At 70.5% G+C, this 56613-nt stretch carries 50 protein-coding genes, 1 tRNA gene and 1 pseudogene (2 of these 52 only partly in view); 26 read left to right on the forward strand and 26 right to left on the reverse strand.

All coding sequences use genetic code 11. The features are described from left to right. From WC969_05585 to WC969_05605, 5 genes are all read right to left on the reverse strand, one after another. Positions 1–851, reverse strand: partial view of a PorV/PorQ family protein gene (locus WC969_05585; protein MFA6029303.1) — the 5' portion only. 124 nt of this gene lie to the left of the window's left edge; 851 of the gene's 975 nt are visible here — the first part of the coding sequence; the start codon lies at positions 849–851; the stop codon falls past the left edge of the window. Further along, on the reverse strand, positions 848–4561 hold the full coding sequence (locus WC969_05590) for a LamG-like jellyroll fold domain-containing protein (protein MFA6029304.1): 3714 nt from the start codon (positions 4559–4561) through the stop codon (positions 848–850). The genes WC969_05585 and WC969_05590 overlap by 4 nt, the downstream gene beginning before the upstream one ends. A 40-nt stretch (positions 4562–4601) precedes the next feature. Beyond that, positions 4602–6152, reverse strand: coding sequence for an HD domain-containing protein (locus WC969_05595; protein ID MFA6029305.1), 1551 nt, complete (start codon positions 6150–6152; stop codon positions 4602–4604). Beyond that, positions 6149–7783: an AMP-binding protein gene (locus WC969_05600; protein MFA6029306.1), complete on the reverse strand. Its 1635-nt coding sequence runs from the start codon at positions 7781–7783 to the stop codon at positions 6149–6151. Before WC969_05600 ends, WC969_05595 begins: the two co-directional genes overlap by 4 nt. Before the next feature lie 71 nt (positions 7784–7854). Continuing rightward, on the reverse strand, positions 7855–8088 hold the full coding sequence (locus WC969_05605) for an Lrp/AsnC ligand binding domain-containing protein (GenBank protein MFA6029307.1): 234 nt from the start codon (positions 8086–8088) through the stop codon (positions 7855–7857). 69 nt (positions 8089–8157) lie between these two features. On the opposite strand from WC969_05605, the gene dtd reads away from it, so the two are divergent. The 5 genes from dtd (at position 8158) to WC969_05630 (ending at position 11841) form a co-directional block, all read left to right on the forward strand. Next, positions 8158–8604: a D-aminoacyl-tRNA deacylase gene (gene dtd / locus WC969_05610; GenBank protein MFA6029308.1), complete on the forward strand. Its 447-nt coding sequence runs from the start codon at positions 8158–8160 to the stop codon at positions 8602–8604. Beyond that, positions 8580–10133, forward strand: a complete 1554-nt coding sequence (locus WC969_05615) for a hypothetical protein (protein MFA6029309.1) — start codon at positions 8580–8582, stop codon at positions 10131–10133. The genes dtd and WC969_05615 overlap by 25 nt, the downstream gene beginning before the upstream one ends. Then, positions 10130–10606, forward strand: a complete 477-nt coding sequence (locus tag WC969_05620) for a hypothetical protein (GenBank protein ID MFA6029310.1) — start codon at positions 10130–10132, stop codon at positions 10604–10606. The genes WC969_05615 and WC969_05620 overlap by 4 nt, the downstream gene beginning before the upstream one ends. Beyond that, positions 10603–11145 carry a DUF192 domain-containing protein gene (locus WC969_05625; protein ID MFA6029311.1) on the forward strand — a complete coding sequence of 181 codons (543 nt, stop codon included), beginning with the start codon at positions 10603–10605 and terminating at the stop codon, positions 11143–11145. Before WC969_05620 ends, WC969_05625 begins: the two co-directional genes overlap by 4 nt. Positions 11146–11214: 69 nt before the next feature. Continuing rightward, positions 11215–11841, forward strand: coding sequence for a GNAT family N-acetyltransferase (locus tag WC969_05630; protein ID MFA6029312.1), 627 nt, complete (start codon positions 11215–11217; stop codon positions 11839–11841). Here the strand turns inward: WC969_05630 and udk are convergent. From udk to WC969_05665, 7 genes are all read right to left on the reverse strand, one after another. Then, complete coding sequence (udk, locus tag WC969_05635; protein ID MFA6029313.1) at positions 11834–12475, reverse strand: uridine kinase; 642 nt, start codon at positions 12473–12475, stop codon at positions 11834–11836. The two genes, WC969_05630 and udk, sit on opposite strands and share 8 nt — an antisense overlap. Beyond that, a complete protein-coding gene (locus tag WC969_05640; protein ID MFA6029314.1) occupies positions 12472–13017 on the reverse strand; it encodes a hypothetical protein in 546 nt (181 codons plus the stop codon). Before WC969_05640 ends, udk begins: the two co-directional genes overlap by 4 nt. Further along, complete coding sequence (dacB, locus tag WC969_05645; protein MFA6029315.1) at positions 13014–14552, reverse strand: D-alanyl-D-alanine carboxypeptidase/D-alanyl-D-alanine-endopeptidase; 1539 nt, start codon at positions 14550–14552, stop codon at positions 13014–13016. The genes WC969_05640 and dacB overlap by 4 nt, the downstream gene beginning before the upstream one ends. 42 nt (positions 14553–14594) lie before the next feature. Further along, entirely contained in the window at positions 14595–15143 is a 549-nt protein-coding gene (locus WC969_05650; protein MFA6029316.1) for a hypothetical protein, read from the reverse strand. A gap of 479 nt (positions 15144–15622) precedes the next feature. Next, positions 15623–17170, reverse strand: coding sequence for an acyl-CoA carboxylase subunit beta (locus WC969_05655; protein MFA6029317.1), 1548 nt, complete (start codon positions 17168–17170; stop codon positions 15623–15625). Positions 17171–17226: 56 nt separating this feature from the next. Further along, the gene (locus tag WC969_05660; GenBank protein ID MFA6029318.1) at positions 17227–18072 is read right to left on the reverse strand and encodes a 4'-phosphopantetheinyl transferase superfamily protein; all 846 of its coding nucleotides are present in this window, start codon (positions 18070–18072) and stop codon (positions 17227–17229) included. Beyond that, the gene (locus WC969_05665) at positions 18069–26870 is read right to left on the reverse strand and encodes an SDR family NAD(P)-dependent oxidoreductase (GenBank protein MFA6029319.1); all 8802 of its coding nucleotides are present in this window, start codon (positions 26868–26870) and stop codon (positions 18069–18071) included. Before WC969_05665 ends, WC969_05660 begins: the two co-directional genes overlap by 4 nt. A 350-nt stretch (positions 26871–27220) precedes the next feature. Here WC969_05665 and WC969_05670 point away from each other — a divergent pair, with 350 nt between their 5' ends. Both WC969_05670 and WC969_05675 read left to right on the forward strand, forming a co-directional pair. Then, positions 27221–28324 carry a hypothetical protein gene (locus WC969_05670; protein MFA6029320.1) on the forward strand — a complete coding sequence of 368 codons (1104 nt, stop codon included), beginning with the start codon at positions 27221–27223 and terminating at the stop codon, positions 28322–28324. Positions 28325–28347: 23 nt separating this feature from the next. Further along, positions 28348–29280, forward strand: coding sequence for a PorV/PorQ family protein (locus WC969_05675; GenBank protein MFA6029321.1), 933 nt, complete (start codon positions 28348–28350; stop codon positions 29278–29280). A 246-nt stretch (positions 29281–29526) separates the two neighbouring features. Here WC969_05675 and WC969_05680 read toward each other — a convergent pair whose 3' ends face one another. After that, positions 29527–31077, reverse strand: coding sequence for an inositol monophosphatase family protein (locus tag WC969_05680; protein MFA6029322.1), 1551 nt, complete (start codon positions 31075–31077; stop codon positions 29527–29529). A 56-nt stretch (positions 31078–31133) separates the two neighbouring features. Between WC969_05680 and WC969_05685 the strand changes: the two genes are divergently transcribed. From WC969_05685 to WC969_05740, 12 genes and pseudogenes are all read left to right on the forward strand, one after another. Continuing rightward, positions 31134–31691, forward strand: a complete 558-nt coding sequence (locus tag WC969_05685) for a PTS sugar transporter subunit IIA (protein ID MFA6029323.1) — start codon at positions 31134–31136, stop codon at positions 31689–31691. 7 nt (positions 31692–31698) lie between these two features. Beyond that, positions 31699–32211: a peptide deformylase gene (gene def / locus WC969_05690; protein ID MFA6029324.1), complete on the forward strand. Its 513-nt coding sequence runs from the start codon at positions 31699–31701 to the stop codon at positions 32209–32211. Beyond that, complete coding sequence (fmt, locus tag WC969_05695; GenBank protein ID MFA6029325.1) at positions 32208–33149, forward strand: methionyl-tRNA formyltransferase; 942 nt, start codon at positions 32208–32210, stop codon at positions 33147–33149. The genes def and fmt overlap by 4 nt, the downstream gene beginning before the upstream one ends. A 47-nt stretch (positions 33150–33196) precedes the next feature. After that, the gene (locus tag WC969_05700) at positions 33197–34099 is read left to right on the forward strand and encodes a PASTA domain-containing protein (protein ID MFA6029326.1); all 903 of its coding nucleotides are present in this window, start codon (positions 33197–33199) and stop codon (positions 34097–34099) included. After that, positions 34096–34791 (forward strand): ribulose-phosphate 3-epimerase, encoded by a 696-nt coding sequence (locus WC969_05705; GenBank protein MFA6029327.1) that lies wholly within the window; start codon positions 34096–34098, stop codon positions 34789–34791. Before WC969_05700 ends, WC969_05705 begins: the two co-directional genes overlap by 4 nt. A 36-nt stretch (positions 34792–34827) precedes the next feature. After that, a complete protein-coding gene (rpsP, locus tag WC969_05710; protein MFA6029328.1) occupies positions 34828–35091 on the forward strand; it encodes a 30S ribosomal protein S16 in 264 nt (87 codons plus the stop codon). Beyond that, on the forward strand, positions 35088–35315 hold the full coding sequence (locus tag WC969_05715; protein MFA6029329.1) for a KH domain-containing protein: 228 nt from the start codon (positions 35088–35090) through the stop codon (positions 35313–35315). Before rpsP ends, WC969_05715 begins: the two co-directional genes overlap by 4 nt. A gap of 2 nt (positions 35316–35317) precedes the next feature. Then, positions 35318–36049: a tRNA (guanosine(37)-N1)-methyltransferase TrmD gene (trmD, locus tag WC969_05720; protein MFA6029330.1), complete on the forward strand. Its 732-nt coding sequence runs from the start codon at positions 35318–35320 to the stop codon at positions 36047–36049. Between the two features lie 35 nt (positions 36050–36084). Then, positions 36085–36411: pseudogene (gene rplS / locus WC969_05725) on the forward strand (50S ribosomal protein L19). A gap of 101 nt (positions 36412–36512) precedes the next feature. Continuing rightward, the gene (locus WC969_05730) at positions 36513–37157 is read left to right on the forward strand and encodes a ribonuclease HII (protein ID MFA6029331.1); all 645 of its coding nucleotides are present in this window, start codon (positions 36513–36515) and stop codon (positions 37155–37157) included. Further along, on the forward strand, positions 37154–37516 hold the full coding sequence (locus tag WC969_05735; GenBank protein MFA6029332.1) for a YraN family protein: 363 nt from the start codon (positions 37154–37156) through the stop codon (positions 37514–37516). Before WC969_05730 ends, WC969_05735 begins: the two co-directional genes overlap by 4 nt. Next, positions 37513–38061: a hypothetical protein gene (locus WC969_05740; protein ID MFA6029333.1), complete on the forward strand. Its 549-nt coding sequence runs from the start codon at positions 37513–37515 to the stop codon at positions 38059–38061. Before WC969_05735 ends, WC969_05740 begins: the two co-directional genes overlap by 4 nt. A 22-nt stretch (positions 38062–38083) precedes the next feature. On the opposite strand, the gene WC969_05745 is transcribed toward WC969_05740, so the two are convergent. Beyond that, on the reverse strand, positions 38084–38920 hold the full coding sequence (locus tag WC969_05745) for a PAS domain-containing protein (protein ID MFA6029334.1): 837 nt from the start codon (positions 38918–38920) through the stop codon (positions 38084–38086). Between the two features lie 49 nt (positions 38921–38969). On the opposite strand from WC969_05745, the gene WC969_05750 reads away from it, so the two are divergent. Continuing rightward, entirely contained in the window at positions 38970–39923 is a 954-nt protein-coding gene (locus WC969_05750; GenBank protein MFA6029335.1) for a glucokinase, read from the forward strand. 7 nt (positions 39924–39930) lie between these two features. Here the strand turns inward: WC969_05750 and WC969_05755 are convergent, their stop codons facing one another. Genes WC969_05755 through WC969_05775 form a run of 5 tightly spaced genes read right to left on the reverse strand, consistent with a single transcriptional unit; the run spans position 39931 to position 43886 of the window. Beyond that, the gene (locus WC969_05755; protein ID MFA6029336.1) at positions 39931–40845 is read right to left on the reverse strand and encodes an N-acetylmuramoyl-L-alanine amidase-like domain-containing protein; all 915 of its coding nucleotides are present in this window, start codon (positions 40843–40845) and stop codon (positions 39931–39933) included. After that, positions 40842–41507, reverse strand: a complete 666-nt coding sequence (locus WC969_05760) for a glycosyltransferase family 2 protein (GenBank protein ID MFA6029337.1) — start codon at positions 41505–41507, stop codon at positions 40842–40844. Before WC969_05760 ends, WC969_05755 begins: the two co-directional genes overlap by 4 nt. Continuing rightward, positions 41504–42115, reverse strand: a complete 612-nt coding sequence (locus WC969_05765; protein MFA6029338.1) for an outer membrane beta-barrel protein — start codon at positions 42113–42115, stop codon at positions 41504–41506. Before WC969_05765 ends, WC969_05760 begins: the two co-directional genes overlap by 4 nt. Beyond that, complete coding sequence (locus WC969_05770; GenBank protein MFA6029339.1) at positions 42112–43050, reverse strand: transketolase C-terminal domain-containing protein; 939 nt, start codon at positions 43048–43050, stop codon at positions 42112–42114. The genes WC969_05765 and WC969_05770 overlap by 4 nt, the downstream gene beginning before the upstream one ends. Next, positions 43047–43886 (reverse strand): transketolase, encoded by an 840-nt coding sequence (locus WC969_05775; protein ID MFA6029340.1) that lies wholly within the window; start codon positions 43884–43886, stop codon positions 43047–43049. Before WC969_05775 ends, WC969_05770 begins: the two co-directional genes overlap by 4 nt. Before the next feature lie 95 nt (positions 43887–43981). On the opposite strand from WC969_05775, the gene WC969_05780 reads away from it, so the two are divergent. From WC969_05780 to WC969_05795, 4 genes are all read left to right on the forward strand, one after another. After that, positions 43982–44836, forward strand: coding sequence for a purine-nucleoside phosphorylase (locus tag WC969_05780; protein MFA6029341.1), 855 nt, complete (start codon positions 43982–43984; stop codon positions 44834–44836). A gap of 10 nt (positions 44837–44846) precedes the next feature. Further along, complete coding sequence (locus WC969_05785; protein ID MFA6029342.1) at positions 44847–46157, forward strand: thymidine phosphorylase; 1311 nt, start codon at positions 44847–44849, stop codon at positions 46155–46157. Positions 46158–46165: 8 nt separating this feature from the next. Further along, entirely contained in the window at positions 46166–46789 is a 624-nt protein-coding gene (gene upp / locus WC969_05790; protein MFA6029343.1) for a uracil phosphoribosyltransferase, read from the forward strand. A gap of 62 nt (positions 46790–46851) precedes the next feature. Beyond that, the gene (locus WC969_05795) at positions 46852–48546 is read left to right on the forward strand and encodes a serine/threonine-protein kinase (GenBank protein ID MFA6029344.1); all 1695 of its coding nucleotides are present in this window, start codon (positions 46852–46854) and stop codon (positions 48544–48546) included. Here WC969_05795 and WC969_05800 read toward each other — a convergent pair. Further along, positions 48541–50067 (reverse strand): carboxypeptidase M32, encoded by a 1527-nt coding sequence (locus tag WC969_05800; protein ID MFA6029345.1) that lies wholly within the window; start codon positions 50065–50067, stop codon positions 48541–48543. The two genes, WC969_05795 and WC969_05800, sit on opposite strands and share 6 nt — an antisense overlap. 63 nt (positions 50068–50130) lie before the next feature. Between WC969_05800 and WC969_05805 the strand changes: the two genes are divergently transcribed. Then, the gene (locus WC969_05805) at positions 50131–50526 is read left to right on the forward strand and encodes a secondary thiamine-phosphate synthase enzyme YjbQ (protein ID MFA6029346.1); all 396 of its coding nucleotides are present in this window, start codon (positions 50131–50133) and stop codon (positions 50524–50526) included. Between the two features lie 50 nt (positions 50527–50576). On the opposite strand, the gene WC969_05810 is transcribed toward WC969_05805, so the two are convergent. The 3 genes from WC969_05810 to WC969_05820 all read right to left on the reverse strand — a co-directional run bounded on the left by WC969_05810 (position 50577) and on the right by WC969_05820 (position 52952). After that, positions 50577–50753, reverse strand: a complete 177-nt coding sequence (locus WC969_05810) for a hypothetical protein (GenBank protein MFA6029347.1) — start codon at positions 50751–50753, stop codon at positions 50577–50579. Positions 50754–50890: 137 nt separating this feature from the next. Next, the gene (locus WC969_05815) at positions 50891–51595 is read right to left on the reverse strand and encodes a Crp/Fnr family transcriptional regulator (protein ID MFA6029348.1); all 705 of its coding nucleotides are present in this window, start codon (positions 51593–51595) and stop codon (positions 50891–50893) included. A gap of 88 nt (positions 51596–51683) precedes the next feature. Beyond that, positions 51684–52952 (reverse strand): tetratricopeptide repeat protein, encoded by a 1269-nt coding sequence (locus tag WC969_05820; protein MFA6029349.1) that lies wholly within the window; start codon positions 52950–52952, stop codon positions 51684–51686. 155 nt (positions 52953–53107) lie between these two features. Between WC969_05820 and WC969_05825 the strand changes: the two genes are divergently transcribed. Beyond that, a tRNA-His gene (locus tag WC969_05825) sits at positions 53108–53184 on the forward strand. 326 nt (positions 53185–53510) lie between these two features. Here WC969_05825 and WC969_05830 read toward each other — a convergent pair. The 3 genes in view from WC969_05830 to WC969_05840 are tightly spaced (each overlapping or abutting the next) and all read right to left on the reverse strand, a layout consistent with a single transcriptional unit that may run on beyond the window. After that, positions 53511–55415 carry a PAS domain-containing protein gene (locus tag WC969_05830; GenBank protein ID MFA6029350.1) on the reverse strand — a complete coding sequence of 635 codons (1905 nt, stop codon included), beginning with the start codon at positions 55413–55415 and terminating at the stop codon, positions 53511–53513. Next, positions 55412–56257 carry a cytochrome c biogenesis protein CcsA gene (gene ccsA / locus WC969_05835; GenBank protein ID MFA6029351.1) on the reverse strand — a complete coding sequence of 282 codons (846 nt, stop codon included), beginning with the start codon at positions 56255–56257 and terminating at the stop codon, positions 55412–55414. The genes WC969_05830 and ccsA overlap by 4 nt, the downstream gene beginning before the upstream one ends. Further along, positions 56257–56613, reverse strand: the final stretch of a protein-coding gene (locus tag WC969_05840; GenBank protein MFA6029352.1) for an OPT family oligopeptide transporter. Its footprint extends 1446 nt past the window's final position; the window shows 357 of its 1803 coding nt (coding positions 1447–1803); the start codon falls outside the window, past its right edge — the gene reads right to left on this strand; its stop codon occupies positions 56257–56259. The genes ccsA and WC969_05840 overlap by 1 nt, the downstream gene beginning before the upstream one ends.

The raw sequence follows: 56613 nt of genomic DNA on the forward strand, positions 1-56613 counted from the left end.
TCGAGGTCCGACATCATCGTGCGGCCCGACCAGCCGGCGCGCACGAAGGCCGTGGCGTCGGTGAAGGGCCAGGAGGTCTCGCTGCCCACGTTCGCGTAAGGGCGGCCGTCGCTCGGACCGACGGCGTCCACGGCGAGCAGCCAGTTGCGCATGAGCCGCAGGGACTGGCCGAAGCGGAGCACGGTCGGCAGCTGCTCGGTCTTCTCGCGATAGCGCAGGCGCCCTCCGAAGTTGCTTCCCGAGAAGGCGGCGACGTAGGGCCACTGGTCGCCGAGCAGGGTGTGCCAGCGCAGGCCGGCGTCGGCGGCGCCCGAGCGCGCGGAGCGCGTGATCCGGGAGTCGATGAACTTGATCGCGATGCCGGCGTCGAGGTGTTCGCTCAGGGACGCTCCCCAGCCGGCCATGACCGCCAGGTCGTAGGGTTTGACCGACCCGCCGGTCGCGGTGCCCGAGTTGTCCATCTCCGGGATGTCTCCGGCGCTGAGGTAGAGCGCTCCGAGGGCGAGCGTCCCCAGCCCGCTGGGCCGGAACTCGCGCCGGCGCGGGGCGGCGGCGGGACTCAGCGGACAGGCGAAGACGGCCAGGTCCGCGTAGAGGGACTGATAGAGGAAGGCGTGCGAGAGCAGGACCTCGCGCTTCTCGAGCGCGGCCAGTCCGGCCGGGTTCCAGTAGAGGGCCGAGGCGTCCTCCGCCGCCGCGCCGACGGCCTCTCCCATGCCCGCCGAGCGCGCGTCCGCGCCGAGCTTGAGGAACTGCCCCGTCGCCGTGCCCGCCGAGCTCGAATCGAAGGCGGCCCGCGCCTCCGGGACCGGGGCGAGCGCGAGGAGGACGGCGAGGAGGAGGACTCTCATCGTTCGATGACGAGCTTGAGGACGGTCGACGACCCGCCTTGCGAGGACTTCACGTAGGCGAAGTAGACGCCGCTGGCGCACTCGCGGCCCGCTCGGTTGCGTCCGTCCCACACCACGGTGCCCACGTTCGCGGCGGAGAAGGGGACGTCGGCCACGAACTCGGCGGCGAGATTGAAGATCTTGATGGCTCCCTCGGTGGGGAGGTTGTCGAAGATGATGCCGCTCTTGCCGAGGAAGGAGGCCGAGTCGAAGCGGCCGGCGCTGCCCGGCTGCCAGGGGATGGGGTAGACGCGGACCTGGTCCGTGTTCGGGCGGATGCCGCTGGGGCCGAAGACCGCGAAGACGGAGAAGTGGGGGGTCTGCCCGAGGACGCGTCTGTTGGCGAGGTCCACCGAGGTGGGCAGCGCGGTCCAGCGCACGACCGTCTCATCGAGCGTGTACATCCTCAGACCGGCGGCCGGGATGGGCGGGATCGTGTTGTCGATGAGGCCGTTCCCGTCGTCGTCCGTATAGGGGAGGGAGACGGTGACGGTCGACGCGAAGTTCCCGGTGAGCGGGAGCCCCCCCACGCTCGCGACCAGTTCGACGAGCGTCCCGGGGATGAGCGCCTGCCCGGTCGGCGGGGCGGAGAGGGCCGAGAGCACGGTCGCCGCGGAGGCCTGGATGGGCGCCGCGGACGGGTCGGCGGAGGCGTAGATGTCCGCGGGACCGCCGAAGGTGTCGGGCGGGATGATGAGATGCGTCGAGGCGTTGGGCCAGGGAAGGGAGAGTTCCGAGGACCTGCTCGCAGTCCATGAGGCGGCGACTTCCGACGCGGTCATGGCGCGTCCGGCGAGATTGACCTCGTCGATGAGGCCGTTGAAGGGGCTGTCGTAACCGGCGGCGAGCGGCTGGCGGGCGCCGATCGAGACGAGGTGGGCGTCGTTGTAGCGCGCCGCGGGGATTCCGACGCTGTTGACGGCGGAGAGGGTGCCGTCGACGTAGATGCGCAGCGTGCGCGCCGCCGCGTCGTAGACGCCGGCCAGGTGCGTCCACTGTCCGACCCGGATGGACTGCGTCGAGCTGACCTGATAGAGCCCGAGTCCGGCGTCGCGCAGGAAGAAGCGCCACTTCCCGGCGGTGATGACGAGCGCGAAGGACTCCTTCGTCCCCTCTCCTTTGGCGACGAGGCCGGCGTCGGCGACCTGATTGACGTTCTCGGGGTTCACCCATGCCTGCACCGTCAGCGAGCCGGTCCCGGCCAGGTTCGCCGCGTGCGGCACGCGGCAGTAGGTGTTGGGGATCCCGCTGAAGCGGACGGCCTTCCCGAGCCCGGTCTGCCCCGTCGTGTAGGTCGGCGTCGAACAGGCGACGAAGGTGCAGGTCAGCTGCCCGTCGTTGGCCAGGCCCGAGGCGTCGACCGCCTTCGTGCCTCCGCCCTCGTCGAAGTGCCAGGTCCCTAGGGCTCCGGCGATGGGGGCGTAGGGCGTCTGGGGCGTCGACGCGGAGGAGACGATGATCGAGGCGGCGGTCTGCTGGGTGACGACCGCCGTCGGCGCCGTCGCCACGCCGTTGCCGTTGACGGCGCGGGCGCGCAGGGCGTAGTTGGTCGCGGGGAGCAGGCCGCTGAGGGTCAGGTTGGTCGCCGACACCGAGTAGGTGGAGACGCGGCCGGAGAAGCCCGCATCGGTCGTCAGGAAGACCTCGTAGAGGGTCGCGGCGGGCGGGTTCCCGCTGCCGGACCAACTCACGGAGATCGTGTTGGAGGTGACCGCCGTGATGCTCAGCGGGCCCGGCGCGGCGGCCAGCGTGTAGATGCGCGCCTCGGCGCCGTCCGGCCCGACGCCGGAGGCGTTGCGCACCCGCAGGGTCGCGCCGTACTCCGTGTTCTGCGAGAGGCCTCCCTGGTCGAAGAGCGTCCCGGCGGTCGTGGTGAGGGTCCCCAATCCGGTCCCGACCAGCGTGTAGTCGAGCGCGCTCGGGGAGGCGGTCCAGCTCCAGCGGATGGAGGTGAGCCCCTGCGCCAGGCCGACGAGACCGTTCTGGATCCCGAAGGTCGGGACCGTCGTGCTCGCGAAGGCGGTGAAGACCTCCCCGAGGGTGTTCCCGTCGGAGGCGTTTCCGTTGAAGGCGCGCACGCGCAGGTAGTACGTCGTCTGCGGGGAGAGGGAGACCACGGCCTTCGAGAGCCCGGTGTAGTTGGCCGTCGTCGGGACCGGGCTCGAACGGAGGGTGGCGAAGTTGTTGAGCGAGTCGCTGAGCTCCCAGCGCGTGTAGCCGGGGTTGCCGTTGTCCCCCCACGTGACGACGAGGCTGCCGGTCGAGACGAAGGACGCCCCGAAGGCCGCCGGCGGGTTGGCCCAGGTGTAGACGCTCGTCGGCGCGGAGAGGGAGCTCTCCCCGTACATCGTGACCGCGCTGATGCGCCGGCAGTTCAGCGAGTTCGGCCCGTAGCCGGCCTCCGGGTAGCTGAGGCCTCCGAGGCCCGAGGCGATGGGAACGCCGCTCAGGCACGAGTAGAATCGGTAGGTCCCTCCCGTGCAGAGACCCGGAGAGGCGGACCAGTTCCAGGTGATGCCGGTCGCGGAGGTCGGCGTCCCCGAGAAGCCCCCCGGCTGCGAGGGCGGCGCCGTCTGCACGTTGATGACGCGGTCCTGCTGGATGGTGTTCCCCGAGCGGTCCTGGAAGGTGAAGCGGATGTAGTTGTTCCCGGAGCGCAGGGGCACCGCCGCGGCGGTATAGGTGTGCTTCGCGACCGAGCCGTTGGAGCCGGCGGGCGAGTAGTCTCCGCCCGCGATATAGCGCGTCGTGAAGGGACCGTTCGAGCTCGTGGAGGAGTACTTGAACTGCCCGGCATAGTAGTCGTTGGCGACGCCCTCGGCCCCGAGCGCGGCGGTGAGGACGCGTACCTCGTCGATATATCCGTAGAAGGTGTATCCCCCGCCCGTCGGGCGGTGGCCCACGTAGAGGTCCCCGTCCACCCGCAGCGGCAGCATCTCCGGGATGACGGTCTCCCCCACCTTCACGTCGTTGACGTAGACGCGCAGGATCTTGTTCATGCCCGAGTTGCCGAGGGTCATGGTGACGAGGTTCCAGGCGTTCTGCGTCATGACCGCGTAGCTCGTCGAGGAGAGGTGGTTCACGCCGTCGCTGCTGATGGCGTTGGCGTAGATGTTCCCGGCGGTGCCGACGCTGTGCCAGAGGAGGACGCCGACGTTCGTGCCGTCGTTGAACTCGAGGATGGGGCGCTGGGTGAGATCCTGCGGGTAGACCCACGCCTGGAGCGTGAGTTGGTCGGTGGCGCTGGCCAGCGTCGCGGACCGGAGGGCGCGCACGTACTCGGGATTCACGTTGGGCCAGGCGCCCGCCTGGGAGAAGTTCGCCTGCGAGGCGACGTAGGTGACGCCGGCGGTCTTCTCGGTGCTCTGCGGGGCGCTCCGGTCGTCGGCGATGCTGTTGTCGAAGTGCATCATCAGGACGGTGGGCGTCAGCGCGGAGGCGCCGGCCAGGTGCGGCTGGGCGCCCACGCGCAGGCCCCCTCCCGTGTCCTGGACGTCGATCTGGAAGCTCGGCGTCCCCGTCGAGGTGAGGCTGGACAGGGAGTAGGTCCCGTTGCAGCTCGTGAGCTGGAAGTTGGAGAGGGCCGGGAGCGCGTCGTCGGCGGCGGCGGCGGGAGCGGCGGCGGCGAGCCGCAGCAGCGCGAGCAGGAGCGCGGGCAGGAAACTCCTCACGACCCGAGTATAGCAGGCGGGACGGGGGTGCGGGTTACGGCTATGTTAACTTCTTAGAGACGTCTTTGGCGGGAGGGAGGCGGCGCAGGAACGCCAGCGCGTCCTCGCGCGTGCGCACGCGTCCCTCGGCCTGGGCTTCCTCGAGCAGGGCGAGGGCTTCGCCGACCCGAGGACTCGGCGGGATGCCCAGTGTCTTCATGACCTCCTTGCCGTCGAGGAGACGCTCGGGCCGCGCGGTCGCGGGCGCGAGGAACCAGCGGCTCATCAGCCAGGAGACGAGCTGGAGGTGGCGCAGGGTCTTGGCGGTGTCGGCGTCGAGGGCGCGCGGCGGGCGGAAGCCGTGCGGGTCCTCCGCCGCCCAGCGCAGGACGCGGCGCAGGGCCGCGGGCGGGAGGTAGCTGGCGTGGTCGGCCCAGCAGAGCAGGAGCTGCGGCACCCCGAGCGGCCCGAGGTCGCGGAAGAAGCGGTAGACCGCCTTGTCGCTGACGACGTCCGCCGCGGCCAGGTTGCCGGGGCGCAGATGGTGCTCGGCGAGCAGGGCGGCGACGCGGACCTCTTCGCGCGAGCAGCGCAGGCGGCGCAGGATCTCGGCGGCCATCCGTCCGCCGAGCAGGTCGTGTCCGAAGAAGCGGAGGCGGCCGTCGATGCGGCGGGCGGTCGCGGGCTTGGCGACGTCGTGGAGCAGCGCGGCGAGCTTGAGGAAGGCCGGGTCCCCCGCGGGTGCGCCGAGCCCTCGGAGATGTTCGCGCACGCGCGCGCCGAGCGCGCCGAAGACGGCCTCGAGGTCGGAGAGGACGAAGTCCATGCGCGCGACCACTTCGAGGGCGTGCTTGAGGACGCCGCCGGCCCCGTAGTAGACCTTCGCGCAGGTCCGGGAGGATTCGAGCTCGGGCAGCAGCGCCGTGAGGAGGCGGACCTCGTCCATGGCCTTGAGCCAGGGAGCGCTGTCGGGGACCGCGAGCAGGGTCAGCAGCTCCGCGCGCGCGCGTTCGGACGCCGAGCGCCGCAGGAGCCCCCGCTCACGGCGGACGGCCGAGAGAGTCGCCGGCTCGACGCGGAGGCCGCACTGCGCCGCGATGCGGAAGACGCGGAGCATGCGCAGCGGGTCGTCGCGGAAGACCTTCGTCGTCGTCCGGCGCAGGCGCCGCCGTCGGAGGTCGGCGAGGCCGCCGTGCGGGTCGAGGAGCGGGGCTCCGGCCGCGAGCGGGAGCTCGAGCGCAAGGGCGTTGAGGGTGAAGTCGCGCCGCCCGAGGTCCGAGAGGATGTCCTTCCCTTGGAGTTCGGCGACGTCGACGTGGGGGCCTCCGCCCCGCGGGACGACGCGGTAGACGCCGTTCTCGGCGTCCAGGACCACGCAGGAGGCTTTCGTCTGCCGCGCCAGGCGCTGCGCGAGGAGGTGCGCTCCGACGGCGGCCGCGTCGAGGTCGAGGACCGGGCGTCCGAGGAGGGCGTCGCGCAGTGCCCCTCCGACGAGCCAGACGCCTCTCGCCGGGGCGGCTGCGCGGGAGCACTCCTCGAGCGCGGCGAGCAGGGGGTGCGCGCGCAGGGCCTTCGCGGCCGTCGCGGGGAGACGCGTCGCGCGGGGCTTCACGAGACCCTCCGGTCGAGCTCGCGGCGCCGGAGCTCGCGCTTGAGGACCTTCTGCAGGGAGTTCTTCGGCATCTCGCCGAGAACCTCGATGTCGCGGGGACGCTTGTACGGGTCGAGGCGCTGGCGGCAGTGTTGGAGCAGGTCGGACTTCGTCGCCTTCGACCCCGGCCGGAGCACGACGAAGGCCTTGATCGTCTCGTCGCCCACGTCGTCGGGGATCCCCACGACCGCGGCTTCCTGGACGCCGGGGTGCTCGAGGATCGCCGCCTCGACCTGGGCCGAGAAGACCTTCAGCCCCTTGATGATGATCATGTCTTTGATGCGGTCGCGGATGTGGAGGAAGCCGTCCGCGTCGACGATCCCCACGTCGCCGGTGCGCAGCCAGCCGTCCTCCGAGAGTACGGCGCGGGTGTCCTCCGGGCGGTTCAGATAGCCCTTCATGATGTTGTGGCCGCGGACGCAGATCTCCCCCTCTTCGCCCGGCGGGAGCTCGCAGCCCTGCCCGTCGACGATGCGGAGGCTCACCCCGTCGATGGGCGGGCCCGCGCTGCCGCGGCGGCTGCGGCCGGGCCGGTTGACGCTCACGATCGGGGAGGTCTCGGTGAGTCCGTAGCCCTCGAGGATCTCGTGGCCGACCGCGCGGAGGAAGTCCCGCGAGACGCGCTCGGGCAGCGGGGCCGCTCCGGCGACGCAGAAGCGGACCTTGCGGAACACGTACCAGCGCAGGACCCAGCGCTTGAGGCCGGTCGCCTGCTTGGCCAGCACCGCGTAGAGCTGCGGCACGGCGAAGAAGCAGGTCACCCCGTGGCGCGCCATGCGCATGAGCCAGGGCTTCGGCGGCGTGATCGAGGTGACGACGACGACCTTCGCTCCGATGCGCAGCGGGAGGACGATGCAGGCGGTCCAGGCGAAGGTGTGGAACATCGGGAGGAGGCACAGGAAGACGTCGTTCTCGCTGAGATCGAAGAACAGGATCGAGGAATCGGCGTTGGCGACCATGTTCGCGTGCGTGAGCATCACGCCCTTGGGCTCGCCGGTGGTCCCGGAGGTATAGAGCACCGCGGCGACGTCGTCGGGGGCGGCGGCGTCCTCGGCGTCCTCCCCCGCCCCGCACTTCGGACACTGGGGCGTACGCGCGTCGGCGAGGGCGGCCCAGAAGTCCCGCGTCCCTTCGCAGGGGCCTTCGGTCATCCAGACGGTCTCCAGGGCGGCCAGACCTACGCGCGCGGCGTTCACCTCGCGCAGGAAGGCGCGCTGGGTCACGATGGCGCGGGCGCCGCAGTCGGAGAGCATGTAGCGCAGCTCCGAGGACTTCTGCACCATGAAGTTGATGGGCACGGCCACGGCGCCCAGGCGCAGGAGGCCGAAGTACGCGACGACGAAGCCCAGTCCGTTGCGGTGGAGGATGGCGACCCGGTCGCCGCGGGCGATCCCGCTGGCGCGGAAGGCCTCCGCCGCGCGGAGCACGAGGCAGCGCAGCTCGTCGTAGGCGACCGCGTGCTCGGAGCCGGCGACGTCGCGTTTCCGGCAGCAGGGCGAGACGTGCTCGTGGGCCGGCCCCTCTTCGACGAGCAGCGCGATCCGCGCCGGCCAGCGCAGAGAGGCCTCGTCGAGCAGGGCGTTGAGCGTCATCGGCTCGGGAGGGTTCCTCTGCCGGGAACAGCTCGGGTCTAATCCGGCGGCGGTCACGTCGAGACCGCCGCCTAGATGACGGTCGTGACGAGGGTCTCGGTGGAGAGGACCCCGGGGATGGAGCGGATGTCGTTGACGACGATGCTCGAAAGGCTCGGCATGTCGTCGGTCTCCATGTCGAGAACGAGGTCCCAGCGCCCGAAGACGGCGGAGACGTGGGAGACCCCTTTGGTCTGCTTGATCTTCTGCAGGACCGATTGCTCGCGGCCGGCGGTCAGACGGACGAGGACGAGACCTGTCACCATGGGAGGAAACCTCGCTCGAAGAACGATGTCGTCGACGGGGAAAGTATACTAAAATCACGCCCGGCCCCCATGCGCCTGGTCCTGCAGCGCGTCCTCGAGGCGTCCGTGGAGCTCCCCGGAGGGGAGCGCCGCGGCGTGGGCCCCGGCCTCCTGGTACTGGCCGGCGTCGGGCCGCGCGACGACGAGGCCTCCGCCGTCCGCATGGCCGAGAAGACGGCCAACCTGCGGATCTTCTCCGACGAGCGCGGGAAGTTCGACCGCTCCCTCCTCGACGTGCGCGGGGAGGCGCTCGTCATCAGCCAGTTCACCCTCTTCGGCGACTGCCGGCGCGGACGCCGTCCCGACTTCACCGGCGCCATGGAGCCCTTGCGCGCCGAGGCGCTCTATCGCGCCTACGCGGCCGCCCTCGCCGGACTCGGCGTCGCGGTGAAGACCGGCGAGTTCGGGGCGCACATGAAGGTCGCGCTCGTCAACGACGGACCCGTCACGATATGGATCGATTCCGACCAGGCCTGAACCTCCTCGGCCTGGTGCTCGCGGTCTACGCGGCTTTCTTCATCGGCTACCGCCTCTCCCGCTCCTGGGGCGCCGTCCGCCTGGACGCGGTGCGCCCCGCTTACCACCACGACGAGTTCGTCGAGCCCCGCCTGCGCACGCGCGACCCGGCGCTTCGCGCGCGCTGGCGCGCGCACGCGCCGCGCGTGCGCGTCCTCAAGGACGGCCGGCCCGTGACGACGGTCGGGGGGCTCCTCGAGCTTCCCCTGAGCTGGGACGCCTCGCGGGCCGCCTGGATCGGGCGCTGGCCCTGCCCTTGGAACGCCCCGGCCGGGCGCTACGCGCTCGAGCTCTCCGAGCCTCTCGAGGCGACCAAGGCGCTGCGCACCGGCGGCTTCGAGATCCTCCGCCGCGTCCCGCGCCCCATGCCCCGGCGGATGGCCGTCGCGACCTGGGAGAGCGCGCGGCCCCTGGCCTCCCTCAAGGTGAAGGCGCCCGACGGGACGCTCAAGGACTGGCGCGGCCTGCTCGATTGGGCGCAGTTCATGGGGGCGGACGCCTTCTGGATGCTCGGCGGTCAGACCCCCGGCCAGGGCCGGGGCGAGACCTGGGTCGCGCACAACCTCCCGCTCATCCCGGAGGTGGCGCGCGAGTGTCACCGGCGCGGGCTCAAGTTCGGCGTCTGGGCGATGTTCTCCCTGACGATGTCGTCCGAGAACCGCGTCCCCGGCTACGAGTACGCGCTCGAGATCGAGGACGGCCGCCCGAAGACGACCCGCGCGATCTCCATCCGTGACGAGCGGCGCGCGAAGGACGTGGCCCGGCTCCTGCGCGGCTTCGCCGCCATCCCCGAGGTGGATTTCGTCGGGCTCGACTACATCCGCAACGCGCTGGGCGGCTACGAGCTCGTCGACGACTTCATGGCCGAGATGCCCGAGGTCCCCCGCCCCGCGAACTGGGAGCGCATGAGCCGCGAGGAGCGCATGGCCGACTTCGCGAAGCGCAAGATCGCCCGCAAGGACATGCGGCTCGTCGACTCCTGGCAGTGGTGGCGGGCTCATCGCACCGCGCAGGCCATCCGCCTCATCCGGCGCGGCCTGCGCTCGGACAAGCCGCTGTGGGCCTTCACGCTCACCTGGGACCGCGGCCGGCATCACGGGCAGGACCCGGTGATGTTCACCGACGCGGGCGCGGACGCCTGCGCTCTCATGATGTACGAGGCGGACCGGACGCAGTACGCTCAGATCCTCAAGGACTGGCACGCCTACGCGCGCGTCGGCGAGGTCCGCCTCATCGTCGGGAACATCGTCGACTGGGGCCTGCATCAGCGCGCGAAGGACGGCCCCGGGGAGTTCCGACGGCGCCTGGACGCGGCCGTCGGCGGGATCTACGCCGACGGCGCCGCGGAGGGCCTGTTCGTCCACGACCTCGAGCGCGCGCTCAACGGACGGCTCGGCGCGTGGAGCACGCGCGACTGGCTCGATGCCGCCCGCGCGGCGGTCCTCCGGATGAAGGCGCTCCCCGCTTCCGGGGAGAAGGCGCGCGGATGAGGCTCCTCCTCGGAGCGCTCTTCCTGCTCGCCGCGCCCTGCGCGGCCCAGCAGTCGGTGGATTTCGGCACCGCCTTCGGCCCCGACGCGTTCGGCGCTCGCGGAGGGGTCGAGCGCGCCACCGCCGCGCCGGTCGGACTCGCGCTCGCGCTGAGCTACGACGCGACGACTTGGCTGCGCGTCGGGATCTCGACGACCTCTCCGTCCGGCGACCTCGAACCCCTCGTCGCGCGAGGCTTCTACCGGCTCGAACTCTGCCAGCTCGTGCGCCTGGCCGAGGGCGGGGGCAAGACCCTCTCCTATCTGGCTGGTCGGCGCGAGAAGGGCGCCGCCCTGCGCGCTCTGGCCGGGGAGCTGGCCCTCGATTTCGACAAATCCTATGATGCGGCACGGGAGGACGACCGGCGCGTGCTCGAGCGTCTGCGCTCGCTCCAGTCGGTCGAACCCCTGCCGCCGCCCGGAGGACGCCCATGAGGACCCTGTTCGCGCTGTCCGTTCTCGTCGCGCTCGCCGCCTGTTCCGTGAAGAAGGATGAGTCGCGCGCCGGTCCCCCTCCCGGCGTCCCGCAGCCGCAGGCCCTCATCGCCCCCGTGCCGCTCTCCGCGCAGAAGATGTCTCTGCTGGCGAAGGCCAACATCGTCCTGCCCGATCGGGCGCTGCTCGTCGCCGACGTCGTGGACACGCCCGAAGCGCGGGAGACCGGCCTCATGTTCCGCGAGAAGCTCGCCCCCGACTACGGCATGCTCTTCGTCTTCCCGAAGGCGGAGCGCCTCGAGTTCTGGATGAAGAACACCTACGTCGACCTCGACATGGTCTGGCTCGACGCCGCGCGGAGGGTCGCGGTCGTGCACCGCGACGTGCCGCGCTCGGCGAAGGACACGCCGGAAGAGAAGATCGCGCGCCGCGGAGGCGAGGGCCTCTACGTGCTCGAGCTCCCCGCCGGCGCCGCGATGCGCCACAAGATCAAGGTCGGCGACGTCCTCGACTTCAAGGTCCCGGCAGCGGTGCGTTGACGGCCCTCCTCCCGCACCGTCCTTCCGGCGGCTCGGGCGCCGTCGGAAGGGCGGCGCGCTGATCGGGCCATGGACGTCCTCTGCGGACGGCTGCGCTCCGCGGAGCACTGGGCCGCGGCCCGCGAGCTCTGCGGCGCGCTCGCGCGCGAGGGCCGCGGCGTCGGAGACGGCGAGAAGGACTTCTTCGCGGAGTTCTGGGTCGACCCCTACCGGCTCCTGCGTCCCGGCTGGACGTTCGCGGCGCTCGTCGACGGCCGCTTCGCCGGCTACCTCACCGGCTGTCCCGACACCCCGCGCTTCCGCCGCGAGCGGCGCTTGCGCCAGCGCCTCCCCCTCGTACTCGGCGCGCTCTCCGGCCGCTGGGGCCGCTCCGCCGCCGTGCGCTCCTTCCTGCGCCGCTCCTTCGCGCTGGAAGTCGACCCGGGGGAGCTGCCGCCCTCGGAGCGGGAGCGCATCGAGGCGCGCTATCCCGCGCACCTGCATATGAACGTGTCCCCGGCCTTCCAGCGCCGGGGCGTCGGGCGGGTCCTGCTGGGGAGGCTCTTCGAGGAGCTCGGGAGCGCCGGCGTACCGGGCGCGCACCTGATCTGCGGGGCGGGCGCGGAGGGGTTCTATGCGCGCGCGGGCTTCGAGACGCTGACCCGATGGGAGCCCGTGCCGGGCGTGACCCTGCGCGCGATGGGTCGTCCTACCTGAAGAAGTCGCGCACCATCCGTGTCAGGCCCTCGGTGGCCTTCTCCGGGATCTCCTCGCCTTCCCAGCTGATCGAGAAGTGGGCGTTCCTCTGCGTGGGCTTCACGTAGTCCTCGTACATCGGCAGCACCGTGGTCAGGATCTGGTGCTTGGAGCCCTGGATGTCGCGGCCGCGCTCCTCGATGTCGCGCTGCAGGCGGCGCAGGACGGCGGTGGCGAGGCCGGTGGAGACGAAGATGCGGTAGTGATAGAGCGGCAGGAAGTCGGCGGGGTAGAGCGCGTAGAGGCCCTCGACGATGAGCAGACGGGTGGGCTCGCAGCGGTGCGTGCGCTCTTCGCGCGCGGAGGTCTTGAAGTCGTAGATCGGCTGCTCGATCGCCTCTCCGGCGCAGAGCTGCTTGAGCTGGCGGAGAGCGAGCTTGAAATCGAGCGCGTCGGGGTGGTCGAAGTTGTAGGCCTTCTTCTCCTCGAGACTCAGGTTCTCGAGCGGCTTGTAGTAGTTGTCGAGCGAGAAGATCTGTCCGGAGATGCCGGCCTTGCGGCTCTCCTCGAGGACCCGGCGAGCGAAGGTCGTCTTTCCCGAGCCCGAGCCTCCGGCGACGGCGACGACGAAGCGCTTGCCAACGGCGGATGTCATGGCGTGCCTCCCGGCGCGGGATAGACGAAGAGGAATTCGGCGCTCCCGCAGCGCGAGCAGTTCCCGGAGGGCTTGCCGGCCTCGTCGAGCACGGCGTAGGAGGCCCCGGCCGCCTCCATCCACTCGAGGTTCTGGAAACTCTCGGGCATGGGCCGGCCGCAGGAAGCGCAGACCGGCACGGTGCGGTGCAGAAGGGCCGTCATCGTCCGGCGCTCCTGGACGTCGCGGCTGCCGAGGATCTCGGCGATGAGGCGGCGCATGACGTCCTTCCCCCCCTTCACCGCGGCGCGCTTATGCGTCTCGCAGAGGGAATAGAACTCGGATGCCTTGAGGACGTCGAGCGCCTCGGCGAGCGGATAGCGCTCTCCGCCGACTTCGACGGTGCGCGGGGGCGCCCATGGCCAGCGCAGATAGAGGACGCGGCAGCCGGCTCCGGCGGCAAGGAGGGCTCCGACGGCCCACCACCAGCGCGGGGAGTGGAAGAGCGCCGCGAGCAGCGCGCAGAGGAAAGGGACGCCGAAGGCGAGGAGTCGCTCGATCATGGGGTCCGCACCCGCAGCAGGACCTCGAGCGCCCGGTCCTCGAGCTCCTTGAAGCGCTCGTTGACGTCGGTGCTCCGCTTCCATTCGGCCTCGGACTCTCGCTGGAGCGCGGTCCAGCCGGCGGTGCGGCGCAGGCCCTCCGCGTCGTTGGCCATGAGCGCGAAGGCGAAGGGGCGCCCTCCGGCGTCGACGCCGTAGCCGGAGACCGAATGGACGTAGTCGATCATGCCGCTCTTCCCCGCGATCCGCAGGACGGAGGAGGAGCCGACGAGCCGCCGGCGCAGGGTCCCCGACCAGCCGGCGATGGGGAGCGAGCTCTCGAGGGCGCCGTCGAGGTCGCGGCGGGCGCGCATGTAGGTGAGCAGACGGGTGAGCTGGGCGGGGCTGACGCGCGCCGCCCGGGAGAGGCCGGAGCCGTTGGGGACGACGAAGCTTCCTTCCTTCCAGCCGGCCTTGCGCACGAGGAAGCGCGAGAGAGCCGCGAGGCCGTCCTCGCGCGTGCGGCCGCCGGTCTTCGCTGCGAGCGCGAGCACGAGATGCTCGGCCATCTGGTTGTCGCTCTCGAGGTTCATCGCGCGCAGGAGTTCCCGCAGGGGGCGGCTCGGCCGCGACAGCAGGGGCCGCGCGCCGCGCGGCGTCGTCCCGCGGGCGACGCTGCGGACCTCGACGCCGGAGGAGCGGGCGACCCGGGCGAAGACCCGCCCGAAGTGCTCGCTGGCGCGGCGCACCGGCAGGGTGAAGCGGCCGGGCTCGAGCGGCGGATAGAGGGTGATGACGTGCAGGCCGCGGCCCTCGTCGAAGGAGACGGAGTACTGCGGCTTGTAATGGGGTTCGAAGGAGAGCGGCCGCGAGGCGATTTCGACCGCGAAGCCCTCGGGGTCGGGGGCCACGAGCGCCGCGAGGCCTTTTCCGGGCCGCTCGGCGAGCTGCAGGGTGACGCGGCTGTGATCGACGGCGAGCGCGCCGTAGGACGTGTTCGACCAGGCGGAGTCGAGGAAGTCGGGGTCGATGCGGTCGTAGACCGGGAAGTCGGAATCGTCGAGGACGACGTCGCCTCCGAACTCCTTGAGCGCGTCCTTCCCGCGCAGGTCGCGCAGGCGCGCGAGCATCGCCTTGAAATCGGCGGCCTCGATGCTCGGGTCGGCGTGGCCCTCGACGTAGAGCTTCCCGCCCTCGAGCTTGAGCTCGGTGCGGAAGCGGAAGTCGGGGCCGAGGAGGTCGAGCGCCGCCGCGGAGAGCGGGAGCTTCATGTTCGAGGCCGGGATCATCGGGCGCTCGGGCTCGAGCTCCCAGAGGGCCTCTCCCTTCGGCAGGCTCACGGCGCTCGCGGCGAAGTCTCCGGGAGCCAGCCCGTACGCGGCGACGAGCTTGTCGAGCTCCGCGCGGGCGGCTTCCGGGGTCAGTTCCGGGGCCGTCTCGTCGGCGACGAGATGCCAGGGCCCGGACGAGGACGGAGCGCGGCGGACGGAGGAGGTCGGGGCGGAGCAGGCGGCCAGGGCGAGGAGGAGCGGAAGGATGCGCAGGCGGGGGCTCATCACTGACGGGAAGGATAGCAAAACGGCCGCTTCCCCGTCAGGTCAGGGGGAGCGGAGGAGGGCCTTGGCGCGCTCGACGCCGGAGGGACTCAGGCGGTAGCGCTTGCGCGCCTGCTTCGTCTTCCCCCCCTTGCGCAGCGAGACGACGAGGGCGCGCTCCATGAGGGAGGAGAGCGTCTTGGTCACGTTTGGGAGCCCTTCTCCGTGCCCCTTGAGGGCGCGGTTGACGGAGAAGGCGTCGAAGTCGGTCTCTCCCCGCACGACTTGATGCCAGAAGCCCGCCAGGAGGGCCCGCTCGGCGCTGCCCGATGTGCCCGCCGCCGCGAGGAGGGCTCCCGGGTCCGGGAAATCGAGGCTCTCTCTGCGGAGGTCCCCGCCGCGGGCGGCTCCTTCCAAGCGGGTCAGCCCGTGTGCTTCCGCCGCCCAGCGCAGGACCCGGCTCACGCCGTCCCGGTCGAGCTCCTTGAGCGCCTCCGTCACGGCGGCCAGGGCCCGGGCCTGCTCCGTCGGAGTCGTGTCCCGGCGCTTGCTCTCTTTGAGAGGGCTGCAAGCGCCGGGCCAGATGGGTCTTGTCTCCTTGGAATGAGTCATATTCGAGGAATATTATGGCTCATAAACGGCTCATGTTGAAGCAATAAATCGGAACGCCGGACGACAGCAGAACCGGATCCCAGACGGGATGCGGGGAATGAGGTTTAAATCTTGAGTGGGTGCAGCTGCGCGCGAGCCGTGGCGATCAAAAAGAGGGCGTATTGGTTGATGGCACCCCCCCCGGCGCCAGAGGGCGGGGTGGTTACCCCACGCATCCGCCGCGCGCCTGCAGTCGTACCCATGATCGGCGGGCGTTGACATAGGCATGGTGTCGTGCAAATGCCGCCAGGAAGTCGCCGCCCTCTCCCTCCGAAGTCGATAAACGAGAAGCCGCCCGCTTCGGAAAGCGGGCGGCTTCTCGTTTGTTAGACGGCGAGGGGTGGCCCAAGGAAGGCCCCGTCGCCGAGGAGCGCAATTGCCGTCGTCGTCTGAGCACCGCAGGCGACGGGAGGTCGCCTTGGGACAGGCCCCCTCGCCGTTTAGAGCGGGATGTTCCCCCGGTTCGGGAGTTCTCCCGGCTTCCTTTTATCGGCCAGGAATTGGAAGGCGCGGATGACCGTGTAGCGGATCTGCGTCGGCTCGATGACTTCGTCGACCGACCCGGTCGAGGCCGTCTGGTAGGGCGCTGCGAAGCGCTCCTCGTACTCTTTGGAGAGCTTGAGGCGCAGCCCGTCCTTGTCCTCCGCCGCGGAGATGTCGCGCGAGTAGAGGATCTCGATGGCCCCGCGCGGGCCCATGACCGCGATCTCGGCGCAGGGCAGCGCGTAGTTGAAGTCGCCGCGCATGAGCTTGGAGCTCATCGCGATGTAGGCGCCGCCGTAGGCCTTGCGCAGGACGACGGTCACCTTCGGCACCGTCGCTTCGGCGTAGGCGTGCAGCAGCTTCGCGCCGTGGCGGATGATGCCGGCGTGCTCCTGCTCGACGCCCGGCCAGTAGCCGGGGACGTCGACGAGGGTCAGGATGGGGATGTTGAAAGCGTTGAGGAAGCGGATGAAGCGCGCGGCCTTGTCGGAGGAGTCGATGTCGAGCGCGCCGGCCTTGTGGGCCGGGTTGTTCGCGATGACGCCGACGACCTCCCCCCCGAGGCGGATGAAGCCCACGACGATGTTCTTGGCGAACTCCGCGTGGATCTCGTAGAACTTGTGCTCGTCGGCGATCTGCCAGACGACGTGGTGCACGCGGTAGGGCTTGCGCGGGTCCACTTCGCAGAGGGCCTCGAGGACGGGCGTCGTGCGCCGGATGGGGTCCGGGCTGGGGACGTGCGGCGGCTTCTCGAAGCGGCTCTGCGGGAGGTAGCTGACGAGCTCCTTGATCTGGCGGAAGCAGTCCTGCTCGGAGGCGGCGACCACGTGGCAGACGCCGGACTTCGAGGAGTGCGGCTTCGAGCCGCCGAGGTCGTCGAAGGTCACGACCTCCCCGGTCGCCGCCTTCACGACGTCGGGACCGGTCACGAACATGTGGCTGATGCCGTCGACCATGAACACGAAGTCCGTCAGGGCCGGGGAGTAGACGGCCCCGCCCGCGCACGGCCCGAGGATGACGGAGATCTGCGGGATGACGCCCGAGCACTTCACGTTCCGATAGAAGATCTCTCCGTAGCCGTCGAGCGAGTCCACGCCTTCCTGGATGCGCGCCCCGCCCGAGTCGAGCAGGCCGATGAGCGGCACGCGGTTCTCGTAGGCGAGGTCCATGACGCGGCAGATCTTCTTGGCCTGCTCGAGCCCGAGCGAGCCCCCGAGCACCGTGAAGTCCTGGGAGAAGACCGCGACCTCGCGGCCGTTGATGCGGCCGAAGCCGGTGATGGCGCCGTCGCCGGGGATGTCCTTCTCGCGCAGTCCGAAGTCGTTGCAGCGGGTCTTCACGAGGAGCCCGATCTCCTGGAAGCTCCCCTCGTCGAGGAGGTAGTGGATGCGCTCGCGGGCGGTGAGCTTGCCTTTCTTCTTCTGGGCTTCGATGCGCTTGGGGTCGCCGCCGGCGCGGGCCTTCTCGACGAGCTCGCGCATGCGTCCCACGTTCGTGGGGACCATGCGGTGCTTCTTCGGGGCCTTCTGGACCGGGGTCGGGGGAGTGCTCTCGGGGGCGTTCATGGTCGGCCTTCCGTGCTCGTGTAGGCGATGCTCAGGGTCTCCTCGCCGCGGAGGAGGGTCTCGAATCGGATCTCGGGGCTGCCGAGCGCTTCCCAGCGGGCCCGCGCGCGATTGTGCAATTCGAGCCGCAGGTCGTCGAGGCGCGGGCAGTTCTCCTTTCGCATCGCCCCGGACGCGCTCTGGGAAGCGGACGGGGGCTCCACTCGGCTCGCCCCTGCGGCGCCCCGCGAAGCGGGGGCAGGGTCCGACGCAGGGGCCAGCTGCAGATCAGGAACGAAGCGCACGTCCCAGAGGTCCACCGAGAGGCCGAGGGTCAGGAGCTTGAGCACGGCCTCCTTCAGCGTCCACAGGCGCGTCTGCGCCTGCGGGGTGTCGAGCGCGGGGCGCTCGCTGGGGTGCGCGAAGATGGTGAGGAACGACTGCGGGCGTTCGGCGACGCGCTCGACGTCCACGCCGACGCGGCCGTTGGCGGGAGCGGCCGCGGCGACGGCCCCGCCCGGTCCGTGGGAGATGGACAGGAACGGGGCGCCGGCTTCGGGGTCGCCGGGCAGCGCCGCGTAGGGCGAGCCGTCGCGGCGGTTGAGGATGGCCACCTCGCAGAGGCGGTCGGAGCGCCCCTTCTCGGCGAGAAGCGCGCAGACCAAGCGCTTGGCCGCGAGGCGGCCGGAGAGCCAGTCCTTGCGGCGCTTGGGCACCTTGAACGCCGCGAGCTGCGCGAGCTCCGCGGCGCCGAGCTGCTCCGAGAGGTCTTCTCCCCCCTCGTAGCGCTCGGCCCAGCGCGCGGCTTCCTCAGGGCTCAGGCGCAGGAGGCGGCAGGGTCCGACGCGTTCGGTGAGGCTCATGCCTGGGCGATCATCCGATAGTCGGCGAGGCGCACCCAGACGCGGTGCTGTCCGTCGAAGACGGCCGCATCGTAGATGCGCTTGTCGCCCTCTTCTCCCCGGTAGACCGCGTGCACGTAGAGCTCCTCGGGGGGAGCCCCGTGGTCGAAGACCTGCACGAGCCCCACGGTGTCCGGCAGGGTCAGCTTCTTCGTGAAGTGCAGGTCGCGGAAGCCGCAGGTCTGGAACGCCGCCTCGATGAGGAGCGGGTTCCAGACGAACGTGCGGCCGTCCTTCTCCCAGAGCGCCTTCTCGGGCTTTCGGTAGAGCGCGAGGAGCTGCTTCTCGCCGAGCTCGTACATCCCGGCGAGCACCTGGAAGCTCGGGCCGTGGAAGTTGAGCGTGTAGATCGTCTCCTTGCCCGCGACGAGCTCCTTGCCCGTCGGGATCGCCGGCTTCTTCAGGCCCTTCCAGCCGTCGCCCCCCGCGGTGGAGATGCGCGCCTGGAAGTGGCTGCGCGGCGCGCCGAGCTTCACGCCCGCCGCGTTGAAGAAGTCCGACTCGATGGCGAGCGCGCTTTCGCGGCCCTCGCGCTTCGCGTCGACGCGCACGGTCGCGGGCTTGCCGCGCAGAAGCTTGATGGGGAGCGCGAAGCGCACCTCCGCCAGCGCCTTGGGCGGCGCGCCGGTCATCCGGGCGACGGACTCCGCGAAGAGTTCGATGCCCATGACGCCGGGGATGTAGGGCACCCCGCTGATCGAGTGGTCGTGAAGCCAGGGGTCGCCCTCCAGCGAGAAGGTCTTCGTCAGGCGCACGTGGCCGGGTCCTTCGGCGAGCACGCGGTCGAAGAGGTGGACCGGCTTCTCGTCGACCTTCGCTTTCTGGACCTTGGGAGCCACGGCCTCGAGGGCCGGGGTCAGGAAGGCCTCCGGCGGCAGCGGACCCTGGATCATGATGCCGTCGGCGTCCAGCTTTCCGAGAGACCCGCTGAGGACGACCTCGGTCTCGCGGCCGAGCGCGAACTCGTCGAGCAGAAGACCGAGGCCGATCTTGGGCGGCATGAAGTCCACGCCCATCGACTCGAGGAACTGCTGAACGCCGCCGCGGGTGGCCATGCCGACCTCGGCGAAGGCCGTCAGGTCGAAGGCCACGGCCGAGCGGCCGGTCGCGTTCATGTGCGCGGCGAGCTTCACGAGGAAGTCGTTGGCCGTCGCGTAGTCCGCCTGCCCGAGGTTCCCGAAGCGGGCCACGATGGAGGAGAAGAACACCCAGCGCTGGCCCGGGGAGTGCGGCAGGGCCTTCATGAGGTTGAAGGCGCCGTGGGCTTTGGGCCGCACGACGCGGTCGTAGTTCTCGACCTTCTTGTCGGCGATGAGCTTGGACTCCTCGAGGCCGGCGGTGTGGAACACGTAGTCCACCTGCCCGAAATCCTTGATCGCGCCTTTCACCGCCCGCGCGGTCTCGGCCGGGTCGGTGAGGTCGGCGGCGTGGTAGCTCACCCTGCAGCCCATGCGGATGAGCTCCTCGATGCCGTGGTGCAGCTTGATCGTGTTGAGGATGCGGCGGAACTCGCGTTCCAGCATGGCCGGCGTCGCGCGGCGGCTCTTGTCCGCCTTCATGTCCTCCCACATCTTCGCCTTCATCGCCTTGAGCTCGTCCTCGCTCATGCGGGCCCAGACCGTCGCCTCCTTGGGCAGCGGGAAGAGGTCCACGAGGGCGATGCGCGGCTTCCAGCGCCGGGCGATGTCCTTGGCGAGCTCGGCGGCGAGTGCGCCGCCGCCTCCGGTGATGAGGAAGACCGAGCGCTGGGTGACGCGGCGCGTGGTCGGTTCGCGTCGGCCGACGCGGAAGAGGCGCAGCGCCTGGCGCACGCCGTCCTTGTAGCCGATCTCGCGGCGCGGGTCCTCGGACCCGACCTCTCCGAGGGCGAGCGCGAGCATGTCGGCGGGCTGCGCCTTCTCGTCGAAGTCCACGGCGCGCACCGCGGCTTTGTCGAACTCGCGGCAGAGGGCCTTCGCCAGCCCGGTCATCGCGCCGGCCATGGGCTGGAAGCCCTTCTCGGACTTCACGCCGTGGGCGCCGCCCATGCGGGTGAGCACGAGGATCCAGGCCTTCGCGCCGGCCTCGACGAGGTCCGCGCGCAGGTTCTGCGCCGTCAGGAACAGCGCCCGGGCGGTGCGGCGGTAGGTCTTGTCGAAGGCCGACGGGGTCATCTCGTCGAACCCGGCCGGCAGCTCGAGGGCGGTGAGGTCGAGGATCGCGCCGGCTTTGCGGTCCTTCAGGGTCTTGCGCAGCTCGGCCGTCGCCTCGGCCGCGTCGGCCCAGTCGGCGGTCTTCACGACGACCGGGGCTCCGCCCGCCGCCTCGAGGGCGGCCGCGTAGGGCTCGGCCGTCTTCGGCTCGAGGACGAGGACGACGATCGCGCGTTCCTTGTCGAGCGTCGGGGCGCTCCCCTTCGCGGGCTTGGGGAAGGCGTTCACGCGCCACGGCGCGAACTTCGCGTCGCGGTAGGGGTCTTCGTCCAGTTCGGCGATCGCTGGGGCGATCGCCGAGGGGGCCTCGACGGGAGCTGGATTCGCGGTCATGGGGGCTTCGACCGCGGCAGCAGCTTGTGTCGACGCCGCCGGAGCCTCGCCGGAGGACGAGGATCCGGCCTGCACGAAGCGCACGACGTGGCGCAGCGTGGGATAGTCCTTGAGCGAGAGGTTCTCCTTGCGCGGGATGCCGTACTTCTCGCGGATGAGGCCGAAGAGCTCGGCCTGCTTGACGGTGTCGATGCCGAGGTCGGCCTCCATGTCGAGGTTGAGCTCGAGCATCTCGAGCGGGTAGCCGGTCTTCTCGCTGACGAGCGTGACAACGGCGCGCAGAACGTCCTCTTCGCGCGCCGTTGTCACGGGGGTTGCCGGGAGTTGCTGCGCGGATTGCGGAGCGACTGCCGGGGTCTCGCCGGAGGACGAGCCCCCGGCACTTTCGACGACGAAGCGCACGACGTGGCTGAGCGTCGGATAATCCTTGAGCGAGAGGTTCTCCTTGCGCGGGATGCCGTACTTCTCGCGGATGAGGCCGAAGAGCTCGGCCTGCTTGACGGTGTCGATGCCGAGGTCGGCCTCCATGTCGAGGTTGAGCTCGAGCATCTCGAGCGGGTAGCCGGTCTTGTCGCTGACAAGGGCGACGACCGCCTTGACGACGTTTTGCTCACCGTCCGCTGCGGTCGTCGCCGTGGGCGTAGGAATCGTCTGTACAGCGGACGGGGCAGCGATGGACGCGGCGGGAGCGGACGGCTGCGTCCCCGCGCTCGCGACGGTCCGAGAAGACCCCGCCGGAATCCCGCCGGAGGACGGGAGTCCGGCGCTGTCGACGACGAAGCGCGCGACGTGGCGCAGCGTCGGATAATCCTTCAGCGAGAGGTTCTCCTTGCGCGGGATGCCGTACTTCTCGCGGATGATCCCGAGGAGCTCGGCCTGCTTGACGGTGTCGATGCCGAGGTCGGCCTCCATGTCGAGGTCGGCTTCGAGCATCTCGGCCGGGTAGCCGGTCTTCTCGCTGACGATCGCCACGACGTCCGAGAGGACGGCGGCCTCGTTCCCGGCGGCGATGCGCGGGGCGGGCGCCGCGGTCGGAGCCGGTGCGGCGGCGCGCTGGCCCCTCTCCTCTCGCGCCGTCCCTTCGGCGCTCGGGCCCGCCGAAGGGAGCTCCGGCTTGAAGGAAACGGCCTCCGACTGAGGCGCGGGCGCGGCGCTGTGAGAGGCTCCTCCGGTGCTCTCGAGGACGAAGCGCACGACGTGGTTGAGCGTCGGATAGTCCTTGAGGGAGAGGTTCTCCTTGCGCGGGATGCCGTACCTCTCGCGGATGACGCCGATGAGCTCGGCCTGCTTGACGGTGTCGATGCCGAGGTCGGCCTCCATGTCGAGGTCGGGCTCGAGCATCTCCGCCGGGTAGCCGGTCTTCTCGCTCACGATCGCGAGGACGGTGCGCCGGATGTCCTCCTCTCGCACCGCACCTGCGGCGCTAAGGCCCGCCGCAGGTGTCGACGGGCGAATGGCAGCCGCCGGCGTCGGGGAGGGAGTCTGCCGGGCAACAGGCTGCGGCAGGGAGATGGGAGTCGGATGGACCGCGGGCCCGGGGGCTGGAATGTTTGTCGCGCGCGCGGCGGCGGCGTTCTCCTTCACGCGCAGGGTGTTCTGGACGACCTCGAGCTCCGGCGCGTCCTGCCCGGACATCGCCTTGAGCCAGGCCTTGTGCCGGGCCGGGTCGGCGATGCGGGCCTCGCCCTTGCGCAGCACGCGGCGCGAGAGGGTCATCGCGATCTGCGAGCCGAAGCCGGCGGCGAGCCGGATCGCGTACTCGAGGTCGTAGTCCCCCCCGCGGCTGAGGTTGATGCCGGCGAGGTCGGGGTCCGCTTCCTTGTAGTTGGCGATGGGCGGCACGACGCCGGTGACGAGCGCGCGGATCGCGGTCGGGTCTTCGGGAGAGGCGCCCATGGAGTGGCCGGTGAAGCCCTTGGTGTTGGTCACGACGATCTTCGCCGCGTCGGCGCCGAAGGTGCGCTGGAGGGCGGCGACCTCGGCCGAGGCGGAGCCGCCGCGGGCCGGGGTGTAGGTCTCGTGCGACATGAAGAGCGCCTTGGCGGCGATCGCGCGGCGGTCCACGCCGAAGCGCTTCTCGGCCTTGGCGACGAGGCGGCCCATGACGTCGGCGACGTGGTTGGGCTCCAGACGCGTGGCGTGGAAGGCGCTGTTCTCGTACTGCGTGGAGAGGATCTCGACGAGCGGACGCATGCCGCGCTCGGCGGCGAGCGCGCCGCGCTCGAGGAGCATGCCGGCCGCGCCCATGCCGACGATCATCCCGTGACGGCGGCGGTCGAAGGGCAGGGCGGCCTCGCTGACGACCGCGCTCGTCGTCGCGGCGCCGGCGGCGACGAAGCCGGAGAGCATCCATTCGCGCAGATCCGTTCCCGAGGGGTCGTCGCCCGCGATGATGAGGACGCGCTCGGCGCGTCCCAGGCGAAGCCAGTCCTCGGCGACGCCCACGGCCTCGGTCGTCGAGGCGCAGGCGGCGTTGAGGTGCATGCCCGGCCCGCGCGCGCCGATCCACTGCATGAGCTGGGAGTGGGCCAGCGGCATGACGCGCAGCAGGAAGTCGCGGCTGAACTCGTAGGGGGCGGCGCTCCCGTGCTTCTCGTAGTAGGGTTGGAAGCTCTCGGTCTGCCAGCGGCGCAGGGCTTCCTTCTCGGAGGGATCGGAGACCTTCTCGACGAGGGCGTCGAAGAGTTCGGAGAGCTCGCGCAGCGGCTTGCCGCGGTACTTGTCGGCCAGGTAGCGCGCGACCTCGGAGGCCATCGCGTCGAGGTTCGTGTAGGCGGAGGCGAAGATGACGCCGGTGCCCGCGCGCAGCGGCTCGGGCAGGGCCCACCCGGAGGGCAGCAGCGTCCCCAGCGAGGTCTTCTTGTAGGTGCGCACGAGCGGGAGGCCCGCGTCGCGCAGCGCGAGGACCCCCGCGGCGACGGCGAGGCGCGAGGCGCTGTCCATCGCGTGCACGAGCGCGTCCTTGAAGCCGAACTCCTTGGCGAGGTCGAACTCGCCGGCGACGCCCGCCAGCCGCACGACCTCGGCGGCCGACTGGATGCGCTCGAGGCGGTGGTTGCCGTCGTCGGACTTGATGAGGCGCAGGATGTTCTTGTCGATCTGACGCTCGGCCTCGGATTCCGGCAGGCGGCTGATGAGGTTCTGGCCGCGCAGCAGGGAGTCGATGCCGTCCTCGCGGAAGACGCGCTCCCACTGCCCGGGGGTCCCGGCGGCGACGCCGCTGACGACGACGGGGCCGGTGTAGAAGCCCCATTTCTCGTCCTGTGCGGCGGTGCGCTGGTCGCTCTCCGCTCGCACCGTCCCTGCGGCGTTCGTGCCGGCTGCACCGGCACCTGCGGCCGACGCAGGGAGAGAGGAGCACGGCGTGCCCGCCGCCCAGGCCTTGTAGGCCGGCGTATATAGGGAGCGGGGCGAGGCCGGGTCGGCCCCGTCGATCTTCAGTTCCACGCCGACGGACTCCAGGCGGGCGAGCAGGTCGTTGAACTCCTGGACGCCGCCGCGCTTGGGGTGGTTCGAGGCGAAGACGTGGGCGTCGGGCTTGTCCTCGAGCGTCGTCTGCACGAACGCGGTCAGGGCGCGCTTGGGGCCGAGTTCGACGAAGACGCGCACGCCCTCGTCGTACATCCTCTTCGTCTGCCGGATGAACTCGACCGGCGAGGTCATGTGCTCGACCATCATGCGCTTGATCTCGGAGACGTCCTTCGGGAAGAACTCGGCGGTGAGGTTCGAGAGGATCGGGATGCGCGGTGCGCGGATCTCGACCTTGTCGAGGAAGACGGCGTAGGGCTCGCGCGCCGGGTAGACGATCTTGGAGTGGAAGGCGTGGGAGACCTCGATGGCCTGCGCCTGGGCTCCGAGGGCGGTGAGACGGCGGATGGCCTCGTCGATGGCGGCGCTGTCGCCGGAGAGCACGGTCTGGATCGGGCAGTTCTTGTTGGCGGCGATGATGTAGCCCGGGATGTCCCGGATGACCGGCGCGATCTTCTCCTCCGGCCAGGAGACGGAGGCCATCTTCCCGTTGTCGTCGACGTGCAGGTGCGCCATCTCCTTGGCGCGCATGCTCACGGCGAAGAGCGCGTCCTTGAACTCCATGACGCCGGCGGCGACGTGCGCGGCGTACTCCCCGAGGCTGTGGCCGTAGACGATGTCGGCCTCGACCCCGTACTGGCGCAGCAGGCGCAGCAGCGCGATGTCGGCCGTCAGGACGACGGGCTGGGTGATCTCGGTCTGCTTGATGCGGACCGTCTTGGCCTCGACCTGTGCGGGCGTCTCCCCCTCCTTCGTCCAGAGGATCTCGGTGAGGGGGCCGGTGCGCTCGGCCATGATGCGGTCGGCCTCGGCGAAGGTGTCGGCGACGACCTGATACTTCGCCGCCATGTCGCGGAGCATGTCCACGTACTGCAGGCCTTGGCCCGGGAACATGAAGCCGATCTTCGGGCGCTTCGCGGGACGGCGTTCGGGGTGGATGGCCTTGGGGCGGAAGACCGGCGGGGTCTTCTCCCACACGTCGGCCTTTGCGTTGAGGACGAGGTCGATCTTCTCGACGAGCTTCTCGGGAGATTCGGCCGCGATGCTCACGACGAACTCGCCGGAGCGGCGCGCGGCGTTCCACTCGCCGGCCAGGCGCGTGAGCGGTCCCTGGGCGGGGACGCGCGCGCGCAGCTCGCGCAGGGACTCCAGCACGGCGGCCTTGCTCGCGCCGCCGATGAAGAAGGCCTCTCCCCCGAGGGCGTTGGGCAGGGTTCCCGTGCTCAGGAGAGACGGATCGACGCGCGGTCCGGGCTCGGCGGCCGCGGCGGACGCCGCGGAGGTCCAGGAGACCGTCTGCGGGGTCGCCTCTTCGAGAGCGAGGTGGAAGTTCGTCCCGCCGAAGCCGAAGGCGGAGACGTTCGCGCGGCGGGGCTTGCCCGCGGAGGACCAGGGCCGTGGCTCGGTCACGACGAAGAACGGGCAGGACGCCCAGTCCACGCCGGGGTTGGGGTTCTTGAAGTTGATGCTCGGCGGCAGGGTCTTCTCGTGGACGGCGAGCGCGGCCTTGATGAGCGCCGCGATGCCGGCGGCGGCCTTGAGGTGCCCGATCTGCGATTTGACCGAACCGATGCCGATGGAGCCGGGCCGTGCGCCTTTGAAGGATTCGGAGGCGGTCTGCAGTTCGACCTGGTCGCCGACCTTCGTCGAGGTCCCGTGCGCTTCGAGGAGCCCGACGTCCTCGGGGAGGTAGTCCAGCTGCGCGAAGGTGCGTTCGATGGCGAGCCGCTGGCCTTTGGGGTTGGGGGCGGTGATGCCCTTGCCGCGTCCGTCGGAGGCGGCTCCGATCGCTCGGATGAGCGCGTAGATGCGGTCGCCGTCGCGCACCGCGTCGGAGACGCGCTTGAGCACGAGGACGCCCGCCCCCTCGCCCATGACGAAGCCGTTGGCGCCGGCGTCGAAGGGGCGCGAGCCGTCGGCCGAGAGCGCGCCGATCTTGGAGAACTTCACGAAGGAGGGCGGGGCCATCATCTGGTCGATGCCGCCGGTGACCACCATGTCGAACTGGCGCAGGCGCAGGCCGTTGACGGCCTGGGCGACGGCCGCGAGCGAGGCCGCGCAGGCGGCGTCCACGGTGAAGTTCGGCCCGTTGAGATTGAAGGTGTTGGCCACGCGCCCGGCGATGACGTTGGAGAGCTCTCCCGGCATCGTGTCTTCGTTGATGGTGCTGAGACCGGACTTGATCGCGGCCTCGATCTCGTCGGCGACGGCCTCGCGCGCCGGCGCGTCGAGGTGGGAGAGCGACTTGGACTCGAGCACGCGGCGGCGCACGCCGACGGCGTAGACGCGCTGGTCGGTCTCGTCCTTCTTGGGCCCGCCCATCGCGTTGCCGAAGATGACCGCGGTGCGCTCGGAGTCGAAGGGCTTCTTGTCGTAGCCGGAGTCTCGCAGGGCCTCGGCGGTCGCGGCGACAGCGAACTGCTGGACGGTGTCCATCTGTTTGGCGACCGGGGGCGGGATCCGAAGCGGCAGCGGGTCGAACTTGAAGTCGCGGACGAAGCCGCCGATCTTCGAATAGGTCTTGTCGGGCGCGGAGTGGTCCGCGCTGTAGTAGAGACGCGAGTCCCAGCGGTCGGCCGTGACCTCGCTGATGCAGTCGGCCTTCGCGAGGATGTTCCGCCAGTAGGTCGGGATGTCGGGTGATTTCGGGAAGATCCCCCCGAGTCCGATGATGGCGATGGGTTCAGGCGTCTCGTTTCGGTTCATGATTTGTCGGGTTTCCTGGTCCGGGGAGAGCGGACAATAGTGGACCGGCGGTTGGGGATGCTCGGCATCTTGAAAGATGGTAGCACAGAGCCCGATTCCATGTCAACATTTTTGAGTGCCAGACTTTAAATAGTGATAGCTATTCAAAAGACATGATATACCTATTGATATCGCCGCAACAGGAGAAGTGTGCCAGACTTTATGTATTTAAAGATTTCCATTCCCTTTGAGTCTTCTGGCGGTCCGCGACCGTCCGACGCGCTTCATTCTCCTCCTCCGCCGTGTGTCGGCGAGAGTATATGGTACGCAGTATTGACAGGAGTCGAAAAATTGCTATAACTTCCCCCGACATGAGCGCGCTTCTCACCGATGTATGGGCGTTGTCGTATGTCGCAGGCCTGCTTCTGGGCCTCGTCGCGTTCGTCTTCGTCTTCAAGCATTACCGCGCCGCCGCCGAGGACGAGGCGCCGCTCGACGAACCCCTCAGCACTCCGGCGCCGGAGAAAGCTTCGCCGAGCGAGCCGGTCCCCGTCGTCTCGCTGAAGGACGCTTTGCAGAAGCTCCCGGCCGTCGAGACGAAGGCCGCCCCTGCGCCGACGCCTCTGTCCGAGACGACGCTGGGAAAGATGGAGATCAAGAGCTCGACCGGCTCCGTGAGTCCCGCGGTCGTCTACCTGCAGAACCTCAAGACGCAGATGGAGCATTTCGAGAAGGAGATCCAGGCGCTCCAGGGCGAGCTCACCGGCTTCGTGCAGCGCCATGACAACCAGTTCGACGCGCTGCTTTCCCGCCTCGGGGACCTCCAGCAGGACCTTCATCAGCAGGTGAGCGCGCACGTCGACGCCGCGGCGATGCAGCCTGTTCCCGCCCCGACCTCTCGGCAGAGCTCGGGGCCGGTCCCGAGCGTCGTCGAGGGACCGAAGCCGCAGTCCGTTCCGAAGCCTGCTCCGAAGCCGGTCGCGAAGCCGCAGCCCGCGCCCGTCGTGAAGTCGGAGCTCCCTTCGGCGGGCCAGAGCGCCGAAGGTCCGTCGCGGAAGGAAGACGAACAGCGCGACGGACACGCCGCACCCCCGAGCGCGTCAGGGACGGCGCGAGAGGAGAAGGGCCAGCGCGCCGCCGCGCCGAAGCCGGAGCCCTCCGCACCCGTCGTGAAGGCGGAGCTCGCGCCGGCGCCCCAGGCGAACGCTCCGGTCCCGGCCGAGGAGACTCTTCCCGGACGCCGCGGCGAGCCGGTGCGCATCCCGCTCCCGGCGGGCGCCAAGTCCGTGCCGGTGGAATCGATACCCCTCCCCGCGCAAGAGAAGAAAGCCGAGGAGACGGAAGCTCCCAGGCCCGCGCCGGCTCCGACCGAGCCTTCCCCCGTTCCCGCCGACTTGCGCGCCGACGAGACTCTGGTCCTCAAGCCGAGCGGCGAGATGGAGCCGAAGAAGCGAGGCCCGGTCTGGCCCGTCTAGCTCGTATTCTCCCCCTCGTCGCGCTGTTCTTCGCCGCCCCCGCGCGGGCGAAGCTTTTCCCCGACGGCCCCTTCTCCGGGAAAGCGGCGGGCACGACGGGCGCGGCGTTCCTTCGGCTGCCGGCGGGGGCGCGCGCGCTGGCTCTCGGCGGCTCGGGGGTCGCCGCGGTCCGCGATTCCGAATCCATGTTCTGGAACCCGGCCGGGCTCGCCGTGCTCGAGGAGCACGGACTCTCCGACGTCAGCGCGGCCTACAACATGCTGCTCGAGACGTCCTACGCGGGCTCAATCGCCTACGGGCGCCCCCTGGGGGGAGGACGCGGCGCCCTCGGAGCCTCCCTGGTCTACTTCTCCCAGTCGGCCCTGCAGGGCTACGACGCGAAGGGCGATCCGACCTCCTCCTTCACGCCGAGCGACCTCGCGTTCGGGCTGGGCTACGGCCGCGTCGTCGGGCCGGTGAGGGCGGGCGCGGGGCTCAAGTTCATCCGCTCCGAGCTCGCCGGCGCGAGCGGGACCACCTTCGCCGTGGACCTCGGCGTCCAGGCCGAGCGCGTCACCGAGATGGGGGAGGGGCCGCTCGACGTCGGGGCCTCGCTCGTCAACCTCGGCCCGCCGCTCAAGCTCGGCGGCGCCTCCGATCCCCTCCCCTTCAAGGTCCAGCTGGGGACGCTGTGGCACATCAACCCGCGCCTCAACGGCATGCTCGACGGGCACCTGCCCGTCGACGACGACCCGTACGCCAGCTTCGGTCTCGAATTCCGCCAGGTTTTCGCGGAGGACTTCCGCGCGTCCCTGCGCGGGGGCTACAACGTCCGCAACGAGCGCGGCGTCGACGGCCTTGCGGGGATGTCGGCCGGGTTCGGAGTGGAACTGCTGCGCGGCCGCATCGACTACGCCTGGGTCCCTTTCGGGGACCTGGGGATGACGCACCGCATCACCCTCGGATTCAAGTTCTGATCTATTAGCGTCTCTTTTCCCTATTTCCTCTCCCCACGGGAGAGGGTCGGGAGAGGGGCGATCTCTGCGGCGTTCTCTCCCCACGGGCGTCCGCATTCCGTGTAGCGGACCTGGCGCTATCAGCGCCGGGGCGCCAGCGAGGGTCGGGAGAGGGGCGATCCTTGTTGGGGTACCCCCCTCACCCTGCCCTCCCCCCTGGGGGGAGGCAGTGAGGAAAGGTCGTTCCTCAAAACTTCGAGAACACCCTCATAGAAGAGGCCGCATCACGCGCAGCATCTGCGCGTGGATGCGGCCGTTGCTGGCGAGGGTCTGCCGGCCGAAGGACTCCGGTTCGTTCCAGGGGAGACCGTCGAAGGCGGTGACCTTCCCCCCGGCCTCCTGCACGAGCAGCGCGCCGGCCGCCACGTCCCAGGGGTTCAGGGAGAACTCCCAGTAGCCGTCCACCCTTCCCGCCGCCGTCCAGGCGAGGTCGAGCGCGGCCGATCCCGAGCGGCGCACGTCGTGGCAGCGCTTCATGAACGCGCTGTAGAACCGCAGGAGATAGTCGGCGCGCCGGGCCCGGTCGTAGGCGAAGCCGGTGAGCAGGAGAGAGTCCTCGACGCGCCCCGCGGCGCTCACGCGCAGCGGGCGTCCGTTGAGCGTCGCCCCGCGGCCGAGCTCGGCGAAGAAGAGCTCCCCGCGGCTCGGGTCGTAGACCCCTCCCATGAACGGGCGGCCCCGGCGGAGGAGTCCGATGGAGACGCAGAAGGCGGGGAAGCCGTGGGCGTAGTTCGTGGTGCCGTCGAGCGGGTCGATGACCCAGGTGAAATCGGACGCGGTCGTGCGCGGGGCGCGCTCCTCGGTCAGGAAGGAGTGGTCCGGGAAGCGGGCGAGCACGATGTCGAGGACGCGCTGCTCGCTCGCGTGGTCGGCCTCGGTGACGAGGTTCGCGCGGCCCTTGTAGCGGATGTGCACCTTCCCGAAGCGCGCGCGCAGGACGGCGCCCCCCGCACGAAGCGCCTCATGGAGCGTGCGGCGCAGGAGCGCACGGGGGACGGCTTCCCGGCGGGCGACGGCGCCGGCGAGTTCCTCGGCGCCTCGCCGCCCGGCCTCGGCCGCGGGCTCGATTCCGCGCCGGCGCAGGGCGGCCGACGTCGTCGGGCCGATGGAGGCCGCGCGCGCGGCGGCGAGGAAGCCCCGAGCGGCCGGCGCGCCCAGCGCGGAGAAGAAGGCCTCGACCGCCGAGGGCGAGGCGAAAACGGTCCAATCGGGGGTCTCCCCGCGCCGCGTCAGCGCGCGCAGGGCCCGGAGTCCTTCCGGGTCCGGGACCGTGCGGTAGGCCGGGGCGACGACGAGCCGGGCGCCGGCCCGGCGCAGCGCGCGCGGAAGCTCTTCTCGTCCCTCGAGCGCCCGCGGCAGGAGGATCCTCGCGCCGCGGACCTTCCCCATCCGGCGGGCGAGCGCACGCGCCTCATGCCTCTCGGGGACGGCGGCGGCGTTCCAACCCCGCTCCCGGAGGGCGGCGGCGGTGGCCGGGCCCACGGCGTAGAGGCGCCGGGGCGGCCGGGGCCGCAGGCCGAGGGTGCGGGCGCGGCCGAAGAAGGCCGAGACGGCGCTGGCGCTCGCGAAGACGACGGCGTCGAAGTCCGGGAGCTCCCGCAGGGCTCGGTCGAGCGCGGACCAGCTCGGCGGCGGGACGGTCCGGATCAGCGGCGCGTGCACGACTCGCGCGCCTTTGCGCGCGAGCGCGCGCGTGAGTCCTTCGGCGCGGGCCTTCGGGCGGGTCAAGAGGACGGTCTTTCCCCTGAGAGGGAGCATCCCTCCCATTCTAGTCTTTTCCCCCCTATTTTGGTATCATGAAAAGACCAAATTAAATGACTTTAGGCTGGTTTCGCAAGAAGGACGGCAAGGCCGCAGCGTCGTCCAACTCCTCCCCGAGCCCGTCCCCCGCTCCCGCAGCCCTAAACAGCAGCGTGCGCATCGGACAGCTTTTGACCGAAGATCTCATCCTCCGCCTGCCGGCCGGCAAGACCAAGGAGCAGCTCATCAAGGTCCTCATCGAGCGCCTTTGCCGCATCCGCAAGCTGGGCGACCCCGGCCGCTTTTACGCCAAGGTCATCGAGCGCGAGCAGGGCATGAGCACGACCCTCGACACGGGGATGGCGATCCCGCACGCCCGCATGGACGGGCTGGACTCCATCGTCGCCGTCCTGGGGCTGCTCCCGCAGGGCCTGCCCGACCCGAAGCAGCCCGATTACATCATCCGGGCGATGTGCATCTTCTTCTCCCCGAACCGGCAGGAGGTCTTCACCCAGCACCTCCACCTCCTGCGCGGCGTCTCCGCGCTCTTCCAGCCCGCCCTCCTCGACGAGGTCTCCGCCCTGGAGTCCCCCGCCGAGGTCCTCCGGGTCCTCGCCTCCCGAGAGCAGTAAGGGCTTCATGATCCTCCGCATCACCAAGCACGGCGAGCCCGTCCTCAAGGGCCGCGCCGAACCCGCGGACTATGAGCTCCTTCGCAAGGACCTCCCGGCCCTGCTCCGGGACATGTGGGCGACCATGTACGCGGCCAGGGGCGTCGGCCTCGCCGCGCCGCAGGTCGGGCTGCCGCTGCGGCTCGCGGTCATCGACGTGAAGACCGCCGAGGGCAAGCCGGACCGGCTCGTCCTCATCAATCCCGAGGTCGTCGCGCGGGAAGGCGCGGTCGTCGAGGAGGAGGGCTGCCTCTCCGTCCCCGGCGTCTATGCGCGGGTCCGCCGCCACTCGCGCGTGCGCGTGCGCGCCTTCGACGAGAAGGGCCGCGTCTGGGAGCGCACCGGGACCGGTCTGCTCGCACGCGCCTTCGAGCACGAGGTCGACCATCTCGACGGCAAGCTCTTTCTCGACCGCCTGGACCTCGTGCAGCGCCTGAAGGTCGCCGGGCTCCTCCGGGACCTGAAGAAGAACTGGAAATGAGGCTGCTCTTCCTCGGTTCGCCGCAGGAGGCCGTTCCCTTCCTCGAGGCCTGCGCCCGCGCGCATGAGGTCGTCGCGGTGCTCACCCAGCCCGACCGCCCCTCCGGGCGCGGCCTGCGCCCGACCCCCCCGCCCGTCAAGGACGCCGCGCTGCGCCTGGGCCTGCGCGTCCTCCAGCCGGCGCGGCCCTCCGAAGCCGCCGACGAACTGAAGGCGCTCGGGGCGGACATGGCGGTCGTCGTCGCCTACGGGCGGATCCTTTCCGCGAAGACCCTCGCGGCGACGCGGCACGGCTTCCTCAACGTACACTTCTCCCTGCTCCCGCGCTGGCGCGGCGCCGCGCCGGTCGCCTGGGCGCTCATGGAGGGCGACGCCCGCACGGGGGTCACCCTGTTCTGGATCGACGAGGGGCTCGACACCGGCCCCGTCCAGCGCATGGCCGAGGAGGACGTGCGGCCGGAGGACGACGCGCGGACCCTGATGTCCCGGCTCGTGTCGCTCGGGGTGCGGGAGCTCGAGGGGGCCCTCGCGGACGTCGCGCTCGGCCGCGTCCGGCGCGAGCCGCAGACGGGGGCGCAGACCCGCGCGCCCAAGCTCGGCCCCGAGCACGCGCGCCTCGATTTCTCCCTCGACGCGTCCGTCTTCCACAACCGCGTGAGGGCCCTCGCCGGAGGCCCGCGGCCGTTCCTGCGGCTGGCGACCCCGCGCGGTCCGCTGCGCGCCGCCGTCCTGAGCACCTTCCCGGGCGAGGCGGAGGTCGGCGGCGACCCCGGCTCGGTCGCGCGCGTTGAACGCGCGCGAGGGGTTTTAGTAGAATGCCGCCTCGGCAGCGTCTGGCTCCGCGAAGTCCAACCCGAAGGGAAGAAGCCGATGTCCGCGGCGGATTTCCTCAACGGTTTGCGCACGGGGCCGGGCGACCGACTGGAGATCATCCCCTGAAGGATTTCAAGCCGACGGTCGTCGAACTCGTCCTCGCCGCTCTCGCGGTGCTCGTCGTCTCCGTCTTCGCGCTGCGATGGGGCCTCGAAGGGGCCGTGCACAACCGCAAGGTCCAGGTCGTCCCCGACCTGCGCGGGAAGTCGCTGGCCGGGGCGATGAGCATGCTCGCCCCGCTCGACCTTCCGCTGCTCAAGGAAAGCGAGGAGTTCAACGGCGCCGTCCCCATCGGCTCCATCCTGCGTCAGCGCCCGCCGGCCGGCACGAAGGTGCGCGAGGGCAAGACGGTCCGCGTCGTCGTCAGTCAGGGAGGAGAGACCGTCTTCACCCCCTCCCTCATCGGGCTCCCGCTGCGCAACGCCGAGATGCTCCTTCGCCAGGGCCAGCTCGCCCTTGGAGAGATGACGGAGTCGTACTCGCTGCGCTTCGAGAAGGGGCTCGTGCTCTCCCAGGACCCCAAGGCCGAGTCGAGCGTCGAGAAGAACACGCTCGTCAACGTCGTGGTCTCCGCCGGGCAGCCGCCCGAGAGCATCGTGCTCATGCCCGACTTCCTGCGCAAGAACTCCGCGGAAGCGGAGCCCTGGGCCTCCAGGCACGGCGTCGCGCTCGAGCTCGTCAAAGACTCGAACTCGCTCTTCCCCTACGGCACGGTGCTCGACCAGCAGCCGCAGCCCGACGCGGTCGTCTCCGAGTCCGCGCGGGTGCGCCTGACCATCAGCTCCCGCCCCGGAGCGCGCACGGAGGCGCGCTCCTCGGATTTCGTCTATCAGGTGCCGCAGGGCTCCTCCGAGAGCCTCGTGCGCATCGTCCTCGTCGACCAGCACGGCGAGCGCGAGCTCTTCAACGGCCTGCGCGCGCCGGGCTCCCGCGTCGAGCTTCCCCTGCCCTCCGCCGGGCGCGCCCGCGTCAAGATCTTCCTCAACGGCATCCTCGTCGAGGAGCGCGACCTTTGAAGGCGCGGCGCCCCCTTCCCGACGGCCAGGTGCGCGTCGTCCCCTCGCTGCTCGCCGCCGACCCCGGCGCGCTGCGCGCCTCGCTCTCGCGCGTCGCCTCGGCCGGCTGGTGCTCGCTCGACGTCATGGACGGCCGCTTCGTGCCGAACCTGAGCTACGGCCCCGACGTCCTGCGCGCCCTCGACGGCTGCGGCGCGCGCATCGACGCGCATCTCATGGTCGAGGACCCCGAGACCTACGGCCCCGTCTTCGCGAAGGCCGGGGCCGACTGGGTCGTCTTCCACGCCGAGACCTGCCCGAAGCCGGTCCCCCTTCTCCGCCGCCTGCGCCGCATGGGCGTCGGCGCGGGCCTCGCGCTCAAGCCCCGCACCCCCGCCTCCGCCGTCCTGCCCTGGCTCGACGAGCTCGACCTCGTCCTGGTCATGACGGTCGAGCCGGGCTTCGGCGGACAGTCGTTCATGGAGCGCATGCTGCCCAAGATCCGCGCCCTGCGCTCCGCCATCGATCGGTCCGGACGGAAGGTCTGGCTGCAGACCGACGGGGGCATCGGGCCGAAGACCGCCCCGCTCGCCGCCGGCGCCGGCTCCGACAGCCTGGTCTCCGGGACCGGCGTGTTCGGCGCGGCGGACCCGCTCGCGGCGCTGCGCACCATGCGCCGGGCGGCGCAGGAAGCTTTTAATCGGCGGGGATAGAATTCCCCGCGCGAAACAGGAGGACGCACCATGGCCGTGAGCATCAGGCTGCAGAGGATCGGGAAGCCGCACCAGAGCTACTACCGTCTGGTCGCCATCGAGAAGACGCGCGGACCGCACGGGAAGCCGCTCGAAGTGCTCGGTTCCTATAACCCCCGCGGCGAGAAGATGAAGGACAAGCTGCAGGTCAAGACGGAGCGCGTGGACCATTGGAAGAAGAACGGCGCTCAGCCCACCGAGACCGTCGCGTCCCTGCTGAAGGCGTACGCGAAGCAGGAGAAGGCCGGGGCGAAGGCATGAAGGAGCTCGCGCTCTACATCGCGAAGCAGATCGTCGACCAGCCGGACAAGGTCGAGGTCACGGCGAGCGAAGAGGGCGGCGTGACGCGCCTGATGCTTCGCGTGGCCGAGGAAGACAAGGGCAAGATCATCGGCAAGCAGGGCAAGGTCATCAAAGCCATCCGCGCGGTCGTCGGCGTCGCCGCCGCGAAGGCCGAGAAGTCCGTCGTCGTCGACGTGGAGTAGCCGTGGTCCGAGCGCGCGCTCGGGCCCCGGGGCCTTTGCGCATCGACTTCGTCACGCTCTTCCCCCGGATGTTCGAGGGGCCGCTCTCCGAGAGCATCCTCCGGCGGGCGGCCGAGCGCGGCCTCGTCGAGTTCGCCTTCACCGATCCTCGGGAGTTCTCCGAGGACCGCCACCATACGGTCGACGACCGGCCCTACGGCGGCGGCGCGGGGATGGTGATGATGGCCGAGCCGCTCTACCGCGCGTTGAAGAAGGTCCGCAAGAGGGGTTCCAAGGTCGTCCTGCTCTCGGCGCAGGGCGCGCGCTACGACCAGCGTACGGCCGAGCGCCTCTCCCGGGAGAAGCACCTCGTCCTGGTCTGCGGGCACTATGAAGGGGTCGACGAGCGCATCCTCGAGCATGTGGACCTCGAGCTCTCGGTCGGGGACTACGTTCTCACGGGAGGCGAGATCCCCGCGATGGTCGTCGCGGATTCGGTGACCCGCCTCATCCCCGGGGTCCTGAAGAAGCCGGACGCTTCGGCACGCGAGTCTTTCTCGACGGGGCTCCTCGATTACCCTCAGTACACCCGCCCGAGCGTCTGGCGGGGCCGGAAGGTCCCCGAGATCCTCCTCGGAGGCGACCACGCGAAGATCGAGGCGTGGCGGCTCGAGGCGGCGCTCGCGGCGACGAAGAGGAAGCGTCCGGACCTCCTGGCCGCCGCGGGGGTTGGCAAACGCCGCCGGAAAAGCTAGAATAAATCGTTCATCTCATCGTGTGAGGACGTGACATGGCATCTATCAAGATCCCCCAGCCGGAAAAACGACAGCTCCCCGCGTTCCGCGCGGGCGACACGCTCAAGGTGCACCTGAAGGTCACCGAAGGCGACAGCGAGCGCACCCAGGTCTTCGAGGGCACGGTCATCAAGCGCCGCGGCGTCGGCGTGGGCGAGACCTTCACCGTGCGCAAGATCTCCTTCGGCGTGGGCGTCGAGCGAACCTTCCCCGTCTACTCCCCGCGCGTGCAGAAGATCGAGGTCGTCCGCACCGGCAAGGCCCGGCGCGCGCGCCTCTTCTACCTCCGCGGGCTCGCCGGCAAGGCCGCCCGCCTGAGCGAGGATAACCGCGAGATCGAGGTCATGGCGGACGAGCCCGCCGCGGCCGCTCCCGCGGCCGAGAAGCCGGCCCCGGCCGCCAAGACCGAGGCCCCCAAGGCCTGATCCGTATCCCCCACACCGTGGGCCAGAGCCCGCTCGGAACCTTCGACAAGGAACTCCGCAGCGGGCTCGGCTTTTCCGCCCTGCTCGGAGTCGACGAGGCCGGGCGCGGCCCTCTCGCCGGGCCCGTGGTCGCCGCCGCCGTTCTTCTGCCGCCCGGGCTCGAGGGGTTCGAGGGCGTGCGCGACTCCAAGACCCTCACCCCCCGCCGCCGCGACGAGCTCTTCTCCGTGATCCGCGCGCGCGCCGCCGCGGTCGGCGTCGGCTGGGCGCTGCGCGAGGAGATCGACCGGCTCAACGTGCTCAACGCGACTCTGCTCGCCATGCGCCGCGCGGTCGAGCGCGCGCGCCCCGGCCCCGGGACCCTCGTCGTCGTCGACGGCAACCGCCGGGTCCCGGGCCTACGCCGGCCGCAGAGGGTCGTCGTCGACGGCGACGCTCTTTCGCTCTGCGTCGCCGCGGCGAGCGTCGTCGCGAAGGTCGTCCGGGACCGCTGGATGCGGGTGCTCGACCGGCGTCATCCCGGCTACGGCTTCCTCCGGCACAAGGGCTACGGGACGCCGGCGCACCTTTCGGCCCTGCGCCGGCTCGGCCCCTCGCCGGAGCATCGGCGCAGCTTCTCCCCTGTTGCGGAGGTCCTCGCATGAACGGCCGGAAATCCCTCGGAGCCCGCGGCGAGGAGCTCGCGGTCGAACACCTGAAGGCGAAGGGGCTGCGCATCCTGCAGCGCGGCTACCGTTCCCCCTTCGGCGAGGCCGACATCGTCGCTCGCGACGGCGAGGACGTCGTCTTCGTCGAGGTGAAGACGCGCGCCGGCGCGTCGCATGGCCCGGCCGAGGAGGCCGTAGGACCGGCCAAGCAGGAGCGTCTGGGACGCATCGCGCAGGCCTGGCTCGAAGAACGCGGGCTCGCGGACGCGCGCGTGCGCTTCGACGTGGTCGCTGTGCAGGACGGCGAGGTGCGCCATCATCGCGACGCCTTCCGTGCGGAGGGCTGGACGCGATGAAGTGTCCGGCCTGCGGTTTCGAGACGCCCGACGCTCAGGGCTGGTGCGACTTCTGCAAGGAACCGTTCCGGCGGACGCAGAAGGACGCTCCTGCGTCCGCCGAACCTGCTCACGCCGCGCCGCCCGCTCCCGTCGTCCCGGCGCCCGCGCCGGCGAAGTCTCCGGCGATCGTCCCTTCGGCTCCGGCCGCGGTTCCGGCAAGCCCTGCGGGTTCCGCTTCGACGGAACCCGCACCGAAGCTGACGCCCGAGCAGGCCTTCGAGCTCCTGCGGCTCGACCCCGGGGAGCGCATCCCCCCCGTCTCGCCCGCCTTGCGCTACGCGGCGTACGGCTTCCTGCTCGTCTGCCTGCTCTGGGCGGCCGCGATGACGATGATCCTGATGAACCGGGCCCAGCGCATGCAGACGGCGCCTCCTCCGGCCGAGGCGTCCGCGGAGGTGCCCGTCCCTGCGTCGGACGTAGGTGCCGGCGAAGCCGGCACGAACGCCGCAGGGACGACGCGAGAGGCGGACGGCTCGCGCGTCGACCCCGCGATGACGCGCTGACCGGGGCTCTCCCGGTCGGATCCTAAGACGGCTTCTTTCGGGAGGAGCGGCCCGCGCTCTTGCGTGCGGCCGAGCCTTCGCGCGTGAGGCGCGCGATCTCGTCTTCGGCGTTGCGGTGGGCGGTGATGTCGATGACGTAGCCGTGGAAGCGTGCGATGCCTCCTCCGTCGTCGCGCTTCACGACGGAGAACTGCCGCACCCAGCGATAGATCCCGTCGGCGTGGCGCAGACGGTATTCCTGCTCGTAGGACGGGAGTCCGTCGGCGCAGAAGCGTGCGACCTCGTCCTTCACGCGCGGCAGGTCCTCGGGGTGCACGAGGTCCATGTAGCGGATCCTCCCGCTGAGGAGGTCTCCGACCTCGTAGCCGAGCGCCTCCCGGACGTTCGGCGAGGCGTACTCGACCGGCCAGCCGTTCTCCGCTCCCCAAGCGAGGACGACGGTCGGCCCGCCGGTGAAGAGCTCCCGCTCCGCGAGGAGCGCCTCCGCGACGAGCTTGTGGACGGTGATGTCCCGGATGAGGGTGACGACGCCTGCGCGGCCGTCGGGCAGGACGAGCGGGGTCTTCTTCGTCTCGGTGTGGATGCGCCGGCTGCCGAGGACGTTCAGCTCCTCGGTGATGAGCGTCTCCTTCCCCTCCAGCACCCGGCGGTACTCCTCGCGCACGCATGGGCCGAGGAAGGGGAACGCCTCCTCCAGGGTCATCCCGACGATGTCGGCGGTGAGCCCCAGCTCGGCGTTGAGCTGGCGGAAGGCCTTGTTCATGACGAGGATGCGGAAGTCGGCGTCCATCACGTGGAGGGGGTCGGGGAGCGTGTCGATGAGGACCTGAAAGTCCGGGTGTTCGAAGAGCGGCTGCATGAAGGGAGTCTAGCATAGCCGGACTCCGTGGTATCATAGGCGCGGAGCCATGATCCTCGTCTCGGACCTCGGAGGCACCCACGCGCGCCTCGCCCTCTTCGAAGGAGGGCTCCTGCGCGCCGACAAGACCTATCCGACCCGTTCTCATTCGGACTTCGGAGCGGTCGTGCGCCTGTTCCTGCGCGAGCACCCCGCGAGCGTCGAGTCCGCCTGCTTCGGCGTGCCGGGTCCCGTCTGCGGCGAGCGCGTCGTCCTTCCCAACCTCCCATGGGTCATCGAGCGCGCCGAGCTCGTCGAGGCCGCCGGGACCGGACGCGTGCGTCTGGCCAACGACCTGGAGTGCGCCGCGCGCGGTCTCCCCCTCCTGAGTTTGGAGAAGACCGCCGCGCTCCGTCCCGCGTCCGGCCCGGAGCGCGGGATCCGCGCCGTGGTCGCGGCGGGCACCGGTCTCGGGGAGGCCGTCCTCGTCCCCGCCGGCGCCGGCTGGCGGGCGCTGGCCAGCGAGGGCGGGCACACGGACTTCGGGCCGCTCGATGAACTCCAGGCGGAGTTCCTCCGCTGGATGTGGAGGGAGCATCCGCGCCCGACCTACGAGCTCGTGCTCTCCGGCCCCGGGCTGACCCGCATCGCCCGCTTCCTGCGCGAGCGCGGCGGCGAGGCCGCGGATCCCGCCCTCGACGCCCATGACGCCGGCTCCGCCGTCATCGAGCTGGGGATGAGCGGGCGCAGCGCGCTCTGCCGGCATGCGCTGGAGCTCTTCGCGGCCGTCTACGTCGCCGAGGCGGCGAACGTCGCCGTGCAGTACCTCGCGTCGGGCGGGGTCTTCCTGTGGGGCGGCATCGCCCCGCGCATCCTCCCCCTGCTCCGGAAGGTCGTCGACGACGGAGCATTCACGGCCAAGGTGAAGATGCGGGGCTTCCTCGAAGGGGTGCCGCTGCGCGTCGTCCTCGACGAACGGCTGGGGCTGCTCGGCGCCGCGGCGCTCGCCTCCGAGCAGGAGTAGCCCTTCCTCAGGGAGCGCGGACCTCGGCGAGGTTGATCCCGAGGACGCGCCAGGACGAGCCCTTGAGGCGGGCGAAGTACTCCGGCGCCGGAACGTCCTCGACGGCCTTCCCGAACGCGGCGTGCCGTACGACCTTCCCTTGCGGGCCGTCCATGATGAAGAACTGGTGAGTGACGAGCGTGGGCTTGTCCGGCCGGCCCTCGCGTACGAGGCTCGCCACGGTCCCCGACGGGATGGCGGGCAGGAGCTCTTCGAGGACCTCGACCGGCAGATAGGGCAGCGCGGTCTTCTCGTCGGGCATCTCCTCTCCGCGCGCGCGCAGGCGGCTCAGTCGCGCGCGATGCGCGGCCGGCGGCTCGGCGTCGAAACCCTTGAGGTCCTTCTCGGTCTTCCCGCGGTACCAGGCGCGCTTGGAGAGGACCTTGGTCGCGACGCGGACGCGTTCGCCCGCGACGGCTCCCGTGACGTCCGCGAGGAAGCCGGCGGCCCTCAGGTTGGGCAGCCAGTCCGTCTCGGGGAAGTGGTTGCGCGTCTCGTAGCTCACGATCCCGTCGCGGTAGCGGATGCGGCGGAGGAGGTCGAGGCCCTCCGCGTAGCTCCCGGCCAGCGCGAAGGCCATCGTCTCCTCGACGAAGGTCGTGCAGTCGAGCGCGGAGAAGCTGACGAGCGGGCCGCGGTCGAACTCCCCCTGCGGACCCTCTCCGAGCGGGCCGAGCACGTAGGGCGTGCCCAGGAAGCGCCGGCTGACGAGGGCCAGGCGGTCGGCGAGCTCCGCGGGCTTCGCGAGGTCGTCGTTCATGAGCGCCGCGACCTGCTCCGACGAGCCGAGCGCATGGAAGCTCACGGGGCGGCCGGCGTCGTCGGCGCCGAGCGCGGGCGCGGACAGGGCGAGCGTCAGAAGCGCGGCGGGAAGCGTTCTCATCGTCCCTCCTTCAGCAGTCGCAGCACGAGCAGGATGAAGCGTCCGGTGTCCCGCAGAGGGCGGATGCGGCTGCGCCGCCCCTCGAGGTAGACCGTGCGCACCGGCACGAAGGCCAGGCGCGCCCCGGCGCGCGCCGCGCGCACGAGGGCTTCGCTCTCGGCGGCGAACCCTCCGCTGCGGGGGCGGATGCGCGGCCAGAGCGCGAGGCGCACGAGCCGGTAGCCGCACTGGGTGTCGCCGAGCGGGCGGCCCGCGATGCGGGAGAGCAGCCAGCTCTGAAAACGGTTGGTCATGCGGCGCACGAAGGGCATGCGCTCATCGAAGCTCCGGCAGCCGACCACGAGGTCGGCGCCGTCCCGGAGCGCGGCGAGGAAGAGCGGGAGCTCGGCGGGGTCGTGCTGGCCGTCCGCGTCGAGGAAGACGACGGCCTCGCAGCCCTCGGAGGCGGCCCGCTCGGCGCCGCTCTCGATCGCGCGGCCTTTTCCGAGGTTGCGCTCGTGGCGGAGCACCTCCGCGCCCGCGGCGCGGGCGCGCGCGGCGGTCGCGTCGGTGGAGCCGTCGTCGACGACGCAGACGCTCAGGCCCGCGCGGCGGCAGCCGGCCACCACGGCGGGCAAGGCGGCTTCTTCGTTGTAGGCGGGGATGACGCAGGCCGTCTTCATTCGAAGTTGAACCACATCGCGAGGCCGAGCTGGCCGGTGATCGCGTCGAAGTCCCCGTGCGTGCTCTTCGGGCGCTTGTAGCCGTTCCAGCGGGTCTCGAAGAACATGCTGAGCCCGCGCATCACGAAGAACTCGAGCCCGCCGCCCGCGGAGAACGCGGGACCGGTCGTCTTCTCGGAGAGGGAGGGCGCCGTCGAGCGGAGCGGCGGCGTGGACTTGAGGCTGAAGCTGTTGAAGCCGATCCCCCCCAGCATGTACGGGGTCCAGCTCGTCTCGCGCAGGAGGTTGAGGCGCAGCACGGTCTGGAAGGCGATCGCGCTGGTCTGGTACGCGGTGCCGTCGGGGGCCGTCATCTTGCCGTACATGTTCATCCCGAGGTCGGCGCCGACGGCGATCCAGTCGCTCGTGTAGTAGCGGTACTGGAACCCGATCGCGGGCCCGCGCTTGGCCTTGCTCGAGAAGCCGCCGCTCTCCATCGGGTTGGCGACCCCGAGGGCCATCCCTCCCGAGTGCATCCCCTTGTCGAAGACCGGGAGGTAGGGCGGCGGAGCCTGCGCGTGCAGCGCGGCGGGCAGGAGCAGCGCCGCCAGGAGCGCGGCGGCTCTCACAGGTTGCGGATGCAGGCCTCGGCGATGTGCGCGGCGGAAAGCCCGTGCTTCTCGTAGAGCTCCTCGCTCAGGCCCGACTCGCCGAAAGAGCGCACGCCGAGGCGGACGACCGGGACCCCGCCGACGCGCGAGGCGGCCTCGCAGAGCGCTCCGCCGAGCCCGCCGTTCTCGTTGTGGTCCTCGACGCTCACCAGGCGCTGGCTGTCGGCGCAGGCCTTCGCGACGGCCTCGGCGTCGAAGGGCGCGAGGCTCGCGCAGTTGAGGACGCGCACGGCGAAGCCGCGGCTCTCGAGGCCGCGCGCCGCTTCCACCGCCTCTCCGACGGTCCCGCCGCTGGCGAAGACCGTCGCCTGCAGCTTCGGCGAGCGCTTCGCGGGCTCGAAGACGGCGTCGGCCCGGCCGGGCTGGAAGCGGTAGTCGGCCGCGTGCACGTCGGGCACTTTCTGCCGCGTCAGGCGCAGGTAGACCGGGCCGTCGTGGGCGAGCATCCACTCCACGGCCTGGCGCGTCTCGAGGTCGTCGGCCGGCTGGAGCACCGTCATCCCGGGCAGGGCGCGCATGGCGGCGATGTCCTCGAGGGCCATCTGCGAGGCCCCGTCGTCGCCGATGCCGATGCCGGCGTGCGTGCCGACGAGCTTGACGTTGGTCTTCATGTAGGCCACCGAGATGCGGATGCTCTCGAGGCGGCCGGTCAAAAAGCAGGCGAAGCTCGTGACCACCGGGACCTTCCCGCAGAGGGCGAGGCCGGCGGCGGCGCCGATCATGTTGCTCTCGGCGATGCCGAACTCGAAGTGCCGCTCCGGGAAGCGCTTCGCGAAGGGCAGCGACATCGTGGACTTCGCGAGGTCGGCGTCGAGGACGACGATGCGCGGGTCCTTCGCCCCGAGCTCGGCGAGCGCTTCGCCGAACGACTGACGCGTGGCCTTGGCGGTCATGACTTCCCTCCCTCGAGCTCCCGCAGGGCGCGGGCGGCTTCCTCCGCCGTGGGCGCCTTTCCGTGCCAGTCGATGCCGCCCTCCATGAAGGAGACCCCCTTGCCTTTCACGGTCTTCGCGAGCACCGCGACCGGGCGGCCCTTGCTGCCCGGCGCCTGGAGGGCCGGGAGCAGGGCTTTGAAATCGTGCCCGTCGACCTCGCGGGCCTCCCATCGGAAGGCGCGGAACTTCTCGGCCAGGGGTTCGATGTCCATGACCTCGCGGGTCGGCCCGTCGATCTGCCCGCCGTTCATGTCCACGACGGCCGTGAGGTTCTCGAGCGCGAACTTGGGCGCGGCCATGGCCGCCTCCCAGACCTGACCTTCCTGCATCTCTCCGTCGCCGAGCACGCAGAAGACCCGGCGCTCCGAGCGGTCCATGCGCGCGGCGAGCGCCATCCCCAGCGCGATGGAGAGCCCCTGTCCGAGGGAGCCGGTCGAGGCCTCGATGCCGGCCAGGCGCAGGCGGTCCGGATGTCCCTGCAGGGGGCTGCCGAGGACGCGGAGGGTGTCGAGCTGCTGGCGCGGGAAGTAGCCGCAGCGCGCCATGACGGCGTAGAGCGCGGGGCAGGCGTGGCCCTTCGAAAGGACGAGGCGGTCGCGCTCGGGCCAGAGCGGCTCGGCCGGCCGGTGGCGCAGGACCTTCAGGTAGAGGGCGGCCAGGATGTCGATGGCGGAGAGAGAGCCGCCGGGGTGCCCGGAGCCCGCCTTGGCGATCATGCGGATGATGTCGGAGCGCAGCTCGCGGGAGGCGCTCCGCAGTTCGACGTCGGCGTCGGATATCCGTGTCTCGGTCATGAGGGAATCCTACAAAATATCGCGAGCGCTCCGGCTGGCGCGCGCTCTCCGGGAATGGTGTATAATCAGCGAAACTCAACGCGAGGCATCCCGCCATGCAGAAGACCCGAAACGACTACCTTCGCCGCATCTCCGAGGCCGTCGAGTACCTCCGGCCGCGCCTGCCGCTGAAGCCCGAGGTCGGCATCATCCTCGGCAGCGGCCTCTCCGGCGCCGTGCCGAAGCTCGACAAGGAGACCGTCGTCTCCTACGCGGACATCCCGTGCTTCCCCGAACCCACCGTGAGCGGGCACGCCGGCCGCCTCGTCCTCGGTTCCGTCGGCGCGGCGAAGCCGCTCGGCGTCGCCGTGATGCAGGGCCGCTTCCACTACTACGAAGGGCATCCGATGGACGCCATCACCCTCCCCGTGCGCGTGCTGCGCGAGCTGGGGATCAAGAAGATCATCATCACGGCCGCCGTGGGCTCGCTGAAGCTCAAGATCCGCCCGGGCCACCTCGTCTTCCTCAACGACCACATCAATCTGATGGGCGCCAATCCTCTGCGGGGGTTCCACACCAGCGAGTTCGGGGAGATGTTCCCGGACCTCGCCAGCGCCTACCCGCCCTATCTGCGCAAGCAGGCGCTGAAGGTCTGCAAGCGCCTCGACATCCCCGCCTGGGAGGGCGTCTACACGGCCGTCGCGGGCCCCTCCTACGAGACTCCCGCCGAGATCCGCGCCTTCGCGAAGCTCGGCGGGGACATGGTCGGGATGTCCGTGGTCCCCGAGGTCATCACCGCGAAGCAGATGGGCGTCGAGATCCTCGCGTTCGGCTGGATCTCGAACATGGCCGCGGGCCTGACGAAGGAGAACCTGAGCCACCCCGACGTGCTCGCGCTCGGCAAGCGCATGGCGGTCGACATCCGCCGCTTCCTCGAGGCGATGCTCGCCGACGTCCACGCGTCCCGCTGAGGAGCCCCCCATGAGAATGATCGACCTCATCGCGAAGAAGCGCGACGGCGGGATCCACGCGCCCGAGGAGCTCGCCTTCATCGCGAAAGCCGCCGCCGACGGCCTCGCCCCCGATTACCAGCTCTCGGCCTGGCTCATGGCCGTGCGGCTCAACGGCATGAACCGCGAGGAGACCGTGGCTTTCACGCGCGCCATGGCCGCCTCCGGCAGCCGCGTGAACCTGCGCTCGATGCGCGCGGCCAAGGTGGACAAGCACTCGACCGGCGGCGTGGGAGACGGCATCTCCATCGCGCTGGCCCCCCTCCTGGCCGCCGCGGGCCTCGCGGTGCCCATGATGTCCGGCCGCGGGCTCGGGCACACGGGCGGTACGCTCGACAAGCTCGAGGCGATCAAGGGCTTCCAGGTGCGCATCCCCATCCCCCAGGTCGAGCGCATCATCAGGAAGATCGGCGTCTGCATGTTCGGCCAGAGCGGGGACCTCGCCCCCTCCGACCGCAAGCTCTACGCGCTGCGCGACGCGACGGCCACCGTCGAGTCCCGCCCGCTCATCGTCGCGAGCATCCTCTCGAAGAAGCTGGCCGAGGACCTCGACGGGCTCATCCTCGACGTGAAGTGCGGCTCGGGCGCCTTCTTCCGCGAGGCCAAGGACGCGATCGCGCTCGCCGAGGACCTCGTGCGCACGGCGCGCGGCTCGGGACTGCGCTGCGTCGCGCTGCTCACCGACATGGAGCAGCCGCTCGGCCTCGCCGTGGGCAACGCGGTCGAGGTCCGCCAGGCCGTGGAGATCCTCAGGGGCGACTTCCGCGCCGCCGACTACGCCGAGGTCCTCCTCGCGCTGGGCGGCTGGATGATGGTCCTCGGGCGCCGGGCGAAGGACGCCCGCGAGGGCGCCGGCCGCCTCGAGGCGCTCATCCGTTCCGGCGCGGCGCTCGAGCGCTTCAAGGAGATGGTGAAGGCCCAGCACGGCGATCCCCGCGTCGCCGACGATCCCGAGCGCTTCCTGCCCGTCGCGAAGCTGCGCAAGGACGTGAAGGCTCCCGCCGACGGCTGGATCACCCACCTCGACGCCCGGCTCGTGGGGCGGGCGGCCGTCGCCCTCGGCGCGGGCCGCGACCGGCAGGAGGACAAGATCGACTTCGGCGCCGGCTTCCTGCTCAAGCGGAAGGTCGGCGAACAGGTCCGCAAGGGCGAGACCGTCGCCGAGGTCTACGCCTCCGACGCCCGCCGTCTCCAGGAGGGGTGGACGATGTACGCCGACGCCCTCTCGGTCGGGCGCATGAAGCCGCGCGCGCGGCCGGCCATCCTGCGCGTGCTCGACTGAGGTCCCCCATGAGACAGCTCACGGTCTGCGAACATCCGGTCCTGCAGGACGCGCTCGCGCAGCTGCGCGACAGGAACACCCGCCCCAAGGACTTCCGCGACCTCATGGAGACCGCGGGCGCCATCCTCGGGCTCGAGGCCCTCAAGGGCGTCAAGACCGGGATCGAGCAGGTGCACACGCCGCTGAAGGCCATGCATGCGCGCCGGGTCGCCCAGCCGGTCTCCTTCGTGTTCATCCTGCGCGCGGGGCAGGGGCTCTACGGCGGACTTCACCGCCTCTACCCCCAGGCGCGCATCGGGCACATCGGCCTTTACCGCAACGAGGAGACGCTCAACCCCGTGCGCTACTACGTGCGGCTGCCCGTGGACCTGCCCCGCTCCCTCGTGCTCCTCTTCGACCCCATGCTGGCCACCGGCGGTTCGGCCGCCGAAGGCATACGCATCCTGAAGACGGACGGGGCCAAGGAGATCCGGCTCATCACGCTGCTGGCGGCCAAGACGGGCGTACGCCGCGTCCACCGCGAGCATCCCGACGTCCACATCTTCACGGCCGCCGTGGACCCGGTGCTCAACAAGCACGGCTACATCGTGCCCGGCCTGGGCGATGCGGGAGACCGGCTCTATACGCTCTAGAAGCCATCCAGAAACCCCGTTGCGCCTGCAAACGCGGCTTTCGGTCTCGATGCCCTGAATCGATGGAGAGGTGTTTCCTGAGGGAGATCCCGCCGGATCGGGCCGGGCAGTGGTTCCTTGCCGGGGTGCGAGGCCGGAGAGCCGCGCTCGGCGCGCTGCTCGCCCTTCTCCTCCTCGCCGTCCTCCCGTGCCTGCGCGCCGCCTCGAGCGACCGCGACTGGAAGCGCCGCGCGCAGGATGTGCGCGCCCAGCTGAGTCCTGACGAGGACCGCCGCTTCATGCTCGTCCTCAGGAGCGCGCCGCCCCAGCGCATCGTCCCCCCGCTGGTCCGGCTGACCGAGCGTATCCTCATGCTCCGCGAGCTGCGCGATAACTACAGGTCCTCCATGCCGCGCGCGCAGTATGAGCGTCAGCGGGAGGACGTCTGCAGGGACATCGACGGGATCCTCCGCGGGACCGACGAGGACCTTCTCCCGCGCCTGGTTTCGCCGATGATGGGGATGCTCGAGGACGCCGGCTACCCCATCCGCGAGCGACTGCCCCGACCGGGGTCGGGTCCCGAAGGCGAACCCGGGCCGGGTGTCGTCATGGACCTCAAGTCGTCTCCCGCGGCGGCGAATTTCGAACGCGCCGAGTACGCGCCCCGACCGCCGCGAGAACTCCTTTCGCAGCCCATCCTCTCCGCCGCGGCCGTCCCTCAGCCCTCCGTGGCCGTCGACCGCGAGCCGGAGCGCCGCCCCGGGAAGCCCGGGCCTCCCGGCGGCCTCCCCCTCCTGTTGGGCGTCCTCGCGCTCCCGTTCGTCGCTCTCTTCCTCCTGAGGAAGCGCCTCGCGGCCTGGGTCGTGCGGCAGGGCCTCGTCGAGGCCGGGACCCCGCCCCCCGGGACGCCGGCCGCCCCGGTCGCCCCGGCGCCCGCGCTCGACTCCTCGGCCGGGACCGGGACGCCGCCCCGCATACCGACCGGCTACCGCATCATCCGACGCATCGGCGCGGGCGGCATGGGCGAGGTCTACGAGGCCGAGGACCTCTCGCTCGAGCGGCGCGTGGCCGTCAAGCGCATGCGCGGGGAGATCTCGCAGGACCCGCGCGAGGTCCAGCGCTTCCTTGCGGAGGCGCGGACCGTCGCGAAGCTCAGGCACCCCGGCATCATCGAGATCTACGCCGTCGTCGAGCGCGAGGGCGAGGTCTATCTGGTCTTCGAGTACATCGACGGGATGACGCTCGAGCATGCGCTCGTGAAGCGCGAGCGTCTCACCCTCGCGCAGGTCCGCGCCTTCCTGCGCCAGGTCTGCGCGGCGCTCTCCTACGCGCACGAGCACGGCATCGTGCACCGCGACCTCAAGCCGGCGAACATCATGCTCACCCGCGAGAGCGTCGTGAAGGTCATGGACTTCGGGATCGCGCGCGTCGGGAAGGACGCCCTGCACCGGCTCTCGATGACGAACACCGTCGCCGGGACGCCGCCCTACATGGCGCCCGAGGCGGAGACGGGGGTCGTGCGGCGGGAGTCGGATCTCTTCTCTCTGGCGGTCTGCCTCTACGAGCTGCTGACCGGGGAGCGGCCTTACGCGGGCACGGGCGCGGGGATGCTCTTCAACAAGATGAACGCCCTCTACGAGCCGCCGACGCGCCGGGTCCCCGGGCTGCCGCCGGGGTTGGACGCCTTCTTCATCGCCGCCCTGAACCCCGACCCTGAGAAGCGTCCGCACACCGCGGCCGAGTTCCTCGCCGCTTTCGAGTCGGCGGCCGGCTTATAAGGGCGTTGCGGCGCCGATCCCCAGCGCGTAGATCTCCCCGTATTTCGCGTTCAGGTAGCGCAGGTAGGGCGCGGCCTCGATGTCCCGGCCGGCGGCCTTCTTCACGAGCTCGGGCGCGGTGAACTTCCGACCGTGGCGGTGGACGTTCTCCTTGAGCCAGCCGCGGAGCTTCGCGAAGTCCCCCCGCTCCATGTCGACGGGGATGGACGGGTGCGCCTTCAGCGCCGCCTCCCAGAGCTGCAGGGAGATGAGGTTCCCGAGCGCGTAGGTCGGGAAGTAGCCCAGCAGGCCCGCCGACCAGTGGACGTCCTGGAGCACGCCGCGCCGGTCGTCGGGCGGGACGACGCCGAGGTAGGCCTTCGTCTTCGCGTTCCAGGCCTCGGGCAGCTCGCGGACCTTCGTCTTTCCGCGCAGGAGCTCCTGCTCGAGCTCGAAGCGCACGAGCACGTGCAGGCCGTAGGTCAGCTCGTCGGACTCCGTGCGGATGAAGGAGGGCTCCGCGCGGTTGACGGCGCGGTAGAAGGTCTCCGGCTCGACGCCCGCGAAATGCGGGAAGAGCTCGCGCAGGCGCGGGTAGAAGCGCTTCCAGAAGGGCCGGCTGCGGCCGACGACGTTCTCCCAGAGCCGCGACTGGGACTCGTGGACGCCCATCGTCGCTCCCGAGCACAGCGGCGTGCGCTTGAGCTCCGGGGCGACGTTCTGCTCGTACATCCCGTGCCCGGCCTCGTGCAGGGTGCTGAAGAGCGCGCCGGCGAAGTCTCCCTCGTCGTAGCGCGTGGTGATGCGCACGTCGTCGGGAGAGAAGTTCGTGGTGAAGGGGTGCGTGGACGCGTCCTGGCGCCCGCGCGTGAAGTCGAAGCCCATGGCCCCGGCGATCTCCTCTCCGAAGAGGCGCTGCTTGGCGGTCTCGAAGCGCCCCTTCAGCGGGGCGGAGCTCACCGCGTCCCGCTTCTCCGTCACGGCCTTCACGAGCGGGACGAGACCGGCTTTCATGTCCGTGAAGAGGCGGTTGAGGTCGGAGGTCTTCATCCCGGGCTCGAACTCCCCGAGCCAGGCGTCGTAGGGGTCCTCGAAGGAGCCGAGCGCGTCGGCGTACCGGCGTTTGAGCTCGACCATCTTCTCGAGCGCGGGGGCGAACTTCGCGAAGTCGTTCTCCTTGCGCGCGGCGGCCCAGATCTCCTGGGCGAGGGAGGCGTGGCGGGCGGTCTCCTCGACGAGCGCGGCGGGGACGCGGCTCTTGCGGGCGTATTCGCGTTCGGTCCAGCGCACGAGGGAGGCTTCGTCGGAGTCGTAGTCGCGGGAGAGCGGGGTCTTCGCGAGGGCGGCGCTGAGGCGTCCGACCTCCGGATCGACGAAGCGCTCGTGGGCCAGGCGCGTGAGCGTGCCGGTCTGCTCGCCGCGCGCCTCGATGCCTCCGGGGGGCATGCAGACCTGCTGGTCCCATTCGAGCAGGGCCGAGGCCATCTGGAGGTCGACGACCTCCTGCAGGCGTTCCTTCAGAGTCCGGTACTTCGGGTCCATGGCGGCCTCCCGTGCGCGTCCGTCCGTCGGAGTGGTATCATAGCCGAAATGGAGGGCGCCCGCATGAAGGAGCTATCCGTCCGAACGACGAAGCGCGCGGAGTTCGTGGACATCACCGCCGAGGTCCGCGGCTGCCTGCGGGAATGCAAGGCGAAGTCGGGCCTCATGGTCGTCTTCGTCCCGCACACGACGGCCGGCGTCACGATAAACGAGAACGCGGACCCCGACGTCGTCTCCGACATGACGGGCTTCATGTCCTCGCTCGTTGCTCCCAGCGAGGACTTCCGCCACGGGGAAGGGAACTCCGATGCCCACATCAAGTCGTCTCTGTTCTCCCCCTCCCTCACCCTCATCGTGGAGGACGGAGAACTCAAGCTCGGCACCTGGCAGGGAGTGTTCTTCGCCGAGTTCGACGGCCCCCGCAGCCGCAAGGTCTGGCTGAAGTTCATCGCCGGCTGAAAAAGAAGAACCCCCTTTCGGGGGTTCCGCTCCGAGCACCGTCTAAGACGTTAAGCCGTCTTGGGCCCGCAGGTGTTGGGCCACTGGCACGGCTTCACAGCGGCCAGGGTGAAGGCCTGGCGCTTGGGTCCGCAGGTGTTCGGGAATAGGCAGGGCTTCACGGCGGCCGTCGTGGACGGCGCCGTCAGCGCCGGGCTCATCGAGAGGATCAGGAGAAGCTGAAGCATGTTTGGTCCGGAGGACCTATCCTCCGTATGGGTCCATTGTACCAGCGAGGGCCCAGAAAACGGGATGACCGCGGACAAACAAAACAATTGACCGCGGACATTGACCGCGGTCAATCTTTTCCGGGCTCCGGGAAGCTCTAGGAGTCCTGGCCGGCGAGGCTGCGGAGCTTCTCGAGGTCGATGACGGCGATGTCCTTGCCGTCGCGGCGGATGTAGCCCTTGGTCTCGAAGTCCTTGAGCAGGCGGACGGTGGTCTCGATGGTGAGTCCGGACATCTCGGCGATGTCCTTGCGCTTGAGCGCGGAGACCACGGGGTTCTTCGGCGGAGGGATGGGGATGTGCCGCACGAGCGTCCCCGCGAGGCGGGAGCGGGCGGGTTTGAAGGCGATGTCGCGGGCGCGGGCCTCTCCGCGGCGCACGTCCTTGGCCATCTCGTGGAGGATGGCGATGGCCGCCTGCGGGTGGTGGTCGAGGAAGCGGCGGACCGTCTCCTCGTCGACCATCGAGACCACCGACTCGGTCACGGACTCGGCGTTGTCGGCGTAGGGCCAGCCGGCGAACATCGAGATGTGGCCCAGCAGGTCCCCGGGGTGCTCGAAGCGGAGCAGGAGCTGCTGGCCGGTGCGGCTGGCTTTGTAGATCTTCACCTTGCCGGTGCAGACCACGTAGACGCCCGTCGGCTTCTCCCCCTCGTAGAAGATGGTCTCGCCGGGGCGGAAGCGGTTGGCGATGCGCATCTCCTTCCACTCCTTGCGCGAGGCCTTATCGATGAGGTCGTAGAGGCAGGTCTTGCGGAAAGGACAGAGTTCGCAGTTGGGGGCGTCCCGTTTGGAAAATCCCATGGCTACATTCTACCAAAAGAACGCGCTGAAACCCAAAAAACATAAAAGCCGAGCCCCCGTGCGGGAGAGCGCGGGGGCTCGGAGGGGTTCAGCGCTTGGCGGAGAGCTTCCCGGTGTGGGTCTTCAGGATCTCCCGGAACTTGGGGAGGTCCCGGATGGGCTCGAGCTCGTTGTCGGTGCGGGCGAGGAGCATGGTCTGTCGGAGCTCGGCGACGCTGGCCGCGTTCTCCAGCGAGCGGTTGAGCGCCGAGAGGGAGAGCGCGAGGCGGCCGGAGATCGCGTAGCAGAGCGAGAGCTGGTAGTAGGCCGCGGAGTTCTGGGGCAGCTCGGCGACCGCGTTCTCGAGCACCCGGATCGCTTCTCCCGCGAGGCCGAGCTGGCGGTAGGCGGAGCCGATCTTTTCGTAGACCACGGAGCGCTGCACGGCGTCGAGCGTGCCCTTGCGGGCGTCGGCGTCGAGGGCCTCCTGGTAGGAGTCGACGGCTTCGCGGAAGCGCTGGGCCCCGTACTGTCCGTTGGCGCGGTCGAGCGCGTCCTGCACGCGCGGATCGACGCGGGGAGCGTCGAGCGCGGCGGGGCGGTCCGCCGAGGTCGGGACGTCGCGCAGGGCGTCGCGGTACTCCACGGTCCCGGACAGGCGCCCGTGGGCCTCGTCCTCGCTGATGACCCCGGCCTGGACCTGGTCGTAGAGGTCGAGCACGGTGCGGTTCTGCGGGGCGGACATCATCGCGGAGAAGATCTCGTTGCCGCGCACGAGCTTCGCGAGCGCGGGGTAGGCTTTGAGCTTGAGGGCCCGCCGGGCGCTGAGCTCGAGGTTGGCCTGGGATCTGTCGAAGTCGCGCATGCTGTAGCGCAGCGCGGCGGCGTAGAGGTTCGGCATCGGGTTGCCGGGGGCGGCGGCCGTCGCCTTTTTGTAGGCGTCGAGCGCCTCCTCCGTGCGGCCCAGGGCCTGGAGGCAGAGCCCCATCCCGTGATGGAGGAGGTAGGGAGAGGAGACGCTCTCCAGGGAGGAATCGAGGGCGATGGCGGTCTGGTAGGCGTCCACGGCCGCCTGGGCGTCGTCCCGGTCGGCCTTCTCGGGCGTCCCGCGCTGGAAGGCCCGCTGGTAGTAGGCGCCGCCGAGCCGGTAGAACGCCTCGGCCGAGGAGGAGTCGGCGCGGGTGGCGTTCTCGAAGAGGGAGACGGCCTGGGTGAAGCGCTGAGCGCGGAGGGCGGCGACGCCTTCGGTGACGAGGCGGCGGCTCTCGCTCGAGTCGCGCACGGCGGGGCGCGAGCGGTGCGACCGGGCGGCGAGGGCCGGGGTCGCGGAGGCGAGGACGCTCAGGATGGTCAGGATGGCGAGGATGCGGTTCTTCATGGCTTTCCCTCTTACCAGAGTGTAGCGGTCCGGGGGAGGCGCTTGTAGGGTCGGAGGGCCCCCATGAACGTAGGCCCTTCGACCCAAAGGCGATTTCGCCGTTCATGGTCATCCTTGCCATCGGGTTTTGGAAACGCTAGAATCTCCGTCGAACGGTGGCCGTAGCTCAGCTGGTTAGAGCGCCAGGTTGTGGCCCTGGAGGTCGCGGGTTCAAATCCCGTCGGTCACCCCAATTTGAAAGCACCCCGCTCCCCTTTGTTTCGGGAGGCGGGGTGCTTTCAAATTGGGGTGCTTTATACCACCTCATCCCCCATCTGTCGGCGCCCGAGTCCGCTCGCCCAACTGGTAGTTGGGCAGGAGGGACTCGGGTGCCCGCGCTTCGGGGCGGAAAAGTCCTTTCGACGTTGCCCTCCGCGCGGCGCCTCACCAAGGGGGAGGGCTCTGCCCTCCCCCGTTTCGTCGGCGCCGTCGGCCAGCTCGACCGAGGTTCCGCTCGGTCGAGGGCCAGGACGGCTGAACCCCCACCCGAAGTGGAAAGTCGTTCTCGATGAATCCCGGCTATTTCTTGAGGGTCTTGGCGACGGCTTCGGAGAGGGCGGCCATCGTGTAGGGCTTGGGGGCGATCCCCGCGAAGCCGTACTTCTTGAAGTCCGAGAGCACGGCGTCCTCGGAGTAGCCGGTCGAGGCGATGACGCGGGCCTCGGGGTCGATGTCGAGGATGCGCCTCACCGCCTCCTCTCCCCCCACTCCGCCGGGGACGGTGAGGTCGAGGATGACGGCGTGGAAGGGCCGGCCCGCCTTGCGCGCCTCGGAGAAGCGAGCGACCGCCTCGGCGCCGTCCTTCGCGCAGACCGTCTCGTAGCCGCAGGTCGCGAGGATGCGGGCGGCGGTGGTCAGGATGACCTCCTCGTCGTCCATGATGAGGATCCGGCCGCTGCCGCGGCGGTACTGCTCCGTCGCGCGCTCCTGCAGCTTGCGCTCCGAGGCGGGGAGGAGGACGCGGAAGGTCGTGCCCTTCTGCGGGCGCGACTCCACCTCGATGTTCCCCTCGTGGCGGCGGATGACGGAGTAGGCGATGGCCAGCCCCAGGCCGCTGCCCTGCTGTTTGGTCGTGAAGTAGGGGTCGAAGATGTTGGGAAGGACCTCGGGCGGGATGCCCATCCCCGAGTCCTCGACGATGACGCGCACGTAGCGGCCCTCCCGCAGGAGCGCGTGCCCGCCGCCGATGGCGACGTTCTCGGCGCTCAGGCGCACGCGCCCGCCCTTCGGCATCGCGTCGCGGGCGTTGAGGAGGATGTTCTGCAGGGCCTGGGCGATCTGGCTCGGGTCGGCTTCGACGGGCCAGAGACCCTCGGGGAGGTCCGCCTCGAGCTGGACGTTCGTGCCGCGCAGGGCGAAGTTCGCGGTGTCGCGCAGGAGGTCGTCGATGCGCATCGCGTCGGTGATGGGCGCCCCGCCCTTCGAGAAGGTGAGGAGCTGGCGCGCCAGGTCCTTCGCGCGGTGGGCGGCGGTCTCGATGTCCGCGAGCGCCTCTCCCAGGATCCCTTCGCCGCCGGTCTTGGCGCGGGCGATGTTGACGTTCCCGATGACGGCGGTGAGCAGGTTGTTGAAGTCGTGGGCGATGCCGCCGGCGAAGACCGAGAGGGAGCGCAGGGTCTGCCCGCGCGCCAGGTCGTCCTCCATGCGGCGCAGGCCGGTGATGTCGTTGATGACGACGATGATGCGGCGCGTTCCGGAGGCCTCGGTGTAGAGCGTGCGCCGCGCGAGCAGGGAGCGCCGCCCGCCCTCCTCGCTCTTCGCCTCGAACTCGACGAGCTGCTCCTTGCCCGTGCGCAGGAGCTCCTCGTCGCTCTTGCGGGAGAGCCCGGCGACTTCCGCCGGCAGGGCGTCCGTATCGAGCTTCCCGACGAGCTCTTCGCGCGGGCGGCCCAGGAGCCGGCAGGCGGCGTCGTTGATGAGGACGATGCGGTGCTCGACGTCCTTGACGAAGATCGGGTTCGGGACCGCGTTGATGATGGTGTCGAGGTAGTCCTTGGCGCGGCGCGTCTGCTCGGCGCCCAGCTTCATCTCCGTGATGTCCCGGGAGACCCCCATGACGGCATAGGGCTTGCCGTCCTCGTCGAGGAGCGGGACGAGGATGGCGTCGAGCCAGACGCTGCGCTCGCCGATGCGCATCTCGCGCTGGCTGCGGAAGCTCTCGCCGGTGCGCAGGACCTGCTTGAGCGCCGCGGCCTGATGGGCGTTGGTCTCGGGCGGGAAAAGATCCGCGCGGCGGCCGCCGATGATCTGCTCGGGCGTCTTGCGCATGGAGCGCGCCGCCGCGGGGTTGACGAAGAGTACGCGGTCGTCGGCGTCGATGATGAAGATGAGCTCGGGCGTCGTGTCGGCCAGGACCTTGTAGAGGCGCTCGGCCGAAAGGGCGTCCTTCGCGGCGTGGCAGGGAGTCTTCTTGCGCGTGGTCATCCGTTCTTCCCCATGAGGAACCCGTGAAGCTTCGAGAAGGCGTCGCCGGCGAGGAAGGTCGCGACCAGCGAGAGGAAGGCCGCCATCGACAGCAGCGCGGCCCGCCGCCCGCGCAGGCCGAGGAAGCGCGCGCCGAGCACGCCGGCGTAGATCCCCCAGGTGACGAGCGTGAAGAGGACCTTCGCGTCATGGCGCCAGTCGTCCTTCATGTGCGTGGTCCAGAGGATGCCGAGCGCGATGCCCGCGCTCAGGACCGCGAAGCAGACGAGGATCAGCGCGTGCTGCAGGCGCTCGAGCTCCTCGAGGGCCGGGAGGCGGTAGCAGATCTCCGCGGGCCGGCGCGACTTGATCTGCCGCTCCTGCAGGAGCAGGGCGAGCCCGACGCCGAAGGCGTTCGCGAAGCCCGTGTAGGCGGCCATGAGCAGCGGCGGGTGCACGTTGAGCAGGGCGCTGCGCAGACCCTCGGGCAGCGGGCGGAAGGCCGGGTCCGCGCCGCAGAGCGCCCCGACGGCGGCCGTCAGCGTGAACGGGAGGATGAAGGCGCCGAGGATGTTGAGGCGCGCGATGCCTTCGACGGTCCAGAAGACGAGGGCGCTGACGAAGGCGAGGCAGGAGAGCGCCCCGTACCACGTGTGCAGCGGCAGGTAGCCCCAGTTCTCGGGCACGGACCAGAACGCGGCGGTGCGCAGGCCGAAGGAGACGGCGTGGAGGACGAGCGCGACGCCGAGCAGGCGCCACATCCAGAGCGGGAGCTCCTCGCGGCGCAGGAAGGCGTAGGCGAGCGCGAGCGCGGTCGAGGCCGCGTAGAGGGCGACGGCCGCGGCGAAGAGCCCCGTCTCCATCAGCGCAGGACCCCGAACACGATGAGGGCCGCGATGAGCACGCCCACGAGGCTCTCGCCCGCGATGAAGCCGGAGCTGATCGGGACGACGAGGTCGTCGGCGGTCTTGGGGTCGCGCTTCTCCATGCGCCAGGCGACGAGGGCGCCCAGGAACATCGCGATGGTGTTGTTGGCCGGCGTCGTGAAGGCGAGCCCGAGGCCCGCCGCCGACGGGATGTACGGCCGCGCCTTGGGGAAGGCCTTCTCGAGCAGGACGAGGACGATGCCCAGCACGCCGCCGACGACGAGCGCCCACTGCGCGGTCGGGTGCAGGGTGTGGAAGCCCTTGGCGAGGAGCTCGGCGACGCCCTTCCAGGT

It is taken from the genome of Elusimicrobiota bacterium (assembly GCA_041660925.1).
Lineage (GTDB): Bacteria > Elusimicrobiota > Elusimicrobia > UBA1565 > UBA1565 > JBAZUV01.

Coding starts and splice junctions, on each gene's coding strand:
- WC969_05600 (MFA6029306.1), bottom strand. CDS start 7,783: ATGACGCTCAACGCCCTGCTCGACGAGGCCTCTCTGCGCTGGCCGGCG.
- WC969_05605 (MFA6029307.1), bottom strand. CDS start 8,088: ATGGTGACAGGTCTCGTCCTCGTCCGTCTGACCGCCGGCCGCGAGCAA.
- dtd (MFA6029308.1), top strand. CDS start 8,158: ATGCGCCTGGTCCTGCAGCGCGTCCTCGAGGCGTCCGTGGAGCTCCCC.
- WC969_05615 (MFA6029309.1), top strand. CDS start 8,580: ATGGATCGATTCCGACCAGGCCTGAACCTCCTCGGCCTGGTGCTCGCG.
- WC969_05620 (MFA6029310.1), top strand. CDS start 10,130: ATGAGGCTCCTCCTCGGAGCGCTCTTCCTGCTCGCCGCGCCCTGCGCG.
- WC969_05625 (MFA6029311.1), top strand. CDS start 10,603: ATGAGGACCCTGTTCGCGCTGTCCGTTCTCGTCGCGCTCGCCGCCTGT.
- WC969_05630 (MFA6029312.1), top strand. CDS start 11,215: ATGGACGTCCTCTGCGGACGGCTGCGCTCCGCGGAGCACTGGGCCGCG.
- udk (MFA6029313.1), bottom strand. CDS start 12,475: ATGACATCCGCCGTTGGCAAGCGCTTCGTCGTCGCCGTCGCCGGAGGC.
- WC969_05640 (MFA6029314.1), bottom strand. CDS start 13,017: ATGATCGAGCGACTCCTCGCCTTCGGCGTCCCTTTCCTCTGCGCGCTG.
- dacB (MFA6029315.1), bottom strand. CDS start 14,552: ATGAGCCCCCGCCTGCGCATCCTTCCGCTCCTCCTCGCCCTGGCCGCC.
- WC969_05650 (MFA6029316.1), bottom strand. CDS start 15,143: ATGACTCATTCCAAGGAGACAAGACCCATCTGGCCCGGCGCTTGCAGC.
- WC969_05655 (MFA6029317.1), bottom strand. CDS start 17,170: ATGGTCCCCACGAACGTGGGACGCATGCGCGAGCTCGTCGAGAAGGCC.
- WC969_05660 (MFA6029318.1), bottom strand. CDS start 18,072: ATGAGCCTCACCGAACGCGTCGGACCCTGCCGCCTCCTGCGCCTGAGC.
- WC969_05665 (MFA6029319.1), bottom strand. CDS start 26,870: ATGAACCGAAACGAGACGCCTGAACCCATCGCCATCATCGGACTCGGG.
- WC969_05670 (MFA6029320.1), top strand. CDS start 27,221: ATGAGCGCGCTTCTCACCGATGTATGGGCGTTGTCGTATGTCGCAGGC.
- WC969_05680 (MFA6029322.1), bottom strand. CDS start 31,077: ATGCTCCCTCTCAGGGGAAAGACCGTCCTCTTGACCCGCCCGAAGGCC.
- WC969_05685 (MFA6029323.1), top strand. CDS start 31,134: ATGACTTTAGGCTGGTTTCGCAAGAAGGACGGCAAGGCCGCAGCGTCG.
- def (MFA6029324.1), top strand. CDS start 31,699: ATGATCCTCCGCATCACCAAGCACGGCGAGCCCGTCCTCAAGGGCCGC.
- fmt (MFA6029325.1), top strand. CDS start 32,208: ATGAGGCTGCTCTTCCTCGGTTCGCCGCAGGAGGCCGTTCCCTTCCTC.
- WC969_05715 (MFA6029329.1), top strand. CDS start 35,088: ATGAAGGAGCTCGCGCTCTACATCGCGAAGCAGATCGTCGACCAGCCG.
- WC969_05735 (MFA6029332.1), top strand. CDS start 37,154: ATGAACGGCCGGAAATCCCTCGGAGCCCGCGGCGAGGAGCTCGCGGTC.
- WC969_05740 (MFA6029333.1), top strand. CDS start 37,513: ATGAAGTGTCCGGCCTGCGGTTTCGAGACGCCCGACGCTCAGGGCTGG.
- WC969_05745 (MFA6029334.1), bottom strand. CDS start 38,920: ATGCAGCCGCTCTTCGAACACCCGGACTTTCAGGTCCTCATCGACACG.
- WC969_05750 (MFA6029335.1), top strand. CDS start 38,970: ATGATCCTCGTCTCGGACCTCGGAGGCACCCACGCGCGCCTCGCCCTC.
- WC969_05755 (MFA6029336.1), bottom strand. CDS start 40,845: ATGAGAACGCTTCCCGCCGCGCTTCTGACGCTCGCCCTGTCCGCGCCC.
- WC969_05760 (MFA6029337.1), bottom strand. CDS start 41,507: ATGAAGACGGCCTGCGTCATCCCCGCCTACAACGAAGAAGCCGCCTTG.
- WC969_05770 (MFA6029339.1), bottom strand. CDS start 43,050: ATGACCGCCAAGGCCACGCGTCAGTCGTTCGGCGAAGCGCTCGCCGAG.
- WC969_05775 (MFA6029340.1), bottom strand. CDS start 43,886: ATGACCGAGACACGGATATCCGACGCCGACGTCGAACTGCGGAGCGCC.
- WC969_05780 (MFA6029341.1), top strand. CDS start 43,982: ATGCAGAAGACCCGAAACGACTACCTTCGCCGCATCTCCGAGGCCGTC.
- WC969_05785 (MFA6029342.1), top strand. CDS start 44,847: ATGAGAATGATCGACCTCATCGCGAAGAAGCGCGACGGCGGGATCCAC.
- upp (MFA6029343.1), top strand. CDS start 46,166: ATGAGACAGCTCACGGTCTGCGAACATCCGGTCCTGCAGGACGCGCTC.
- WC969_05795 (MFA6029344.1), top strand. CDS start 46,852: ATGGAGAGGTGTTTCCTGAGGGAGATCCCGCCGGATCGGGCCGGGCAG.
- WC969_05800 (MFA6029345.1), bottom strand. CDS start 50,067: ATGGACCCGAAGTACCGGACTCTGAAGGAACGCCTGCAGGAGGTCGTC.
- WC969_05805 (MFA6029346.1), top strand. CDS start 50,131: ATGAAGGAGCTATCCGTCCGAACGACGAAGCGCGCGGAGTTCGTGGAC.
- WC969_05810 (MFA6029347.1), bottom strand. CDS start 50,753: ATGCTTCAGCTTCTCCTGATCCTCTCGATGAGCCCGGCGCTGACGGCG.
- WC969_05815 (MFA6029348.1), bottom strand. CDS start 51,595: ATGGGATTTTCCAAACGGGACGCCCCCAACTGCGAACTCTGTCCTTTC.
- WC969_05820 (MFA6029349.1), bottom strand. CDS start 52,952: ATGAAGAACCGCATCCTCGCCATCCTGACCATCCTGAGCGTCCTCGCC.
- WC969_05830 (MFA6029350.1), bottom strand. CDS start 55,415: ATGACCACGCGCAAGAAGACTCCCTGCCACGCCGCGAAGGACGCCCTT.
- ccsA (MFA6029351.1), bottom strand. CDS start 56,257: ATGGAGACGGGGCTCTTCGCCGCGGCCGTCGCCCTCTACGCGGCCTCG.